We start from the raw sequence: 57,671 nt of genomic DNA on the forward strand, positions 1-57,671 counted from the left end.
GAATGTCGGACTTACAGAACCACAATTATCGGTTGCTGTTGCTGTTCCAAGCGCTGCTCCAATGGCATCCGCTGTTGGGTTACAACCCAGAGTACCGTTTGTCGGTGTTCCGGTAGCGGTGATAACTGGGACCACTAAATCGGGAGTTACCGTAAAGATTCTTGTGCAAGTCTGAGTTGCTCCACAATCATTGGTTACTGTCCATGTAACGGTCGTAGATCCTCCACATTTATTTGGTGCTAAAGGAGTTACAGGATTCCTTGTTAATACAGGGTTAGTGCCACCACTTGTACTAAAAGTTGCAAGCCAGGCATTAAATTTTGCATTAATTTGATCTTGTGTCTGACAAGCCGCTTCAGTTACAGTTGTTGGGCAATTTAATATTACCGGATTTGAGGGAGGTTCTTGAATCGTAAGATTTGTTTCATCTTTACATCCTAGGTCATTACCCTCTACAGCAACTGTATAGTCACCAGCTACAAGATTTGGAAAGCTAACCGTTGTGAATGGCGTGAAAGGTATAACTACATCAGGAAACCCAACACGATGCAGGGTATATTTAAAAAACGAACTACCACTTGAAGTTGCATTAACTACAAGATTAGTAGTACCTCCAAAACATGTAATAGGAAGAAATGATGTTGTTACATCTACATCTGTTATTACGATAGAGGCACTACATTCAGAACTACCTCCCGGAGCATTAACACGTAAAAGACCCAGAATTTTCCCCGGGGTTGTTCCCGGAAATAATACTGCTGTTATAGTTCCTGAATTTGTAGCAGCATTATAAGCAAAAGCCGTATTAGATATAATCATTGCTCCATTTGTAGTGTTATCCGGTCCCGGAGGGAATGTTAAGATAAGCTCAGGAACAAGAGGTGTTGAAGATGCATTATAACCACTATTTGCAATTTCGACTGTAAACGTAAGATTTGTACCAAAACACGCTTTAAGGGGACCCACTATGTTACATGATGGTGGTGGTAAAAACACAAAATTAGCGATTTCAGCAGTTCCTGCAGCAGTAGTTACAAAAATCCTACCGCTCTCACCTGATGAAGACACTATAGCTGTTATAGTACTGGAATTCACAACGGTAAATGAAGTGGCCGGTTGTGTCCCAAATTTAACTGATGTAGCACCCGTAAAATTGGTTCCTGTAATGGTAACCGTTGCTCCCGTTTTGGCAGAAGCCGGCGAAAAACCTGTAATAGTAGGAGCTTGCGCATAAACCATCTGAACTGTTGTCATCAGTAAAAACAGCACCATCGAAAAGTATCCTAATTTATTATTCTTTTTTTTATTTGAATGATCGGGTCTTTTGTAACAGTCACCCAATTCTTCAATTTTGTTTGAAATTTCCATAATGTAAATTTTTATCATTTATAATTTAAATTTCGGCTTACGGTAACTGATTTAGTGCAGGTGCAAGATTTACTTGAACCTCCATTTAAACCAGGATTTGTGACTGTAAGTTTTATGGTAAAGCTTCCTCCTTTAGTACCTGCTTTCACCTGAATACTTGACGTGTCCTTACCTGAAACTATAGTGGCCTCGGGTACGTTTTTATCAATTTTCCAAGAATAAGCGGTATTAGGGCGAGAGTTAAAAACATCTGAATTGATGCTTATTGTGGTGCCTCCTCCAGGATCAAAATACCCCCTTAACGGACCTGACAGATTACAGGAAGGTTGTTGAGCATACAGAAAGCCTGTAAAAAGAAAAAGCATAACAAGTAAAAACATACTTGAAATAACATTTTTATTCTTAGAAGTTTCCTCAACAAAATATTTACTTGTGTGAGTCAGTGAATAATTCACTCGACTTAAACCCATTTTAAATCCATTTTCATCCGTAATCAAGACCTCCCGATTACTGAAAAACGCTAAAAAATTTAATAAAACCTGTTTTTTCATAATAATATTATTTTAAAGTTTTAAAACCACAGTATTAATTAAAAAGGAGAACAGTAGAAACAGGGATACAGAAAAATAGAATGTGTTTTTAATATCATATGTATCTGATACCATTGTTATTTAGGCAAGGTATGTCTACAGATACAGATGGAGGTAAAACACTAAAAGGAAATAACAAAAACACCCCTCAGCAGAATTCCGAAGTAAACAACAGTCAAAAGAACGACTTTTAGCAAAAAACTAAAATCATCGTCTTTCATTTTCCTAAAAAACACCCCTCAGAAGAATTCTGAAGTTTACTATCATCAAAAGAATATTTATGGCGAGAGCCATAAATATACTCTTTCATTTACCCAAATAACACCCTTCAAAAGGATTCTGAAGTTTACTATCATCAAAAGAATATTCTATTGTGGGGAACAATAACTAAATTCTTTTATCAACCACATAGTTGCTTAAAAAGCAACCCTAAAACTCTAATCTAAAACAATTAGCATTGAAATTAAAAAAATAGGATGAAACAAAAGTTTTTAGACTCGGGGAGAAAACTTGCAGAAAAACGAACATCCTCAAAAAAACAGCGCCAGGAGGAGGAGTAAAAAAAGGATCCGAAATGGAGAATCCTATAAAGTTGGCATAGGCATTGGCATCCACGCCAAAGTTGGCTTTGACAGCACCCGCCCCAACAAGCTGCCCATAGGAATTGGGTGTAAAACCAAACCCCTAAAAGGGGCAGTGTCCCATAAAAAAAGAGCTTTTTAGCAAACGTATCCGTCCAAAAAAAGCCCGAGAAGCCTGTGTTGAAATCGTAGGAAAAAGTGCGACAATACTTTTGTACATTTTGTATCGCATAAAAAATAAAATTTTTCATAATAATATGGTTTTAAGACCATAGTATCAATAAGAAAGCATCAGTAGCATTTAGGGTTTCGGAAATCCATAATGTGTTGTTGCATAGAATGTAGTTTTAATACCATAGATTAGAAATAACAGGAAGTCTACAGACTGGGACATTAAAATTAGAAAGACACAAACCACCCTCATAAAAAACATTTATGAAGTACTCCATCATTCAAAGGATATTTTATTGGGGCTAACAAAAAGATCTTTTTACTATCAGAAAGTTGCTAAATAAGCAATTTAAATCAAATACTTTTTGTTAAACCAAAGTTAGGCATTACAACAAAAATTAAAAAAAAACTAAAGCTAAACAAGACAACATTCTATTATATCTGACAACGAACATAGTTCGCTAAGAAAAGCTTTACAGCATTAAAATATTAGTACTAATAAACTTGTTAACTACCTGATTTACAATTAATTAATAATTATATTACTTAAATTTTGTTAATTAAAAAACAATGTTAAATGCAATAAATTACACCAATACTTTAATCATTTAATTGTATTTATACTGATTTTTTGATAACAGTTTTAGACGATTATTGATAATCTTAAATTATTTAAATTGATTCATTTTTTTTAGGGTTTCTGAAACATTATAAGAATTTTAAAATGTTAATTTTTATTCATCAGAAATATTGGGATAAACTGAAAAATAAAAGTAAAAAAACCACTTCATTGCAGAGGAATCTCCGTACAGTTATCCCACTCAATTTGTCATTCAGTTCCGTTTGTCATTTCAGAAATGACAAGTTTGAGGATGGCCGCCTTATCTGTTATTCCACACAGTTCACTCCGACGAAGGATGAATCTCCACACGACAATCCCACACAGTTAATCATTCCAATCCCGATGAATATCAGGAGAATAATCACTTTCCGGTTACATTCTTTGGTGTTTTTTCATTCTTTGTCAGGATTGACTAGTTTGAGGTGAAAGTTTGTAATAATGTCTAGTCCTGAAAATGGTCTCCCATATTTGTTCTATTCCACAGAAATTGTTTTTTATTTTAAACATCATTATATAATTTTGAAAAAAATAACCAAAGTACTATTGAAAAAATAATGACAGAAATATAAAGCAACAATAGTTTAAGGCTTTTAAATATGGGGGTTAATGATTCGTTAAAACCATGATTTACCATTATTATAGCAACAGTAAATTGTATCTTTGGCTGTGGTTTTGATTTATCACTTGAGTAAAACTATCTGAAAAGAAAAGCTGATTCAAATAGTCATTTCACACTTAAGGGTGTGAGTTGATAAACGGCAAATCAAAATCTACAATCGGAGGCCCTTTAAAAAGGCCTCCTTTTTTTCAAAAAACAAGCTCGCTTAAGAGGGCTTAAGCGAGCTTGTTTTTATGTCGTTTTGTATTTGATTTAGATTTTTAGAGCTGTTATTTAACGGTCCCCGCTATTAGTGACTATTAGTTAATTTTTTTTCTTCCTATAAAACAAAAGGATTCCCACAATTGAGACACTCATGACAAGGGCGAATCCCGTCAATGCAATATTTTCAGCCTGTGATTCTTGACCTTTTTCCACAATTTCTCGCCAAACCCCTGTATTGTTTTTAAATCCGAGTAGACATTGGTTAAAGTTCCAAGAAAAATAAAGTCCTAAAGGTAAGGCTAAGCCTCTTGTTTTTAGGGCGGCCAAACCAAATAAAATTCCTCCCAAACCGGATCTCAAAATGGACATTTTCCAAGACATTCCCGCAATTACATGTTCCATAACAAAAATAACTGTTATAATTGCTAAGGCGACCGGAGGTTTTAAAGAATAAGCCATGCTTCTTAATGAATAGGAACGGAAAGCCAATTCCTCTCTACATGCTACCAGGAAATAAAGAATCAGGGAAGTAATTATATTTACAGGTTGGTTATGCGAAGCCAAATAAAATTTTACGTCAGCAAAATTTGTTACAATAAGAGCTTGGATAAATACCATTAACATGCCAATTCCAAGACCACTTAAAAATCGTAAAAGGCTGCCATTATCAGCTATTAATCCAATATCTTTTAAAGGCAATTTTTTCCATCTTGCAAATAGATGGCTCTGCGCATAGCAAAGCAGCTGTTGATGAAGTTGCAAACAGACCATTTCCAGTGAATACTAAACTATGTATTGTTTCTGTTTATGAAAGAACGTCGCTAATAAATACTCTTGAGCCAATGGGAGTTTCACATGAGTATTATGCTGAAGTTGACCACAACGCTTTTAAAGTCGCAGAGAAAATTACGGAAAATGCAGCGAAAATTTTGCGTACAAAAAATCCAACTTTAATTGTAACTACAATGGTTATCGGAGGTTCTCCAAAAAGTGCAATACTCAAAGAAGCTGAAACATTCGATGCTGATTTAATTATCGTTGGTTCTCATGGTCATGGGGCCGTAGAAGGCTTTCTGCTTGGCTCAGTTTCCCAGGCGGTGGCATTACATGCAAAATGTCCTATGGAGATTGTACGTAAATAAAAAGGTCAGTTCTCTATCAATATTGCACAAATATGTTCTGATGTTTAATTGGAATTTACTTTTACTAATTCATTTGCGGGGCTTTTTGCGAGATTGAATTTGTTTCTTAAAATTATCATATCCTCACTTACTTTTTTATCTAATATTTTAGCATAATGCCGGGTAGTCTGTATGTTTTTATGTCCCAGCATTTTGCTTACGGTTTCAATTGGAATCCCATTGGTTAGTGTCACGGACGTTGCAAATGTATGTCTCGCCATGTGAAAGGTTAGTTCTTTTTTAATGTCACAAACAGCAGCTATTTCCTTTAGATAGGGCTGATTTATATTCTTGAACGATTAATATAAGAGAGAATACTGATTATCTCGGAAGATTTGATTCAAATATTGAAGAAAAACTCAACCCGTTGATTTTTGTGATTAAATCTTTCATTATATTTTATGTATTAAATTAGACAGCAAAACTAATAGTTTGTTTATTAAAGCAAAATAATTTGGGATTAAATTATCACTGTTTTACATTGCAGTAAATCCATTTGCTGTAAGATTTTTTATTAATACATTTGATCAAGAATTTATGAAATAAAATAATATGATGCTTACTAATATAGAAACCACTAAAATCGAAAGGATATTTTTTCTAATCCAGCCGAGTACTTTAAAATCAATACAAAGTTACAATCCCAGAAACGAATTTAGACAGTTTACAATAGTTGGTGTACAAATTTCTAAAAACAAACTGTATAATGCATTGTATATCAATATTGAAAACATTACACCTTGGCAACTGGAAACATTTGATTCAAAAGTAAAAAAAGAATTACCTGGAAAAGCCTTTATAGAACAACACGAAAATATCACTCGTTTAGGAATTCGTTAAAATGTAAATCTCAATAAAATCAAGACACTGTCCTGAAAAGTATTTAAGTTAATCTTTAAATAATCCAACACTAGAGATTCCAATTTTCAATTACAATTTATTACTCTTTTAAAAGTTCCTCAATAAAGTATGATGTTGGCATCTTGGCCCTTGAAAAAAAAGCAGTAGCAAAACGTTGTGTGCTACTAAACCCAACTTCTTCTGCCAGTGCTTTATTTGTATAATTTCTCATCAACTTATCTTCTTTCAATAAGACAATCAAATAATCCACTTTTAGGTCATTGAGATAATCAACAAATTTTTTATCTCGATAATGGGATATTATTTTTGAAATATACCTTGTGTTGGAATCAAAGGTTACTGCAAGCTTTGTCAGAGTCAAATCTTTTTCCAGAAATTTTTTATCCTTTTCAAATTTCTCCAATTGCTTTAAGACCGCTGCCACCGTGTCTTGATTTATGTCTTCTATTCCATTGGCTATATTTTTGGATTCAACTTTAATGGTAGCTTCACTTTTTTTCATCAATTCATCAAATCTTTGCTTATAGACTCTCTTGTTTCTAATATGTCTGTAGATAAGAAATAATACAGATAAAAATAAAAAGACTATCACACTTGTAAAAATGAAATCGTTATACTTTCTCTTATCGAGTATCTCTTCGATTTTTTTCTTCTGTGTCAGCAATTCTTTTGTGTCGTATTCTTTGTGAATTTTACTAGACAGATATTGGTATTTATAGTGTAAAATACTGTCTGCTTTAAGTAGTTTCCCAATATAGTAAAGTTGTAGATTCGGATTGTTTTTTGATTTAAAAAAGCTGATCAATAATTCATAGTTTTCACGAAGATCAGGACGAATGTATCCTTTATAATTAAAAATGGCATTTACTTTTTTGAAATATGCTATCGCCATTTGGGGATTCTTAAGATCCCAATAACTTTTTCCGATATAAAAATATCCAACAGCCTCATTTGCGAAATCCTTGTTTTTAAGTATGGTTGGTAGCGAATAGGTTATTTTTTTAATAGCTATGGTATAATTGCCTCGAAAATACTGATTAACTCCTTCAGAATAATTGAAGTACTCCTGCATTTCATCATTATTGAGTCTTCGCCCTTCTGCAATGCCTATCTCATTTATGTCCGTACATAACCCATAATTGCCCATGCGATTATAACACAAGCCAAGTGAATGAAGTGAATTTAAATAGCCTCTGGAATCGTCATTTTTAAAATAACCGATGCATTCCCCAAACAAAGAAATCGCCTCATCATAAAAACCAAGATAGTATTTAATATGTGCAATATTGTATTTCGTCTTATAGATCAAATACTTATCATTGGTTTTAGAAATAAAATTATTTGCGATAAGATAATTATCTAAAGCATAATTATGCTTTTTCTGGGCATAGTATACGATTCCCTTTGACAGATAGGCAGAGCCTATCAAAGCATTGTCCATCGATTTCTTCGCCGTATAGATCATACTGTCGGCATACACCAGTTTTAAATTTTCTGGTGAGCGACGTAAATAATTTTTATAGCCATTAACGATCTCCTGCGAATTTTTTTCTGATTTAGCTTTCGATAAAAAGGATTGCAGGTAAAGTGTCTCTTTAACAGGATCATTTGCTGATTCCTTTATCCGTTCAAAGAAATAATCATAATCCTTATTTCGAATCGTGTCAGGAATTTTAAAATGGATTTCCTGCGCGCAAATTTGATCTCCCCAGCAAAGAGAGAGCAAAAATAGATACTTTTTAATCATAGGTCAAATTAAAATGAGGGACAATTTCTTCGGAAAAACCTTTTTTGGAGCCCAGTAATCGGCTTATTAAAGAGCCTTAGGATATTTTGCTAGAAACTACCTCAAATATAACATAAACAATTAATAATGAGTGATTTTTTATCGAAAAACAGGGTATGGATTTTCAGAAAATCCATACCATAAATTATGAAAATCCATACACAATGTGTTGCGGGGTTGAAATTCGACTTCTAGATTTGCTTCGAATTCAAAAGCAAAAACATTTAGCATCGTGCTAAATTAAAGTTCTGCTTACCCGGGTGAAATGAACTGACTACAGAAGAAGTCGGACACATTTAACACATTTTAATCATGAAAAACATTTCATTAGGATTAGTGATTTTACCATTACTAATCGTCTCTTGTACCACTGACTCTATTGATAATACTGAAAGTATTAATGGCAAGGTTAGCAGCAAGAAATCAGAAAAATCAGCACGTTTGGTGCAAAACTTGACCCCAGAAAACCCGGCAAACATATATGACTTTGCGGGTAAGTTACATAATGACATCCTTGATATTTATTTGGCAGGTAATTATCAGTACAATACAATAGCACAAATCAGCCAGCAAGTCGAAGCCATCGCAGGGGAGAATAATGATTTAATACTCTTAAACTTAGGAACAAATCTGCCCATTAATCTTGAAGTAATACAAGAAATCGTAAATAATCCTCAGGCTAAACTAGACGAAGCTATCGCAAATTCTACAATGACAAACGCAGCAAAAGGTAGTCTTTCCAGTTTTATGAACGATGTGTTTTTATTGGAAAGCAACTCCTATGAGGAAATTTATCAATCCATAATTTCATATGAATCAGCTGTGATGACTAATCCTCAATTTAATAACGAGGATAAGAGAATTATCCTCACCACTTCATCTATAGTCCGGTATTCAGTCTATTATGATCTGCCTCGTAAAGATGAAGATTGGGATTCCTCTGTTGGTCATCGTGTCGGAGGACTTAGTGGTGCCATCGATAATTCATCTACTGCAGTAATCAGGTCACTTATAGCAGGGATTATGATAAATAATCTAGTAACGGAGTGATAATGCACCGTATCCTACTCATTGAAAAGGAAATAATATGCACGTTTAGCGTGTTTTTGATTCTCTTCAATCTCGTTAGTCTTTATTTCATCGTAGATCTATTATCCTACGATGAAATGATTGACTACCTCACAAATGGCGAGATAAAAAGTAGTAACCCACGGAAAATCGCCTACTTATTTTTTGTGGGTGGTATGTCAAATTTACTTTTTGTTTCAGTCTCATTGATGGCCGGATTACTTTCTAAGCATTCTCTCAAGCCACTTAAACCAAAGTAAAGTTTATTTAACTGATTGCAATTATAATTCTATAAAAGAGTATTGTTTTGGTAAGTAAAAATTCAAAATATCGCCATTTAGGTTTGCAAGTCTACATTTTTGAAAGCTTTACCTCTAAAATAGCTTTTAGTGAGCTACTTATGCTGGATCGTTTTTCTATACTGATCGTAAATTCGGGTTCTTTATCTATACAAATAAATAATAGAGGCGTTACCGTCTTCGAAAATGAGCTGTTAGTAGTTCCAATGCGAAGTCCATGTGAAATTTTGATTATGAGTGACCAATTGCAAATTTGCCTGCTCTCATTCACCCCAGAGTTTGCTTTTGAGAATAGTATTAGGAGACCTCATATTGGATATTTTGAATTTTTTATTACCAGATTATCGTCCAAAATCTTTCTCAAGAACAAAGATGTGGTATTACTTATTGATCTGTTTAAATTACTTAATAGTAAAGTACTGCGTTCCAGTATCCATATTTTTAAAAATGAGACAATCCTTTTTAGTTTTAATCTGTTACTGTATGAATTAGCAGGAATGTATCACAGATCCACTTGGCATATAGCGGCAAAACACACACAAAAGGAAAAACTGGTCATGCAATTTATTACCATTTTAGAAATGAATTGCAAAAAACAACATAGTGTAAAATTCTATGCGGATACATTACTAGTTACGACAGACCATCTTAGCAAAACTGTCAAACAAGTAACCGAAAAAACTGCTAAGCAATTTATTGAGCAGGCCATTATTCTGGAAGCAAAAATTTTGCTTCAAAACAACCATTTAACTATTTTATATATTACAGAAGAATTACAATTCAGCAATTCTTCTTTTTTTAGTACTTTTTTTAAAAGACATACCTCCCTGTCCCCTTCTGAATATCGTTTAAGATTAAATTTCCATTAAATACTACGCAATACATGTTTTGATCGGGTTATAAATGTTCTATAAGCATTGATTTAGAGTACTGTCGATCTACGATCGAGAGAAAGATTTACTAAGTAAAAGTAAAAAACATGACTCAAACCTATCTTTTAGAGTGGCTGGATTCGGTGGTGACATCGACCCTTAATCCAAGAAAAAACGATGTTAATCAAATTACATCAGTTCAATCAAAAACGATTATTGAAAAAGCTACCCAAGAAACACACTTGATCCAGTCACAAATTACAATTCAGGTTTTCTCCCTAACTAAAGAAAAGCAAATTAAGGTACTTGTTGGTAATTATCATTCCGCCTTTATAATCCTTTTGGATAATCTAATAGCAAATAATGATGCTATTAATCTTGAAACAGATGGACTAAAAGAGGTTACCAGTGCTTTACTTTCATGTCTGGACGAACTGCTCACATTCGTTGAATCGAGATTTGCTAACTTTTTAAGTCTGGATTCCAGAATGCCTGCGACCTACCTAGCCATTTCAAAAAAGAAAATAAAACAAAAGTTAGACAAACTAAAAAACAGTTTGATTTCTAATGTCAATGATGAAAAGGCTTTCGATATTGTTATTGCTAATCTGTATTCTTTCACCAACTCCAAAAAGAATAAAGAGGTCACTTTCCGGCAAGTGATGTACAGGAAGCAATTGATAAAAGAACTAGAGTCTTTGAAAATATTAAAGAAGGAAGAAAATATCCCTTCAGCATTAGAAGCCCTTTTGATTTATATGAACTTTAACAGCCGAACCTTCATCCGTTATTTTACACAGTCTCTAACCAACAAAATCAGTGTGTATGAAACTCCCACTGAAAAGATGGAGAACTTGTTGTTTTATTTTAAAGAATTCAATCAGATTCAAATCAAAGAGGACGTAATATTAAATCCACATCACCAAAATTTGAAAAAAGTTTTAGGCGATTGGTTCAAACAAGAAATTATTTTTCTTGAAAAACAACAGCATCTTTCCCTTACTCCATTGCAGAGTCTGAGCAAAAAACCATATAAAAGTACTTTGGTCAATAGAACCGAGGATAAAATTTTATGCAGATTATCAACCGATCAGACCGCACTTATCCTACGTGCTTCGAATGAGTTAAAAATTCTCATCTCGAAATCCATGAATCACGTCTTCAAAACAATAGTTCCATATTTGTCGACACCCAACAAGAATATACTTTCTTACGATTCCATGCGCAGCAAATCGTATGTGGCTGAAGAGCGAGACAAGGAATTGGCTATTGAAGCATTACAGCACATAATAAAAAAAATACAGTCGTACTAACTCCTCCTAAATTAATGCACGATTCATTTATTTTCTATCAAATTCGAAGCTGTTTGAAGAAACTAAATTAGCACTTCTAGTTGTTAAATCGAAGTTCTAAAATTTTATTTTCCTCTTTTTTCAAAAAAAATACCCCTTGATAGGTGCCGATTTTACTGAGAGTCCAAGGGATCCAGCTTGGGGTCCAACAAAAAGTTGGACTTGTAGCAATTTATTGTCTCTCGTTTCTTTGCCCTGTAATGATGAACATCCGGATTTGGAAAACTTTCCATTAAACGGATTGCAAAGAACTAATGTAGAACGATAAAATGAAGAAAGTATGTTTACAAACATTTCATGGGGCAATTATATAGTTGTAGTTGTCCTGCTATTGGCAAGTTGGTATTTATTTGTTGGATTGCGATTTTATTTTGATGACATCAAAGAAATCGTGACAGGAAAGCGGAAACTTCAATTCCGCAGATTAGGAAACACAAATTACCAAGAACCTCAATCCGAATTAAATTATCTGGATTTTGAAATCAATACATCGGAATCGGAATCTGTTGCATCGGATACTATCTTCCAGGAAGTAGATGGGCTAGTGAAACAATTAAAAAATGTGATTACCGATGCGACCCAAAGAAAGCTGATTAAACAGGAATTCCAGGATTATATGCGATTAGCTCTCACAGCATATCCATTGTTAAGGAATTCTCCTTACCGCTCCTCGGTCGACGAATTGATTGTTTCTGAATGCGAAAAACAGGGAGCTATACTTTTGAGTCAGCAGGAGGTGGAAGCCTTATGGGATGAAAAAAGCTAATACAAGATTGCGGAGGAAATGCCCCTGTCCGTCTCATGCGGTATGGTTTTAGGTGACAGGAAAGAGGTATTGAGACAGTGGTAAAACCTCCGCTTTTTTATCTAATTATTTGAATTTTTAAAATAATGTGTTATGAAAAAGTGTCTCTGGAATTTTAGAAAATTTATTAAACAAAAAATGGGTGTTACCACTATCGCTCTCCTAATGATGAGCCTCAATTATAAAGCCTATGCCCAAGATGGTGTTGCAGGAATTAATGAGGCCAATCAACTGGTGCGAAGCTATTTTGATGCAGGGACTGAACTAATGTATGCCGTTGGTGCCATATTGGGATTAATAGGTGCGGTCAAGGTGTATCAAAAATGGAATGCGGGTGATCCTGATACAGGAAAAGTGGCTGCCGCCTGGTTTGGCAGTTGCGTTTTTCTGGTTGTAGTTGCCACAGTAATTAAATCCTTCTTTGGTATTTAAACTCATAACAATCATGACAAATAGTGTATATCAAATCAACAAAGGAATTAACCAAAGCATAGAATTCCGGGGGTTAAAAGCACAATACATCTGGTATTTGGGTGGAGGTGTCATTGTCCTAATGATTCTGTTTGCTGCAATGTACATTGCAGGTTTGCCCTCAATAGTCTGTGTAGGAATTATTGGCGTTTCAGGAGCATTATGGGTTTTAAAAACATACAAGATGAGCCAAAAATACGGAGAACATGGTATGATGAAAGCTATAGCAAAACGACAGGTTCCTAAAGCGATCAAGTTCCAAAGCAGGAAAATTTTCAAAATGCAAAAATAGCATTTTGTTAAAATTACTAACAGGTAAATAAAAATGAAGATGGAAAAGATGATAGATGATATTTTACCGATTATGGATGTTGAGCACGACTGCATCCTGTCCAAACAGGGTGACGTGACCGTAGCATTCAAGGCAGAACTGCCTGAGATATTTACCTTGTCGGATCAGGAGTATGAAGCATTCCACCAAACTTGGCTGAAGGCAATAAAATTACTTCCTAAGTTCAGTGTATTCCATAAACAGGATTGGTTTATCGACAGCAAGTTTCAACCGGACTTTACCAATGAGGACAATAGTTTCCTGACCTGTAGTAGTGAGCGTTTTTTTAATGAACGTCCCTTTCTGGATCATTCGTGCTACATTTTCCTGACCAAAAAACCGGCAGGAAGAAAGACTTCCAGTTCCTTATTTTCTAATTTACTCCGGACTTCAATAGTTCCGGAAGAAACATTGAAAGCGCAACTCCGTCAGGAATTTATTGACAGTACCGGACAATTTGCACGAATCTTAGAAGACAGTGGTTTTGTAAAATTGACACGCCTTGGCAATGATGAACTGCGAAGCCATAGCAGAAAGATTGGGATTATAGAACGGTACTGCTTTTTGTCTGAAAAAGAAAATTCGTTTGTTTTTAAAGATATCGCTTTCAATGACGGGCTACAGGTTGGCGACAAACATTGCCAAATTTACACACTGGGTGATGCAGCTGACCTGCCCGCACTTTGCGGTTCCAGAATTAATTATGACCGATATTCCACGGATAAGACCAAGTTTAGTATTGGTTTTGCCTCAACGCTGGGTCAATTGCTTTCCTGCAACCACATTTACAACCAGTATATTTTTATAGAGGATTTCCAAAAAACGTTGCAGAAACTGGAAAGCAAAAGATTGCGATTACAGTCCTTATCCGCGTATAGCAGAGAAAATCTGATTGCACGTGATGCCACTAATGATTTTCTTAATGAGGCTATCAGCCAGCAACGGTTGCCTGTCAAGGCACATTTTAATGTTTTGGTCTGGACTGACGATAAAGAGGAACTGAAAGACCTGAAGAACAAAGTTTCTTCCGCACTGGCGCAGATGGATGCGGCCGCTAAACAGGAAACTGTAGGTGCTGCACAAATTTTTTGGGCGGGAATTCCAGGAAACTCGGCAGACTTTCCAATGAATGACACCTTTGATACGTTCGCAGAACAAGCCACCTGCTTTCTGAATTTAGAAACGGGTTATCGTTCTTCCCTTAGTCCAATTGGAATCCGACTAGGAGACCGTTTGACGGGAAAACCAGTTCATGTGGATATCAGTGATGAACCAGTTAAGATGGGTATTTGTACCAACCGAAACAAATTTATACTGGGCCCTTCAGGGAGCGGAAAATCCTTTTTCACCAATCATATGGTCAGAAGCTACTATGAGCAGGGAACACATATTGTTCTTGTCGATGTCGGACACAGTTACAAAGGATTGTGTGATATGGTGGGTGGTTATTATTTCACCTATGATGAAAAAAATCCGATCCGGTTCAACCCATTTTATATCAGCGAGGGCGACACACTGGATACAGAGAAAAAAGAAAGTATCAAAACATTGCTACTGGCTTTATGGAAAAAGGACAATGAAACATTCAATAGAAGTGAATATGTGGCATTATCCAATGCGTTACAACTCTATTATGAAAAGCTCGACGACAATCCCGATTTGTTTCCCTGCTTCAATACTTTTTACGATTTTCTGAAAGGCGATTTTGTAAAAATATTGGAAGGAGACAAGGTTAAGGAAAAGGATTTTGATGTGAATAATTTTCTGTACGTACTTCGTCCTTATTATCAGGGAGGTGAATTTGATTACCTGCTCAATGCTACCGAAAATCTCGAACTATTGAAAGAACGATTTATTGTATTTGAACTGGATAACATAAAGGATCATCCGATACTTTTTCCAGTCGTGACTATCATCATTATGGAGGTTTTCATCAGTAAGATGCGCAAGCTTAAAGGTGTCCGTAAAATGATTCTTATTGAAGAAGCCTGGAAAGCCATTGCCAAAGAAGGGATGGCCGAATACATTAAATATCTATTCAAGACGGTGCGAAAATTCTTTGGCGAGGCAATAGTGGTGACACAAGAAGTAGAGGATATCATTTCTTCTCCAATAGTGAAGCAAGCCATTATCAATAACAGTGATTGTAAAATATTGCTAGATCAGAGTAAGTACCAAAATAAATTTGAGCAAATTCAGGAATTACTTGGACTTACAGAAAAGGAAAAGGCCTTAGTACTGTCAGTTAACAAGGCTAACGACCCTGATAAGAAGTACAAGGAAGTATTCATTTCCTTGGGTGGAATGCAATCTAAAGTATACCGCACCGAAGTATCCCTTGAAGAATACCTCGCCTACACCACTGAAGAAACTGAAAAAGTAAAAGTGCAAGCTTACGCTAAAAAATTTGATGGCGACATCAAAAAAGGGATAGCGGCACTGGCTAATGATTTGCGGGCGCAGGCTTGAGGATGAAAGTTGAATAACATCCCAGAATAAATAAGAAACGCACACTAAAATACAGAATTATGAAAGCAAAGAAAAAAATGATGGTTTGCCTGCTGTGCCTGTTACTCCTAAGCACTCCTGCAAGACCGGCAGCAACCGTTGCGGCTTTTCCAATAATTGGATTGATTAAAGAGGCAGTAAAGAAAGTCATATTAGCAATTGATCTGCGGATCCAAAGGCTGCAAAACAAAACGATATGGTTGCAGAATGCCCAGAAGAAATTGGAAAATATACTCTCAAAATTAAAACTGGATGAGATATCAAATTGGACCCAGAAGCAAAAAGACTTATACAAAAATTACTATGATGAACTGATGAAGGTCAAATCCATCATTACCTATTACCAGCGAATCAGGGACATCACCCAAAAGCAGGTACGTCTTGTGCATGAGTACGAAAGGGCTTGGAGCCTATTTCAGCAAGACAATCATTTTAATGTGGACGAATTGGTCTATATGCAAAAAGTATACTCAGGCATATTGAATAAAAGCATGAAAAATATTGATCAGATCTTTTTAATCCTTGATTCATTTACCACACAGATGAGCGATGCCAAAAGACTTGAAATCATTAATAACGCAGCGGATCATATTGATGCCAACTACGATGATCTTATGTTGTTCAATAGGCAAAATGTACTCTTAAGCTTGCAGAGAGCGAAAACAAAAAATGACGTGGATGCTGTTAAGAAATTTTATGGAATTCCATTCTTAAAACCTTAAAGTCATGAAAAAAATAGTTCTATTCCTGCTTTTTGCAGGATTCTTAAATGGAAACATTTACGCGCAGGCAAAGCAAAGCCAAGTGCTCCTGAAACAAATTTCGGCCCTTCAAATCTACATAGGCTATGCCCAAAAAGGGTATTCCATTGCTAAAAAAGGACTCAATACCATAGGAGATTTCAAACGTGGAGAATTTAATCTTCACACTGATTATTTCAATTCGCTCAAAACAGTTAACCCGAAAATAAAAAAGTATGCAAGGATTGCTGAAATTATAGCCCTTCAGCTAAAGATTATAAAAAGTTACGGTACCATTTACCGGCAAGTCCAACAAGATGATTTATTCCACGGGGATGAAGTGGATTATATCAAACGGGTATTCAATCGTCTAATTGAAAATTGTGACGACAATTTAGAGGAACTCATCACAATTGTAACAGACGGGCAGCTCGAAATGAAAGATGATGAGCGAATGAAACGAATCGATGCAATCTATCAGAACATGCTGGAAAACCACACTTTTTGTGAGAGTTTCAGTAATCAAACCAAATTGACATCCCTCTCAAAAACTAAAGATACTAAAGATGTAAAAACTAGCCGTGCCTTGCGTGGCATTAACACTGATTTACCATGAAAAAAATACTAATTATGGGAATTGTGCTTGTTGGTTTATTGTTACCGTCGAAGGTAACAGCCCAAGCACAAGAAATGCAGCAATTGATTTTAAACATAGAAAAGCTTGCCCAATTCAGGCAAATTCTCAAGGACATGAAAAAGGGCTATGAAATTCTTAATGGTGGTTATAATACGGTAAAAAAAATATCTCAGGGAAACTTTAGCCTTCATGAAATATTCCTTGATGCGCTCATGCAGGTAAGTCCAACGATTCGAAATTACAGACGTGTTGGTGATATCGTCAACTATCAGGTGCTTTTGGTAAAGGAATACAAGGCTGCATTTAGGCGTTTCAAAAACAGTGAAAATTTCAATCCCGATGAGAATGCCTATCTCGAAAGGGTGTACAATAATCTTTTTAAGCAGAGCCTTAGAAATATTGACGAGCTCACCACTGTCATTACCGCTAACAAAATGCGAATGTCCGATGATGAACGACTGGCATCCATTGATAAAATTTATACTGATATGCAGGATAAGCTTTTGTTCCTGCGAAGCTTCAACAACAACACTTCGGTGTTAGCGATACAACGTGCAAAAGAGCGTAATGATGTGAATGCAATGCGTAACATTTACAAAGTAAATAACTAAATACCCACTCACATGATAAAGATAAATAAGGCGGCATTTTTTGCTGTCCTAGGGATTGCATTGCCCTTTACGAGCCATGCACAAGGGCTGGCAGACGACATGAATAGTCTGCATGGTGTATTGGAACAATTGTATGACGAGATGATGCCTTTATGCAGTAATCTGTTGGGAGTTGGGCAGGGAATCGCTGGCTTTGCAGCTATTTGGTATATTGCCTCCAGAGTTTGGAGGCATATAGCAAGCGCAGAACCGATAGACTTCTACCCGCTGTTTCGTCCATTTGTGATCGGATTCTGCATTATGATTTTTCCTTCGGTTTTGTACATGATTAATGGGGTTATGAAACCTACCGTTACGGCCACTGCCGCGATGGTTGAAGGATCGAACAAAGCGATTGAAGTACTGCTTCAACAAAAAGAAAATGCGCTAAAGAGTACCGATCCTTGGCAGATGTATGTTGGGGCTGATGGAAACGGTGATCGTGACCGATGGTACAAGTATACTCATGATGATGCCGATCCTCAAGGGGAAGGAGCATTTTCCAGCATTGGGAACGACATCAAGTTTGCCATGTCCAAAGCATCTTATAATTTTCGCAACTCTGTAAAAGAATGGATGAGCGAAGTATTACGCGTGCTTTTTGAAGCCGCTTCACTTTGTATCGATACACTTCGAACTTTTCAACTAGTGGTGCTGTCTGTTTTAGGTCCGCTCGTTTTTGGTATATCGGTCTTCGATGGTTTCCAACATACGCTGACCGTCTGGCTGGCACGCTACATCAATATTTACTTATGGCTTCCTGTAGCCAATATATTTGGCAGTATCATCGGCAAGATACAGGAGAACATGTTAAAAATTGACATAGCACAGGCCAATGATTATGGAGATACCTTCTTTAGCAGGACGGATATAGCGTATCTGGTATTTATGATTATCGGTATTGTGGGCTATTTTACTGTTCCCTCAGTGGCTAATTACATTGTTCACGCAGGCGGTGGCGGGGCTTTAGGCCAAAAAGTGACCACTATCTTCAGCAACTCCACAAATTCAGCAGTTAACACCGCATCTGCTGGTGCAGGAATGGTAGTGGATGCGATGGGCAATGCCGCTGGACGCATGTCCCAAAGTATGTCTGGTTCGGGTGCTTCGGCTCCTTACTTCAAGGATAAGGATAGCTACATGGGCGATAAGTTAAAAGGCAATTCATAATCCTTAAAAAGAAAATATCATGTTTAGCAAAATGAAAAATATTGACACCGCCTTTCGGCATGTACGCGGCTTTACCATGTTAATGATAGGTGGTTGTATTGTAATCTGCTGCTTTGCCCTTTACAAGAGTTTCAGTCTAGTATCACAAATGCAAGATAAGGTCTATATACTGGCCAATGGAAAAGCATTGGAAGCCTATGCCTCGGACAGGAAAGACAATATACCCGTTGAAGCCCGAGATCATGTAAAGACCTTCCATAAGTTATTCTTTACCCTTGATCCGGATGATAAAGTCATCAAAACCAATGTCACCAAGGCACTTTATCTTGCTGATGACAGTGCAAAACGGATCTATGATGATTTAAAAGAAAATGGGTATTACGCTGGTATCATATCAGGTAATATCAGCCAGACCATACAGGTTGACAGCGTGACAATTAACATTAATACCTATCCCTATCAATTCCGGTGTTATGCTATCCAAAATATTACCAGAACTACCAGCATTACATACCGAAACTTGATAACGGAAGGGAATCTTCGTAATGTATCTCGTAGTGATAACAATCCACATGGATTTTTGATTGAACGGTGGAACACAATCGAGAATCGTGATTTAAGTACCGAAAACAGAAAATAATAAAACTACAAATCATGAAATTCACTTTTAAAAAAAACAATAAAAATAGTCCTGCTGAGGCAGATAGTTTCAAGAGTAGTTTATTACAAAGATTTGATGAAGCAAATCTACGATTACAATATAAGTGCGCCCAATGGTTAGAGCGCAAGACAGCACATTTATCACGTAAAAGTTGGATTATCATCCTGTTCTGTTTTACAGTGTTTACAGGCGGTTGTAGCATTTACCTGATTGTGAATAGCTTTTCAGGGAATACAACTAAAAGCATAGCTGTAACTCCGATTACCAGACCAACCAATGTGGTAGCATTTGAAGAAAAATCCATCCAGCTAAATGTAGCCATCAGTAAAACCGAATTTGAAAAAATTGTCCGCTTTCGCAGGTATATGGATAGCCTCGGTCGCAGTCCCACAGGAAAAAAACTATATGACAGTATTCTGCACTATCGCCCCGGACTTCTGGACAGTATCACCATAGTAGAACAGTATTATCACTCACAATTTAAAAATTAATATCATGGAACAAAAAACAAAATCATTAAAAATGTTAAGACAGCGCAAGCTGTTAGTTGTATTACCGCTACTGGTTCTCCCATTTGTAACCGTTATGTTTTGGGCCTTGGGTGCTGGAAAAATGGAAGCTGCAAATACACAAGCAGTAGAAAAAAAGGGTTTCAATATAAAGCTCCCCGACGCGAATCTGAAGGAAGGACTCCCATTAGATAAGATGAATTATTATGATCAGGCTACCCTTGACTCTATAAAGCTTGATGAACTCATCAAAAAAGACCCAAACTATTTGAGCCAGTCTTTTCAGATAGATTCAACTGAAGATAGTAGTGACGTTACTTTTAGAAAAGGAAGCACGGGTTTAAATACATCGGTGTTTCATGATCCGAACGAAGAAAAAGTGCATCAAAAATTGGAGGCATTGCAAAAGGTGATAAATACGCCAGTAGTATCTCCGGTACAAAATCGGGATTATACTAAATATACAAAGTCAAATGAGACCTCGATGCATTCCAATGATGTTGATAAACTGGAACAAATGATGCAATCCATGAACGGTCAAAGTGGCGATCAGGATCCCGAATTACAACAGCTCAGCGGAATGCTCGAAAACATCCTTGATATTCAACATCCAGACAGGATACAGGAAAAATTAAGAAAAGCCTCGGAACAGCAACGAGGACAGGTATTTGCCATCGGTACTAGAACGCATGAAGACAATATTTCTTCATTACAAAGTGCTCCAGTAAATACAACTGCCTTTGCTGGACAATCTGGACACAATGGATTTTATTCTTTGGATGAACTGGCAAGTCCTGACTATACACAAAATGCCGTGGAAGCTGTCATCCATGAAACCCAGACTATTGTAAATGGTTCAACAGTTAAGTTGCGACTTTCTAATGATATTTTTATAAATGGAATAAAAATTCCAAAGGACAATTTTCTTTTTGGCACAGCTTCTCTAAAAGGAGAAAGACTGGCAATTAAGATAAACAGCCTAAGATACAACAACTCCCTATTTCCTGTTGACTTGTCCGTATATGATATAGATGGACTCAGTGGGATCTATATTCCAGGCGCCATCAACCGTGATGTAGCCAAAGCATCTGCTGACCGTTCTATGCAAACGCTCGGTGTTGCAAGCCTTGATGATTCTTGGGGAGCGCAGGCGGCGGGAGCTGGAATTGAGGCCGCTAAAAGTCTTCTGAGTAAAAAAGTAAAACTAGTCAAAGTGGTTGTAAAGGCCGGCTATATGGTACTGATTCGTGATGAAAATCAGAAACAAAAAGATTCCAATTAAAAACTAAAAATTATAAATATGAAAAATTTTAATCTATTGATGATGGGGTATCTACTACTTCTTACCATCAGTGCATTTGCACAACAAACAGACAAAAACCGTCTATCTAAAATTGACCCTGATTCTTTAACAATAGCCTATTCAAAAACGACCAATATCGTATTTCCCTATGCTATTAAAAGTGTTGATAGGGGAAGTCAGGATATACTAGTGCAGAAAGCGAAAGGTCTTGAAAATATGCTGATGATTAAGGCAGCCCAGAAAGGATTTTTTCAGACCAACCTTACGGTGGTCACTACCGATGGTAAATTATATTCTTTCGTCCTAAACTATGATGAGAAATCGCCACAATTGAATCTCACCGTGAATAAGATCAAACCGGAAGGTCAGGAAATTTATTTTTCGTCTGAAACTGGAAACGAAGAGGATGTTCAAGAGTATTCCAAATTGGCTTTTTATGACAAGAAAAAGATACGAGGTGAAAAGGAAAGCAACTATGATATTGATTTTCAACTTAACGGAATTTATATACGTGATGATGTTATGTATTACAGGATAAAAGTGACGAACAATTCTAAAATCAATTATGATGTTGACCAGCTTCGCTTTTTTATACGTGATACTAAAAAAGTAAAACGAACCGCTTCACAGGAAATCGAAATTACACCAATCTACATTCTAAATAATGTAGTTAAAATTGACGGGGAAGCGGAAAACACATTTGTATTTGCTCTTCCAAAATTTACGATTCCAGAGCAAAAATACCTAGCCATACAGCTAATGGAAAAGGATGGTGGCAGACACGTGGAACTGCATGTGAAAAACAAAAAGCTGGCAAAGGTCACCGTGCTGCCCAAACTATAAATTATTAATCATTTAAAGAATTTAGTCATGAACGAGAAAAATTTTGAATACTTAAAAGACCAGGTTAAGTACACCGGTTTCGGTGAAGGACTGGAAAGTGAATTGAAAGCAAAAATGCAGAAAGAGGACCCAAATTTCACTTTGAACCATAATGCACAATACGGTAATGATACCGCCCTGGCAACATTGAATTTTAAAAAATCAGATCAAAGCGATATGTATTTTTTTAATTCCTACAAGGTGGAATTGCAAAAGGAGAATTCCAAGGAAGCTCTGGAACAAACCTTTTATATCAATAAAGGCAGCAACATTACCATGAAAGAAGCTTTTAATCTTATGGAGGGAAGATCCGTAAACAAAGACCTTACCAATAAAGAAGGAGAAATATACAACGCTTGGGTGCAGATGGATTTTAAACAAGCCGATACTAACGGAAACTTTAAGTTAAACCAATACCATCAGAATTATGGTTATGATCTTGAGGCAACATTAGCTAAACATCCAATCAAGGAACTAGAAAATCCTAAGTACAAAGAGGATCTGATGGATTCCATGAAAAAAGGAAACCTGCAATCTGCTACTTTCTTAAAAGAAGGTAATGAGGTCAAACAGTATATTGAAGCTAGTCCACAATTCAAAACTATCAATGTGTACGATGGTAATATGCAACGAATTGACAACCGTCATTCCAAAGAGGAAAAGCAGTCCGAAGTCGAAAAAACTTCTGTAAAGCAAGATAGCAAAAAGCAAAGCCAGAATGCTGACGACGACGAACCTGAAATACCAAAGGAAGGCAAGAAAAGAAAGAAAAGCCAGTCTAATTCCATGTAGCAGAAAGGGCTACAAACAAAGTATGCATATAAGTTGATAAACTAACACTTAATGGAAACACTAAAACCTTTATCCGATTTCTTTAAGGCGATAAAAAAAGATTGCCGTATCAGCGTCACGCATATTGGTATCTATGCTGCATTGCTTCAATTCAGGGTGGATAAGGGCTTTATTAATCCAATTCAAGTATACAGTTATGAAATTATGGAAATAGCGATGATTTCTTCCCCAAAAACATATCACAAATGTATGAATGAACTAAATGAGTATGGCTACATTAAGTATGTGCCAACCCGAAACAGAAACCAGAGGAGCACAATTTATTTTCATATCAAAGACAGTAAAGTCAAATGCATTTAAAAAATAAAATTATGGAACAATATGTAAACACAAAAGAAGCAATGGTGATTTTAGGAATTAGAAGTCAGACCACAATTGGGAAATATGAAACGGATGGAAAAATTAAAGTGTACAGACCATTTAGTAACAGAAAAAGATATAAAGTAAGTGAATTGCTGAAAATTCAATGCAAAAGATAAATGTTTAAGTTGTCTTTCTAAAAAAATCCTTATGTTAATTCGTAAGGATTTTATTATTTATACCAAATCAGAGTTATTTCGTGGATTATGAAAAATATTTAAAACTTATCGATTAAATATAATACTATAACGAACTGCCCAATATTTCATTTCATATCATCTATAAAATTACTACGTGATTTACTACGTCATAAAAAAAGAAACCCTGTAAACTATTGAGTTTACAGGGTTTTTTCATTCTACCAGTTGGTCTACAAGGACTCGAACCTTGAAAGACTGCACCAAAAACAGTTGTGTTACCATTACACCATAGACCAGCATTGCTTTTGTTAAGCGAGTGCAAATTTAATACAAATTTTAATTTGCGCAAATTTTTTAACGCTTTTTATTGAAAATAATTTCATTTAAGCATCCAAACCAGCTGTCAGGTTTTTAAAAATACTGAAAACCAATCCATTAGTTTCCCAGATTTGTTTTTTAGAAATTTTTGTTAATGCTCGCATCGTTACATAAAAAAACATTTTCTTTGTAACTCAAAATTTAACTACAATTTAGCACTGAAATATGGCAACATTCAATTTCAATAAATGGAATACGATTATTGGTTGGTTTACATTTGGAATCGCATTAGTAACATACACACTCACCGTTGAACCCACAATGAGTTTCTGGGATTGTGGAGAATATATTGCTACAGCTGCAAAATTAGAAGTAGGACATCCCCCTGGCGCACCTTTATTTCAAATGATTGGCGCCTTTTTTGCGATGTTTGCCATAGACGACAAACATATTGCCTTAATGGTCAATATGACGTCCGTTTTCTCAAGTGCCTTTACTATATTATTTATGTATTGGTCCTCTACAATGATCCTAAAGAAATTGATTTCCCGTTTTTCTGACTCAAGCGGTAAAGACGAACAGGGGCAATCAGATAAAAACAATGACATAGTTGTTTTAGGCAGCGCATTTGTTGGTGCATTAGCTTATACTTTTTCTGATAGTTTTTGGTTCAACGCTGTAGAAGCCGAAGTTTACGCTATGGCTTCTTTATTGATTGCTTTACTATTTTGGTTAGGTTTACGCTGGGAACAAGACATGGAAACCCCGAGAGGAAATAAATGGTTATTGATTATTTCACTTGTTATAGGACTTTCGTTTGGAGTGCATTTTATGGCCTTATTGACCATACCTGCTATTGGTTTTCTTTATTTTTTCAAACATTACAAAGTAGTTACTGTCAAAAATTTCATCATTGCAAATGTTGTTGTTATTGCCGTTTTACTTTTTATATTCAAATTATTGCTTCCATTAACGATGGCTTTCTTCGGAAAAACTGAAGTTTTCATGGTAAATGAATTAGGAATGCCTTTCGATTCAGGAAGTATTTTTGTCGGACTGCTATTCATCGCTTTCTTTTACTTCGGTTTGAAATACACAAAAGAAAAAGGCTGGGTATTCTACAATACTATAATCCTTTGTATCTTATTTATTTTAATTGGGTTCTCGACCTGGATGATGCTACCTATCAGAGCAAATGCGAACACAGTAATTAACGAAAATAAACCATCGGATGCAGCTGAAGTTCTAGCCTATTATAACAGAGAGCAATATGGCGTAAATCCTTTATTTTACGGCGCACAATATACGGAAACCTTTGCTGGTTTAGATAAGGACCATCCTTATCTGGACAAAGCTCCGAACTACGAAAGAGATTACAAAACGGGCAAATATATTATTACAAATAATTTTAAAAATGCCGAGCAAAATAGTGACGACAATCAAAAAACTATTTTACCTAGAATGTGGAGTACCGAACATGTCGAGAATTATATGAATTTCTCAAACCCTCCAAAATTTAAAATCAATCCGGATTATCCATATGAGGACGATTTAGCAAAATATGGCATTGATCCAAGTAAATTAACTGAAGAAGAGTATAACAAAGCCATTGCGCAGTTGAAAAATGAAGTCGAAAAAACAGTGACCGAATTTAGACAAGCGTATGCTCAAAAACAAATAGACAACGGAGGCTACGTTTCTTTCTTAAAAAGCTACGGAGACTACCTAATCATAGAAAAACCATCGACGATTGATAACTTTAGCTTTATGTTTGAATACCAGTTTGGCTATATGTATTGGAGGTATTTGATGTGGAATTTCGTAGGGCGTCAAAGCGATGTACAGGGAAGATATGATAATTTAGACGGAAATTGGATTAGTGGAATAAAATTTATTGACAGCCTGCATTTAGGCTCACAGGATAACTTACCATCAGACGTATTGAATAATAAAGGCCGAAATGTATATTTCTTTTTACCATTTATACTTGGACTCATCGGTTTGATGTATCATGCAAATAAAGATTTGAAGAGTTTCTATGTATTATTAGCCTTGTTTTTATTTACCGGCCTGGCATTGAAAATTTACTTAAACGAACGACCTTTTGAACCTCGCGAAAGAGATTATGCTTTAGTTGGTTCGTTCTACGTTTTTGCTATCTGGATAGGAATTGGAGTTTACGCATTATATGAAAGCCTCCAGAAATATTTGGCACCAAAAATAGCCGGACCCCTAATTATAGCAGCAAGTTTGCTGGTCGCTCCGGTGCTGATGGCTTCTCAAAACTGGGATGACCACGATCGCTCTAATAAATACACTGCTGTTGCTATGGCAAAAGCATATCTTACTTCTTGCGATCCGAATGCAATATTATTTACCATTGGTGACAATGACACTTTCCCGCTTTGGTATGCCCAGGAAATTGAAAAAGTAAGAACTGATATTAAAATTGTAAACACAAGTCTTTTCATGACCGATTGGTATATCGATCAAATGAAAACTAAAACATACGAATCAGATCCGTTACCTATTTCTTTCACTCATGATCACTATGTGGGAGATAAACTGGATTATGTAGCCCATATTCCAAAAGTAGAAAGCAGATGGGAAGTAAAAGACTTCATCAGTTTTATTAAAAACCCAAAATCCACTGTTGAGATGCAAAATGGACAAACGATTCATTTTTATCCTACGAATAAACTTAGAATTCCTGTTGACAAAAATGTTATCATCAAAAACAAAGTCGTTTCTGCTAAATATAATGACTCAATCGTTCCTTATATAGACATCGATATCAAAGGAAATGCATTATACAAAAACAGATTGATGATGCTTGATATTGTCGCCAATAACAACTGGAAAAGACCTATTTACTTTAGTGGTGGTGCCTTTGACAATGAAGATTATTTATGGATGAAAGACTACCTTCAATTAGACGGAATGGTTTACAAACTAGTTCCTGTAAAAACTAAAATGGGTAAAGACGAAAGCCAAATGGAAATGGGACAGATCGATGCTGACAAAATGTACACTATCGTTATGAAGTGGGATTGGGGAAATAGTGAAAGTCCTACTATTTATCATGACCCTGAAACCAGAAGAAACAGCATTACATACCGAATGAATCTTGCCCGATTGATGAATCAGTTAATTGAAGAAGGAAAGAAAGACAAAGCTAAAAACATTATTGATTTGGCCATGACAAAAATGCCTTTGGACAAATTTGGTTATTATTCTTTGGTTGAACCATTTGCTAAAGGATATTACGCTATTGGAGAAAAGGCGAAAGCTCAGGAACTCCTTGAAAAATTAATGACCAAATACAAAGAAAATTTAAATTATTACATTAATCTCAATGCGGTGGATCAAACGGATATTGCAGTGGATATAATAACAGATATCGAACGTTACAGGGGTTTACTTCATGTAATGAAAGAAAGTGGGGATACCGCTTTTTATAATAAAAACAAAGTGATTTTCAACACCTACATTAAAATATTCGAACGTTTTGGTCGCGAAAAAGAGTAATTTAGTTAGAAAATTTAATCATTAGAAAGTATAGCGATATTGAAAAATGTCGCTATTTTTTTTTACTTTTAAGCTAAAAAACAAATGGATTTTTATTGGATAAAAACAAATCGGATTATAAAAAAAATATTTTCAAATTATACGTGGGATATTCCCAATACCGAAAAAAAAGTATACCTCACCTTTGATGACGGACCAATACCGGAAATTACTGAATGGGTTTTGGAAGAATTAAAAAAACACAATGCAAAAGCAACTTTTTTTTGTATAGGTGATAACATTAATAAAAACCCCAAAATACTCAAAAAAGTAATCACTGCAGGTCATGCAATTGGAAATCACACCTACAATCATTTGAATGGCTGGAAAACAACCACTGAAGCCTATTTGGAAAACTTCAAACGATGTGAGGAAATCATACAGCAGTCCGGAATTAACCTAAAATCTAAATTCTTCCGTCCGCCTTATGGAAAGATAAAAACTAGCCAAGCTAAAGAAATAACTAAATTAGGCTACAAAATAATAATGTGGGATGTATTAAGCGCAGATTTCGATCAAAACCTATCGCAGGAAGCTTGTTTAAAAAACGTACTGTCAAATACAGAATCAGGAAGCATAATTGTCTTTCATGACAGCATAAAAGCTTTCCAAAACTTAGAATATGCGCTTCCAAGAACTTTGGCTTATCTAAACGAAAACAATTTTATTTGTGATGTTCTCCAATAAAACAAATGGACTCTGCTACAATTGTTCCTGGACAATGCTAATAATAGTGTTAGCATCCAACTCTCCGGATTGTCTCCAGATCATTAAACCTTCTTTGTAAATCATTAGCGTAGGAAGACCTTTTATACGCAAAGCTTCAGCTAATTCCTGATTTTTATCAACATCTATCTTAATGACTTTTGCTTTATCGCCAAGCGCTGCCGCAACATCTCTAATTACAGGATGCATTGAAACAGAAGATTCGTTCCAATCTGTATAAAAGTCAATCAACACAGGAATTTGTGTATTTATAAGTTCTCCAAATTTTGACATAAAAGCAAAAATTTAATTTTCTAAATTTACTAAAAAAAGATAATTATTATACAAATGTAACATTTTAAACGAATTAAGCCACATCCTTGCCTTTTTTTAGTTCGATGACTGTAATTTCAGGCATTATTCCGACTCTTCCGGGATAGGCATGAAAACCAAACCCTCTATTTACATATACATATCGACCTGCATTTTCATATAAACCAGCCCATTGCCTGTAAACGTATTGTGCCAAACTCCATTTGAAATAACCCGGAATTTCTATACCAAATTGCATTCCATGCGTATGTCCTGATAACGTAAGGTGAAAATTCTTCTCGTGATGCTGCACTTCGTAATCCCAATGTGATGGATCATGGCTCATTAGAATTTTAAAATCCTCCTTATTCACATGCTGTGATGCTTTGTTAATGTCTCCCGCTTTTTTAAAGTTTTGCCCCCAATTTTCTACACCAATTAATGCGATTTTATCATTTCCTTTCTCGATAAAAGCATGTTCATTCAACATTAATTTGAAACCAATTTGTCCGTATAGATTTTTTATATCCTGGAAATTTTTCTCTTTATCTGCCTCCGTCGGCCAGGTTACATATTCACCATAATCGTGATTCCCTAAAACAGAATATTTACCATACTCGTGTTTTTTTATCCGGTTGAACGTCTCTATCCAGGGATGCATTTCCTTAGCATCCGTATTTACAATATCTCCGGTAAACAAAATCATGTCTGAATTTTGCTCGTTCACTAAATCGATCGCATAATTTATTTTTTCTGGATTATCAAAGCTTCCGCTATGAACATCAGAAATTTGAGTAATCGTAAAACCATCAAAAGCATCAGGCAAATCGGGAAAGAAGATTCGTTGTTTGATTACTTTATAATTGTATTTTCCTACCGTCACCCCATAGATTAAAGACAAAAATGGGACTGCTGCCAATCCTAATCCAACCTGACTGATGAATTTCCTTCTTGACGCTAAAAAAGTTATATTATCATTGTTCTGAAGAAAATAATTTACTGATCCGGCTCCTACCCTAAAAATATCTTCTCCAAGTAAAACAAGAGCCAAAACCATTTTTGGAAGATATACTAAAAGCACTAAACCCATAGTAAACATGGTCTGCTTGGTTTGTCCGACAGAACGGTCAAACTGCATGAAAGAATAAATAATGAATATTAAAAGCAATAAACTAATAATCAGGTAAGAGACCAAAACCCATTTTACCTTTATTAAGGTTCGCAATGCTTGGAATGCATAAAGCTCAATGATAAGAAAGACAAAACATAATAATAGTATGCGAAGAATCATTTTATAATATTTTATACAAAATAACAAATTAAGAAAACACCTTTAGTTTTTATTAATCAAAATTTAACTAAAATCGTACCAAATCTATTTGTGCAACCCTTTTTATATAAAAAAAGCCGATAAATTCATTTATCAGCTTTTCTTCAATTAGACCCTACTATTTACTAATCACCTTTTATAATTGATTTAAACAATTTAAGAAAGTAAAACAGGAGTAATCAATTATTTTTTCGCCTTAGTCGCTTCCATTTTTGCAGGTTCAGCTTTAGCAGCTTCTACTTTTTTAGCGGCATTTTTTTTAGCTTTTTTAGTAGCTTTAACTTCTTTAGCGGGAGCTGTCTTTGCCGGAGCTTTTTGAGCGTTTACCATTACTGTAGTTCCCAAAACCATTGCAGCTAACATCAATACTTTTTTCATGATTGTGAATTTTATTATTAATAATTTGATTTACTTATAGACCAAATGTAGTACTGCTAAATGAAGATTTAATGAAGATTCAGCTTCCTGGTAAATATTAACTATTTACTCCGTTTTTAATTATTCGGAAAGCACAACCGAAATGTTGTTCCTTCGTCTGGTTTTGAAGTAACCTCTAATACTATATGATGAAAAAGGGCAATACTCTCCGCAATTGCAAGACCTAAACCATTCCCTTCTTCATTAGAATCCATTCTGGAAAATCTATTGAATATCTGATCTATTTGATTTTCGGTCATTCCAATTCCGGTATCAGCAACCGATAGGAAATAATTGGAATTCTCAAAGCCATCTGTAATTGTGATGCTTCCATTTTTTTTATTGTATTTAATGGCATTTGCAATTAAATTATATAAAAGAATATGAATTAGGGTTTTATTTCCAATAAACTGAAAATCATATTGAAGTTTCATCATGAAAGTCAAGTTTTTTTCCTCCATTCGGTCTTTTAAATCTTCGTGCAAATTAGTAAGTAATTCACCCCAATTTATAGTTTCCTTAGACTCGTATTGATGATTTTCAATCCTCGAAATAAGCAACAAATTATTGATTACTTTCTTTAGGGTATCTAACGTTTTTAAAGAACTGGCAATTTTATCAATAGCAATATCGTTGAGCGAATCATTCTGAAGCAAATTTTCAAATTTATTTTTTAATAATGCAATTGGAGTCAAAAGTTCATGAGAAACATTGGCGATAAATTGTTTTTCTTTCTTAAAAAGTTCACTTATTCGATTCATCATTTGGTTTAAAACCATATCCAATTCCCGAAAATCTGCAGAATGCGAGTCTATTGGCGTATGATCAAAGGTATCCGGTTCGTTTATCCGACGGATTTTAGTATCGATAATTTTATAGAAAGGCTTCAAAAGATACTCAATATAAAAAGTATCCATCAAAAAAGTAACCAACAGAATAATGATAAGCACGATCAAAACAAAAAATCGAATCGTAAAAGTCAGTTCTTCAACTTCACTCAAACTACTGCCTATCTCAAGCTGATAGTGCGTATTCTCATAGAGAAATTGATATTGCAAAATTCTGTAATCATCATTTTCTCCCTCAATTATTCGAGGTTCATTAATAAAAACGGTTTTATTTACTTCTGAATTTATTGGTAATCTGGACAATTGTAGAAATTCACTGTGTAATGTAGAAAAGCTTGCATAGGTTTCCGTTGAGTCGTTTCTAACAACGAAATCATTGATTTCCTCCCTATCTAAATGTTCAATAAACTTTTGTTTTTTTTCTAATAAACTTTTATTAATATGCTTGTAAACCACCTTTTCAACCAAAACAGGTAACATCATCCACAAAACCAAAATCACAAGCAATCTGGTTATTGCATTGAATATCGTTAATTGGTGTTTTATTTTCATGAAATAATTTAATCGTTTATCCTGTAACCAACACTTCTTACGGTCTCAAACCATTCAATTGCAGCATATTTTTCTAGCTTCTTACGAAGATTTCGTACATGTACATCAATAAAATTCGAATCGGAATTAACCTCCAGAATATCCCCCCAAATGTGCTCCGTTAATTGCAATCGGGTAATAACTCGATTTTTATTTAACACCAAATATTGAAAAATATCAAATTCTTTTTTGGTCAGTTTAACTGGAATTCCATCACAATGCACTTTATAATCCTGAAGCTGTAAACTAAAATCATGAATGTCTAAATCGTTAACAACGAAGCCGTGTATGCGTCTAATGATAGCAAATAAACGTGCGTTTAATTCCGTTAGAGCAAAAGGCTTTGTAAGATAGTCATCTGCTCCAAGCTGCAATCCATTGATCCTATCATCGAGTTCGCCACGAGCTGTTAGTATTATGACACCCATTTTAGATTGTATTTTTCGAGCGGTTTTTAAAATCTCAAAACCGTTCCCATCTGGCAATCCCAAATCCAGCAACATAATATCGTAATCATTGCTGCTTATTTCCTCTAATGCAGTTGAACAGTTTTTAGCAATTTTACAAACATAGCCACTCGCAGAAAGAAAATTTTTCAACTCAATGGCCAATTCAGGATTATCTTCAACGACAAGAATATTCATAAATGATTGTATAGTACCATTCAAAGTAACAAATAATGTAAATATAAATGTTTTAAATAGTTGAAAATTTAACCGAAAGTTGGTAATAAAAAAAGCTGATAAATCTATTTACCAGCTTTTTCAATAATTAGCCCTTGTTTTGCCGTCCTGCCAATTGATTTTAAATTATTTAGAACGCAAAACAAAAACGTTCATTATTTTTTTACTTTAGCGGTTTTTGCTTCATAGCGGCAGCTTTCTTTTCTGCTCTGGTTTTTCTATGTTTTGCATGTTTCTCCATTCTGACTTCTTTTGCCTGAGCTGTTTTTACTGGAGTTGTTTTCGCATTTACCATAACACTTGTTCCTAGCATAATGGCAACTAACATCACTACTTTCTTCATGGTTTCTAAAATTTAAATTATTTATTTGTTATTCATAGACCAAATGTATAATCCCAATATGAAGAAAAAATGAAGATTTGCCTGCGTAGAAAAATTTAACTTATTATTTAGTTTTTTAGATCCTTAGTTGCAATTGAAAAGTGAGGCTAGAAATTATAAATCCATTCCTACTTTTATTTAATGGCCATATTTAACGAATATACATCTATATTAATCTTTGCCTGTGAAGGGTTCGTTATTCTTTTTAAATAAACCTCCACAGATTCATTGGCATTTAGCTGTACAGTTCCTGAAATTGGAAAAGCCTGAACAAATCCACTATTTGTATCCAGATACGTTTCTGTTGCGGAAAGAGCTGTTACTGTTGTACCGTCACTAGCAATTTTTGCTATATAAAACAAATAATTCGTATTGCTTCCTGATGAAGATTCCACAAATGATACTGATGCATTTACTTGAAAAACTCTCGTTTTTTTTCCCGTATACGTTAATCTTCCACTTGTTCCGGATGACACTCTGAACATGTTGTTCGTGGCTGTTGCGTTCGTAACAACTTTATACCCTTGATTTAAAGTTGTTGCTGTGGTACGGGAAGATGTTGTATTATTGGAATCATACAGAAATCCGGTTGCATAGGAATCTCCTTCAGTTGGAATTCCTGCACAACGGACACTCCAGTTATTATTGAAATTATATCCGGTATAATTGCCGACCGTATATCCATTAACATATTTCCCTGAAGAAAGGGTACCGGTAAAAACAACCGATTCCATTACTGCATCTCCGGTAATTGTGGGATTACTGGAGACATCAAATCCAATACCAGCTCCATAGACTTCACTAAATCCCCCTGTTTTTTCAATCAGCCCAAAAGTCCCTTGAAATGCCTCATAAGTTCCCGAATTATTTCCGAACCATGCTGCATTACTGAGCAATACTTTGGCTATATCTTTATAGATTATTCCTGCAGTGTTTCCTAAAAATTGTACGATACTTACAAACACTAATGCAAAATTTTCAATTTTACCTACATTAGAAGAGCCTATAACGATACAATCCCTTACGATCAAACTTTGTGTCTGTGTCCCTGCTGCTATAGATCCTGTCCCGATAACATTAAAAACAGTACCACTTGTTGCTGTCAAAGTTAATATCTTAATAGAACCTCCGGTTGTACCCGTAAAAAGATCCCCCGATGCCTTAATTAATTTATCTTCCCCGGCATCCATACCAATAACATAGGCATTATTCAATTCGATAGGTAAATCAACATTTATAGTACCATTAATTTCATATAAAGTATTTGCCTCCAAAAGATATTTAGTACTTCCGCCCGCAGTTTTTTCAGCTGCCAAAACTGTCGCTAAAACATCAGTAGATCTAATGAGTTTGAATTTTAATCTGCCATTAGCCTCACTACTCATCTTGGTCCAAGCTGTTAAAGTTGAATTGTAATAATAAAAAGATTTCAAATCCGTATCATATACTATCAGGCCATCAGCTGGAGATGTAATTGTGGTCCGCTGCACTGAAGTCATTCGGGGTGTCAGCATTCCCTGAGTTGTAGAAGACACATCCAAAACAGAACTAGCATTTGGAGTAACAGTCCCAATACCAACTTGGGAAAACACATTTGTCGTTATTATCATGAAAAATAATAAATAGGCTTGTAAAACCGTTTTAGCAAAGTAATTTTTTTTCATAATACACGAATTAAAAAGAGCAAACATAAAGAACGTCATTGAACCCTATCTTGATTAGTAAAATTACATAATACAATCGTTTAAATGCACTTTTTATCGATTAAACACCTATTTTTAGCCTGTCTATATCTATAGTCTTACAAATAAAAAATATTGAATTTTTATTTGTAAAAATTAGTAATCGTTCTCTCTCAAAATATAATTATACCCTTTACGCTTTCAGAAAAATTTTGCATTAATAAACTTTCAAACTACACTTTTTAGACTTCAAAAAAGCTCCAATAGGAATAATTAAGAAATAGTTAAAACTGTATCTTCTATATCTGTCAAGTTTTGTACTTTTGAAAACTTTACAAAATCTCCATTATGTCACAACAAAAACGCCTGTTCCTTCTCGATGCTTATGCTTTAATCTTTCGTGGCTATTACGCTTTTATAAAAAACCCTCGGATCAATTCCAAAGGAATGGACACATCGGCTATTATGGGATTCATGAATTCCTTGATGGACGTAATAAAAAGAGAAAAGCCGGATCATTTAGCCGTTGCTTTTGACAATGGTGGAAGCCAATTAAGAAACGACATATTCCCAGAATACAAAGCCCATCGCGATGCGACGCCCGAGGCTATAAAAATTGCCATTCCATACATCCAAAATTTGCTCAAAGCGATGCACATTCCTATTATAGAGGTTAAAGGTTACGAAGCTGATGATTTAATAGGAACAATTGCTAAACAAGCTGAAAAACAGAATTACAAAGTCTTTATGGTAACGCCGGATAAGGATTTTGCACAATTGGTTTCCGAAAATATTTTCATGTATAAACCTGCCCGAATGGGTAATGGAATTGAAATTTGGGGAATTCCTGAAGTATTGGAGAAATTCGAAATTGAAAGACCGGATCAAGTGATTGATTTTCTTGGAATGATGGGCGATACCGCCGATAACATACCCGGCTTACCAGGTGTGGGTGAAGTTACCGCCAAAAAATTATTAAAGGAATTTGGAACAATGGAAAACCTTTTGGCAAATACTGACAAGCTAAAAGGAAAAATGAAGGAGAACATTGAAGCCAATAAAGAGAAAGGAATATTATCTAAAACTTTGGCCACTATTTTGCTGGACTGCCCGGTTGTTTTTGATGAAACAGATTACGAACTATCCACCCCTGATGTCGAAAAAACGGATGCCCTTTTCAACGAATTGGAATTTCGAAGAATGGCGGAACAATTTGATGCAATATTCAAAAAAGGCGGAACTGCGACAGCCAGTAAACCAGTTGATGAAGCCAAATTATATAAAAAACAACAACCCAAAAGCGAAGAACAATTTGATCTTTTTGGAAGTACGATTCCTGATGACACTTCAGAAGAAACACGTCATCAATATTATAATGCTTTAGAGAATACGGAACATTCCTATCAGATTATCCAGGGCGATTTAGGACTGAAATTATTATTGCAAAATCTACAAAACCAATCTTCAGTTAGTTTTGATACCGAAACAACAGGATTGGATGCTTTGCATGCTGAATTGGTAGGCATCTCATTTTCATATGAAAAAGGAAAAGGATTCTATGTCCCATTTCCAGAAAACCAAGACGAAGCACAAACTTTAATCGAAAAATTCATTCCTTTTTTCGAAAATTCAACTATTGAAAAAATTGGACAGAATTTAAAATATGATTTAAAAATTCTTTCTAATTACAATATTAAAGTAGAAGGAAAATTATTCGACACCATGATTGCACATTATCTGATCAATCCGGACATGCGTCATAATATGGATATTTTATCGGAAACTTATTTGAAATACTCCCCAAAATCAATTGAAACATTGATTGGCAAAAAAGGGAAGAACCAGAAATCAATGCGCGATATTGAATTGGAAGATATTAAAGAATATGCTGTTGAAGATACCGATGTCACTTTGCAGCTCAAAGAAATATTTACTGTAGAATTAGACAAAACTGGCACCAAAAAACTTTTTGAAGAAATCGAAATTCCATTGGTAAAAGTGTTGGCCGACATGGAAAAAGAAGGAATTCGTGTGGATACCGATTTCTTAAAATCGTTATCCAAAACACTAGACGATGATATTAAGATTTTGGAAGCCTCTATTTACGAAACTGCCGGCGAGAAATTCAATTTGGCTTCCCCAAAACAATTGGGTGATGTTTTATTCGATAAATTAAAAATTGGAGGATTAAAGCAGAAGAAAACCAAAACCGGGCAATATGCCACAGGAGAAGAAATTTTAAGCTATTTAGCTACCGATTATCCAGTTGTTAAAGACATTCTCGACTGGCGTCAACTGATAAAATTACAAAACACCTATGTTGATGCTTTGCCAAACCAAGTAGACAAAATTACCTATCGGATACATACTGATTATATGCAAACCGTGGCTGCAACTGGTCGTTTGAGCTCCAATAATCCAAACTTACAGAACATTCCGATTCGTACCGAACGTGGCAGACAAATCAGAAAAGCATTTGTGGCAAGAGATGAAAATCACACTATCGTTTCTGCGGATTATTCCCAGATAGAATTGCGAATTATTGCGGCATTAAGCGGAGAAGAAAACATGATTAAAGCGTTCCAGAATCACGAAGACATTCACAAATCAACCGCTTCAAAAGTGTTCAATGTTCCGCTTGAAGAAGTAACACGGGAACAAAGAAGCCATGCTAAAACGGTGAATTTTGGTATTATTTATGGAGTTTCAGCTTTTGGTTTGAGCAATCAAACTTCATTGTCAAGAAGTGAAAGCGCGGCTTTGATCGAAGCCTATTACAAAACCTATCCCAGATTAAAAACCTATATTCAAGAACAAATTGAATATGCACGGGAAAATGGTTTTGTTCAGACCATTTTAGGCCGTCGCCGTTATTTAAAAGACATTAATTCCGCCAATGCGGTGGTTCGTGGTGCTTCCGAAAGAAATGCGGTAAATGCCCCGATACAAGGAAGTGCTGCCGATATTATCAAAATTGCGATGATTAACATTCATAAAAAACTAACCTCTGAAAACTGGAAAAGCAAAATGCTGCTGCAGGTGCATGATGAACTTGTTTTCGATGTCCATAATTCTGAACTTGAAAAAATCCAACCAATGATAAAATACGAGATGGAGCATGCATTTAAACTTGACGTGCCTTTGGATGTCGATTTAGGAGCAGGAAAAGACTGGCTGGAAGCGCATTAGAATTTAATCATTTCGAAATCTATTACAGCAATTTGAATTACAAACCAATAGTTAAAAGAAAAGCCATTCAAAATTTTTGAATAGCTTTTTAAAATCCTTATATTGGTGCTACAACCTTCTTGTTGATTCTCTTTCTTTCAATTTTGTTTTGATCACAACCGTTTCATAAGGCAAATCCTCCTCTTTGGATTCCAGTCTGTTAATAAGCAATTTAGCAGCGACCTGTCCTATTTCTATACCATGTTGACTTACCGTAGTCAGACTTGGTGACAACCTTCTCGAAGCAAGGATTCCGTCAGCGAAACCTATAATAGAAAGTTCTTTTGGGATTTTATATCCTTTTTTAAGACCAATTTTTAATGCGGCAACAGAATCATTTTCATCTAAAGCAAATATTCCATCAATTTTATTATTATCAAAAACAGCTTTAATTTTGTCTTTCAGATCCGCCTCAGAATCGGTTCGAATAATTAAATTTTCATTGACGGGAATATTGTTTTTTTCCAATGCTTTGAGATACCCTTCAGCTCTTAACTTACCCACACTTAAATTATCTACAGAAGAAAATAAAGCTATATTCTTGCAACCTAAATTTATTAAATGCTGTGTTGAATTTAAAGCCGAATCAAAATCGTCTACAATTACTTTATCACATTCTACCCCATCGGCAATTCTGTCAAACATAACTATAGGAGTACCGTCATTTATAATTTCTTTGAAATGATTGTATTCATGAAGTTTTTGTGCTTCTTCTGAAACAGACAAAATAAACCCATCTATTGTTCCGTTACTCAACATTTCAAGAGTATGCGCTTCTTTTTCTAATGATTCATTAGAGATACACATAATAACATTATATCCTTTTTCATCTGCAACTTTTTCAATACCGCTAAATACTTTGGCAAAAAAAGAATTCAGAATATTAGGAATAATTACACCAATAGTTTTTGTTTTTCTATTTTTAAGATTCAAACCAATAACGTTTGGTTTGTAATTTTTTAGTTTTGCGTATTCTTTGATTTTAATTTTTGTTGATTCACTAATTTCAGGACTATCATTAAGTGCTTTTGAAACTGTAGAAACAGAAACATTTAGTTCTTTTGCAATTTGTTTTAAAGTTGCTTTAGCTTTCATAGGTCGGTATTTATTGCTTTGTAATGATTATAGAAAACATGCCAATTTAAAAATAAATTTATAATGGTGCTTCTTAAACAAAATAGTTATTTCAGAATGTAAAAACTGCTTTTACAAAAGTGTAATATACAAATTTTATTTGACAACAAATGTAATACAAATATCGAAAGACCTATTATTAAGATAATTCAAAAAAACATATCCTAAATTTAATCTAAATATACATTTGATTATCAGAGCAAAAACAAGGAAAAAATAATCATTTAAGGTATTTGTATTTAAAATAATTAATTGTACTTTTGCAACCCCTTTATTGGGGATGGAATGTTTAATTAAAAAAATATTATGGACGCATTAAGCTACAAGACACAATCAGCAAGCAAAGCCACCGTTACAAAAGAGTGGATTGTTGTAGATGCTGATGGTCACAACTTAGGTCGTCTTGCTTCAAAAGTCGCTATGATTTTGAGAGGTAAGTACAAACCAAGTTACACACCACACGTGGACTGCGGTGATAACGTAATCGTTATCAACTCAGAAAAAATTAACCTTACAGGTAACAAAATGGATGAAAAAACTTACATCCGTCACACTGGTTACCCAGGAGGTCAAAGAACTTTAACTGCTAAAGTATTGCAATCAAAAAACCCTGCATTACTAGTTGAAAAAGCAATAAAAGGGATGTTACCTAAAAATAAATTAGGTGCTGAACTTTTTAGAAATTTAAATGTTGTTGTAGGATCAGAGCACAAACAAGGCGCTCAAAAACCTAAAACAGTTAACCTTAACGATCTTAAGTAATGGGAGTTATTCACAAAATCGGTAGAAGAAAAACCGCTGTTGCACGTGTTTATGTTTCAGAAGGAACAGGAGTAATCACTGTAAACAAAAAAGCATTCGAAACATACTTCCCAACTGCAACTTTACAGTACAAAGTGTTACAACCTATGTCTATGACAGAAAATGTAAGCAACTTTGACGTAAAAGTTAACGTTTATGGTGGTGGTTCAACTGGTCAAGCAGAAGCTGTAAGAATGGCATTAGCACGTGTTATGTGTGAAGTAAATGCTGAAAACAGAGCTATCTTGAAACCAGAAGGTTTATTGACAAGAGATCCAAGAATGGTTGAACGTAAGAAATTCGGTCAGAAGAAAGCTCGTAAGAGATTCCAATTCTCTAAACGTTAATATTACCTGTCTTGTTCAAATGGGACAAGACATCGTTCATTTATTATTGAATTTAAAAAACAAAGTTGTTGTTGCTCTCCTACCGAGGTAGGAAATAGTTTAGCATCTAAATGTATATAGCCGAGAAATCGCCATTTATGCATTGCTAATCAACAGAACGTAAACTAGAACAAAATGGCAAACAAAGTAGAAGTAAAAGAATTACTAGAAGCAGGTGTTCACTTCGGACACATGACTAGAAAATGGGATCCAAACATGGCTCCTTACATTTATATGGAGCGTAATGGTATTCACATTATCAATCTATATAAAACTGCAGCAAAAATTGAAGAAGCTAATGAAGCTTTGAAAAAAATCGCTGCATCAGGTAGAAAAATATTATTCGTTGCTACCAAAAAACAAGCAAAAGACATCGTTGCTGAAAAAGCAAAAGCTGCAAACATGCCTTACATCACTGAAAGATGGCCTGGTGGGATGCTAACTAACTTCGTAACTATCCGTAAAGCTGTTAAAAAAATGGCTACTATTGATAAAATGAAGAAAGATGGTACATTCATGACCCTTTCTAAGAAAGAGCGTTTACAAGTTGATCGTCTTCGTGCTAAATTAGAGAAAAATTTAGGTTCAATCGCAGATATGTCTAGACTACCAGCTGCATTGTTCGTAGTTGATATCAAAGCGGAACACATCGCAATAAAAGAAGCTCAAAAATTAAACATTCCAGTTTTCGCAATGGTGGATACCAATTCTGACCCAAGAGAGGTTGAATACGTAATCCCATCTAACGATGATGCTTCTAAATCAATTGATAAAATTTTATCTTTAGTTACAGCTGCAATTGTTGAAGGACTTTCTGATAGAGGTTCTGACAAAGAAGGTGAAGCTACTGCTGAAGTTGTTGCTCCTGCTGCTGAAGCTGTAGAAGTAGCTCCTGCTGTAGAAGCAGTTGCTCCAACTGCAACTGAAGAATAAATTAACATTTAATTCCAAGTTCTAAATTCCTCTCCATAAAAAATTAGAAACCTAAAGTTGATAATTTAATAAAATTGGAAATTGGATTTGAAACTTGGAATTTTTTACTTTTAACCTTAAAAAATAATACAATATGGCAACAATTACTGCTGCAGACGTAAATAAATTAAGAACAATCACTGGCGCAGGTATGATGGACTGCAAAAAAGCTTTGGTTGAAGCAGATGGAGATTTTGATTTAGCTATCGAAAACTTACGTAAAAAAGGACAAAAAGTAGCAGCTAACCGTTCTGATAGAGAATCTACAGAAGGTGCTGCAATTGCTGTTGTAAATGCTGACAAAACTGCTGGTGTTGTTATCACATTGAACTGTGAGACTGACTTCGTAGGTATGAACGAAAACTTTGTAAAAATGGCTACTGAAATGGCTAATTTGGCATTGAATTTTGACAATAAAGAGTCATTTTTAGCAGCTGACTTCAACGGAGTTACTGTTGCTGATAAATTAATAGAGCAAACTGGAGTTATCGGTGAAAAACTAGAAATAAGAACTTTCGAAAAATTAGAAGGTGCTTTCATCGGGTCTTACATCCACTCTGGAAACAAAATCGCTACTTTAGTTGGTTTATCTGCAAAAATTGAAGGTGCTGAAGAAGTAGCAAGAAACATCGCTATGCAAGCTGCAGCTATGTCACCTATCGCATTAGACGAAAGTGGCGTTGACGCTGAAACTATCTCTAAAGAAATAGAAATTGCTAAAGATATCCTACGTCAAGAAGGAAAACCAGAAGCAATGTTAGACAATATCGCTAAAGGTAAATTAGCTCGTTTCTTTAAAGACAACACTTTAGTAAACCAAGACTACATTAAAGACAATAAACTGAGCGTTGCTGCTTATGCTAAATCTTTAGACAAAGATCTTATCGTTACCGGTTTCAAAAGAGCTGCTTTAGGATAATCAGATTTCTGATTTCATAAAATATAAAATCCCATTTTGTTGTAAAAGCAAGATGGGATTTTTTTATTATCTAAAAAAGAAATTAAAATACTAAATTTGAAAACTAATTGCTTTTTATGTTTAGATCCAAAAAAGATATTGTGTTCGTTATCCTCGCAGGGATCTTCATTACTAATGCAGTTGTAGCCGAATTAATTGGCGGAAAATTGATACAAGTCGGCCCATTCGTTATGAGTATCGGTATTTTACCATGGCCGGTAGTTTTTCTGACTACCGATTTAATCAACGAATACTTTGGAGAAAAGGGAGTGAGAAACTTATCCTATATTACCGCTTGTTTAATTGCTTATGCTTTTATCATTTTACTTTTAGCCCTGCTTGTTCCCGCTGCAAAAGGAATTAGTCCAGTAAATGATTCTCAATTTTACGCCGTATTTGGTCAAAGCATGTGGATTATTGCCGGTAGTATTATCGCTTTTTTAGTTTCCCAATTAATAGATGTAAGTGTTTTTTGGTTTTTCAAAAACAGAACGGGAGAGCGAAAAATATGGCTGCGCACCACTGGCTCCACCGTAGTTTCACAATTATTTGACTCTTTTATTGTATTAGGAATCGCTTTTTGGTTACCCGGAAAAATCAACTTCGACACTTTTTTAAGTTCTGCCCTAATCGGTTATACGTTTAAATTAGGAATTGCCATTTTACTGACTCCGTTAATTTATTTAGGACACCATTTAATAAAACAATATTTATCAGAAGAAAAAGCATAAATTATGGAAGACAAAATAAGATGCAAATGGTGTATCGGTATTGACATCTACGAAAAATACCATGATGAAGAATGGGGTGTTCCTGTTTATGACGATCAAAAATTATTTGAATTCCTAATTCTGGAAACCTTTCAAGCGGGCTTAAGTTGGATAACCATCTTAAAAAAAAGAGAGCACTTCAAATTAGCTTTTGATAATTTTGACTATAAAAAAGTAGCACACTATACCGAAGATAAAATACAGGAATTATTGCAAGACGCAGGCATTATTCGCAATCAGCTAAAAATCCGTGCCGCTGTTTCGAATGCGATTGCTTTTATGAAAGTACAAGATGAATTTGGCAGTTTTAGCAAATACATTTGGGAATTCACAGCAGGAAAACCAATAAATAACAATCGCAAAAACCTACAAGAAGTTCCTTCCACTACCCCACTTTCTGATGCCATTAGTAAAGATTTAAAAAAACGTGGGTTTAAATTTGTGGGTTCTACCGTAGTTTATGCACATATGCAAGCCACGGGAATGGTTAACGACCATGTAGAAGATTGCTGGAAAAAACAGTGACTTTTTAAAAATCAATAACAAAACAAGTTCGAAAAGTTTTATTTTTTTTCAACATTTAAGAATCACGTATTAAATAATATTCTATTTTTGCTTCACACTTTAGGGGTGTCTGCAATATTGTAGGCTGAGAATTACCCTCTGAACCTGATCTAGTTCATACTAGCGTAGGGAAAAGTAAGATGACTTCCTCGTACATTTATGTACACATAGTAGCCATTCCTAAAGTATAACTGTATACTAAATTCAAAAGGAATGGAGCTCAAAATCAACAATCAAACAAAACAATTTACAACTGACAGTCTTACTGTCCAGACACTTCTTGACTTGGAAATCCCCATCAAACAAAATGGAATTGCCGTAGCCATTAACAATACCGTTATTCCAAAATCTGACTGGAATTCCCATCCTATAAAAGAAACCGATGACATCCTTATAATCTCTGCAACTCAAGGTGGATAATAAGATGCGCGGACGGGATATCTGTTTCAAATCCGCAGTTTCAAACCTAGACTTTCCACTTTAGGGACGCTCCATTATTGTCCCCGGCAAAACACAAACAATCATAAAAACATAAACTTCAAACAAATGAACAACGAAGAAAAAATATCCAGAACTCCGTTCCCAAATTCTACAAAAATTTATGTAGACGGGATTATTCACCCCATTAAAGTAGCCATGCGGGAAATTGCATTGGCAGATACTAAATTGTCCAACGGACGAATAGAAAAAAACCCTCCTGTAACCGTTTACGACACATCTGGTCCCTTCACCGACCCAAATATCGAAATTGATATTCGAAAAGGATTACCTCGTATTCGAGAACAATGGATTCTGGATCGTAATGACGTTGAAGAACTGACTGAAATCACTTCCGAATACGGAAAAAAACGTCTGAATGACGAAAAATTAAACGAATTGCGTTTTGAATATTTACACAAACCCATGCGTGCAAAAAAAGGAGCTAATGTATCTCAATTGTATTATGCAAAACAGGGAATCATAACTCCTGAAATGGAATACATCGCCATTCGTGAAAACCAACGTCTGGAGTTGATCAACGAGCAAACCAAGGCCATGCAGTGCCAACACGCCGGAAACAGTTTTGGAGCTCATACCCCAAAATCCAAAATCACACCGGAATTTGTCCGCAGTGAAGTAGCCAGAGGTCGTGCCATCATCCCAAACAACATCAACCATCCCGAAAGCGAACCGATGATTGTAGGGCGTAATTTCCTGGTAAAAATTAATGCCAATATCGGTAACAGCGCCGTTACCTCCACTATAGAAGAAGAAGTTGAAAAAGCGGTTTGGGCTTGCCGTTGGGGAGCCGATACGATTATGGATTTGTCAACTGGGAAAAACATTCACGAAACCAGAGAATGGATTATCCGTAATTCTCCTGTGCCAATCGGAACCGTACCAATTTACCAAGCTTTGGAAAAAGTAAATGGCGTTGCTGAAGATTTGACCTGGGAAGTATTCCGCGATACCTTAATAGAGCAAGCCGAACAAGGTGTTTCTTATTTTACAATCCATGCTGGCGTTTTATTGCGTTACATTCATTTAACGGCCAATCGCGTTACCGGAATTGTTTCCCGTGGTGGTTCCATCATGGCAAAATGGTGCTTGTTTCACCACCAAGAAAACTTTCTTTACACGCACTTCGAAGAGATTTGCGAAATCATGAAACAGTATGACGTAGCCTTTTCATTAGGAGATGGTTTACGTCCCGGTTCTATTGCCGATGCAAACGACGCCGCTCAGTTTGCCGAATTGGAAACACTTGGCCAACTGACAAAAATAGCCTGGAAACATGATGTTCAGGTATTTATTGAAGGTCCTGGTCACGTACCGATGCACATGATTAAGGAAAACATGGAAAAACAATTAGAACATTGTGACGAAGCTCCTTTTTATACGTTAGGCCCGCTGACAACTGATATTGCTCCAGGTTATGACCATATCACCTCAGCCATTGGTGCAGCTATGATTGGCTGGTACGGATGCGCGATGTTATGCTATGTTACACCAAAAGAACACCTTGGTTTACCAAACAAAAAAGACGTAAAAGACGGTGTGATCACCTATAAGATTTCCGCACATGCAGCCGACTTAGCCAAAGGCCATCCAGGATCACAATACCGTGACAATGCCTTGAGTAAAGCCCGTTTTGAATTCCGCTGGGAAGATCAATTCAACTTGTCTTTAGATCCAGATACTGCCCGTGAATTCCATGATGAAACTTTACCGGCAGACGGCGCAAAAGTGGCTCATTTTTGTTCTATGTGTGGCCCTAAATTCTGTTCTATGAAAATTTCACAGGAAATTCGTGATGTTGCTGAAGCGGAAAAAGGCATGAAAGAGAAATCGCAAGAATTTGTAGAAAGCGGAAAAGAAATCTATAGCTAATACAATCAAATTAAAATGATCGTTATTTCCAATCCTACTGTTGCAAAAAATGAAATCAAAATCATTCATACCCTTTTCGATCAAGGATTAATGTCATTTCACATCAGAAAATTTCACTTTTCTGAAGATCAAATGAAAAGCTATTTGTCAGCAATAGGTTTGGAATATAATAACCGACTGGTATTGCACAGCCACCACCAGTTGGCGGAAGAATCCGGAATAACACGCATTCATCTTACTGAAAAAACAAGAATCGAAACATCGGAAGAAACTTTAAGAAAATGGAAAGAACGAGCATTTAAACTCTCCACTTCCATTCACAGCATGACTGACTTTGAGCAACTATCGCATGCATTTGATTATGCCTTTTTTGGGCCGGTTTTCGAAAGTATTTCCAAACCAAATTACGTTTCGAATCTTGATTTCAAGAGCGCATTAGAAAAAAGAAAAAACAACAATACCGCTTTGATTGCCCTTGGAGGTATTACACCCAACAACGTCAAAATTGCATTGCAATATGGTTTTGATGATGTGGCACTTTTAGGAACTATGTGGAACAGCAACAACCCTATAGAAAATTTCATACTATGTCAGCAAATCGTCCATTTACATTAACCATTGCAGGTTTCGATCCTTCAGCAGGAGCAGGAGTTTTGACTGATATAAAAACATTTGAGCAACATCGGGTGTGTGGTCTTGCCATCAATACGGGAAATACCATTCAAACTGAAAATGCATTCTACGAAATGCACTGGACTAACTTAGATTTCGTTATGAGATCATTGGGCAAATTGTTTGAAAATTATACTATCAAAGCAGTAAAAATTGGAGTTGTTCCTTCACTGGACTATTTAAAAAAAATTGTTTTTGCTATAAAAAAGCTTTCGCCAAAAACAAAAATAGTTTGGGACACCGTTTTAAAAGCCACTACTGAATTCCAATTTATAACCATCGAAAACCAAACTGTTTTGATTGAAATATTGGAAGAAATAGATTTAATAACACCCAATTACAATGAAATTTTACAGCTGTCTTCGGAAGAAATTAATGCGGAAACAATTGCAGTAACCCTTTCGAAATATTGCGCTGTTTTGCTAAAAGGAGGTCATAACCCGGACAAAATAGGCATTGATTATTTATATCTGGAAAATGAAATTTTGAGATTTTCGCCAAAAAAAACGTTGATTTTCGAAAAACATGGTTCTGGCTGCGTGTTGTCATCAGCCATTACAGCTAATTTAGCTTTAGAGCAAGACCTAAAAACAGCTTGCGGTAATGCTAAAAAATATATAGAAACCTATTTACAATCTAACCCAACCAAATTAGGATACCATCATGTATAACAAGTTACAATACATCTCACAGGGAAATACAGTCGAAGAACAATTATATAACATTCACCAAGCGCTGGACAATGGTTGCGATTGGATCCAATTGCGATTCAAAAACCAAAACGCACTGGAAGTTTTTACTTTGGCGGAAGCCGTAAAAATGTTATGCAAAGAATATTTAGCAACATTTATCATTAATGACAACGTTCATTTAGCGCAACAATTGGATTCCGATGGGGTACATTTAGGTTTGAGTGACATGACCATTGATGAAGCAAGATCTATTTTGGGAAAAACAAAAATCATTGGAGGCACCGCAAATACTTTTGAAGACGTGCTTCAAAGAACAGCCGAAAACTGTGATTATATTGGTCTGGGACCATTTCAATTTACAGCAACCAAACAAAATCTAAGTCCAATTATAGGACTTGAAGGGTATCGTTCGATTGTCGGACAAATGAAAATTAAAAATATCAAAGTTCCTATTTATGCCATTGGAGGTATTACATTGGAAAGCGTTGAAAGTCTTATAGAAACCGGAATCCATGGCATAGCTGTTTCCGGTCTGATTACACAAAGCGAAAATCCATCTCAACTTATCACTCAACTTAACGAAAAATTATATGTTACCATTTAAAATAGGAAACAAAACCTTTCAGTCCCGCTTGTTTTTAGGCACGGGAAAATTCGGTTCCAATCAGCAGATGGAAGAAGCCATTCTGGCATCAGGAAGTGAGTTAGTGACCGTTGCACTAAAACGTGTCGATTTGGAAACCGAAACAGATGCCATTTTATCACATCTTAAACACCCCCACATTAATTTATTACCCAATACTTCTGGAGCACGAAATGCCAAAGAAGCCATTTTTGCAGCACAATTAGCAAGGGAGGCATTGGAAACCAACTGGCTTAAATTGGAAATTCATCCCGATCCAAAATATTTGATGCCCGATGCAATCGAAACCTTAAAAGCTACAGAAGCATTGGCCAAGTTAGGATTTATTATTTTGCCTTATATCCATGCCGATCCCGTTTTATGTAAACGACTGGAAGACGCCGGAACTTCGGCAGTAATGCCTTTAGGCTCTCCAATTGGCAGTAACAAAGGATTAAAAACCATCGATTTTTTAGAAATAATAATTGAACAGAGCAAAGTTCCCGTCATTATAGATGCCGGAATTGGTGCACCATCCGATGCAGCAAAAGCGATGGAACTTGGAGCTCATGCAGTCTTGGTAAATACTGCAATTGCCGTGGCGGGAAATCCAAAACTGATGGCAGAAGCTTTTAGAGAAGCCGTTATTGCAGGCCGAAAAGCCTACGAAGCGCAATTAGCACAAAAAGTAAATCGTGCGGTCGCTTCAAGTCCTTTAACTGCATTTTTATATGAATAATCTGCATAATCACGGAAGTAGACGGGAACATACAAAGCTTTGGAAGTGGAAACAAGAAACTAAATTCTGCAAACCTTTCGTTAAAAAAAAATAAAAAATGAGCACATTTAAATCGGTTTTTGACACATATGATTGGGAAACTATCAAAACAAAAATATACAGCACCACTTCAATAGAGGTCCAATATGCATTAGCCAAAAGCAAGCGTAATCTTGATGATTTTTTGACATTAATTTCACCTGCTGCCCAACCTTATTTAGAGCAAATGGCACAACTGGCGCATGAATTAACCAAAAAAAGATTTGGCAAAACGATTCAAATGTATGCTCCTTTGTATTTAAGCAACGAATGTCAAAACATTTGTACCTATTGTGGTTTTAGTTTGGATAACAAAATCAAACGAAAAACACTTACCGAAAGCGAAATTACACTAGAAATTGAAGTATTAAAAAAAGCAGGCTTTGATCATGTTTTACTGGTGACTGGCGAAGCAAATCACACCGTAAACATTCATTATTTTCTGAAGACAATTGCTCAAATAAAAAATGACTTTTCCACCATTTCAGCCGAAGTACAACCCCTGTCAACAGAAGAATACGAACAATTGCATAACGCTGGAATCTATTCGATTTTAGTATATCAGGAAACCTATCACCGTGACGTTTATAAACAATACCATACAAAAGGAAAAAAATCCAATTTCGATTTTCGTTTAGAAACACCGGACCGAGTAGGAACTGCAGGTATTCATAAAATTGGATTGGGAGTTTTATTAGGACTGGAAGATTGGCGTACGGACAGTTTTTTCAATGCCTTGCATTTAGATTATTTACAAAAAACGTATTGGCAAACTAAATATGCAGTTTCTTTCCCCCGATTACGACCGGCAGAAGGAGTTATTGAGCCCAACTTTATCATGGATGATACCGATTTGACGCAACTCATTTGTGCCTACCGTTTGTGGAATGAAGATTTAGAAATCTCCATGTCAACCCGTGAAAATGAAAAATTTCGGGATAATATTATTCCAATTGGTATTACTAGTATGAGTGCCGGTTCTAAAACCAATCCTGGCGGTTATGTCGTTGATCCCCAATCATTGGAGCAATTTGAAATCAGTGATGAACGATCGGCTTCGGAGATTGCAAAAGTCATTTCCAGCAGAGGATATGAACCCGTTTGGAAGGACTGGGACAGAAGTTATACGAATATAGATTAACATTTTAGATTGGAGAATTATGAGTATTATTCAAGATTTTTTACGGTATAACCGACAAATGATGTTGCCGGAAATAGGCGATTCTGGACAAGAAAAACTCAAAAAAGCTAAAGTTTTAGTGATTGGTGCCGGCGGATTAGGTTGTCCTATATTGCAATATATAGCAACGGCCGGAATTGGAACTATAGGAATTGTAGATTTTGATAAAATAGAATTACACAACCTTCACCGCCAAATTTTATATACGGAGGAACACGTTGGCAAATCAAAAGCAATGACGGCAAAATCGGTTTTAGAAACTTTAAATCCATTGATCGATATTATCCCGTTTGAAGAAAAATTAACTGTTGAAAATGCAGCGCAAATCATTAGAAATTTTGATGTCATTGTTGATGGTTGTGATAACTTTGAAACCCGTTATCTTGTAAATGATACCTGTGTGACCTTAGGAAAATCATTGATTTATGGCAGTATTTTAAAATTTGAGGGACAGATCGCTGTTTTCAATCATAATGGAAATAAAAATCTTCGTGATTTATTCCCGGAACCACCCAATCCAAAAGATGTTCCCAATTGCAATTTGAATGGCGTATTGGGCACCCTTCCAGGAATTATCGGCACGATGATGGCACATGAAACGTTGAAGCTGATTATGGATTTACCCGCTTTAGAAAATGAATTGATCCTATTTAATAGCTTGGATTGGAGTTTTAACAAACTCAAATTCTAAAAACTCAAAACATCCCCTACGCTAACAATCCCTTTTTCAATACACACTAAATTGGTACCAAAAAGAACACTGTTATCCACTTTTCTGTAAGTGCTTAATGTCTTTAGCGGCTCTTTTAGAATAATACTTTTTATTGGATTATTATTGACTATTATACATCTGCCGCACGGTTTTACATTTTTGAATGTAACGCCCCCGATTTTGATAATCCCAAAGTAATCCTCTTCATGGGCAAGGTTGTTTTTAATAACGATATTGGGTCTAAATCTTGCAACGGTAATCTTCTCTTCTAATTTTTGATTTAGTTGATCTAAACTTTCGCTGCTCACTAATAGATACGGATAACCATCAGCTAAGCTGACATTGAAAGTGACATTCAATGCCTTGCTCTTATGTTTTCGATCTCCAATTTCAATGATTTTAACCAATTTACAGGTAAAGCCGAGGCATTCAGTAAACCAATCTGAGGCAGTTTTATTAACCTCGAAAACTTCGCTTTGATCATCCCAAATGGATACTGAAATTGGGTCACCCATGCTTTCATTAATCAAAAAAGCATGTTTTTTATCCCGGTAGGTTATCTCCATTTTATTTTCTGAAATCTGAGGCTGAAATTGACTCAGAACGGGATGTTCTCTTTGACTTATAAATTGATTGTTTTCATCAATTAACATCCATCTTCTGTCATTTTCAAAACCCATTTCTTCAGCTCTGGCACTTTGACAGCTGATTCCTCCTAAACTTTTAATAGGATAAATATAGATTTCGCTAATAAAACGAGTATTGCTCATTACATTTTGAAATTTAGTTGATTATAAAAATACTTGTTTTTTTAAATTCAAAAAAGAAAAAAAAGAAAAATTACTTTTGGGAAACATTCAAAATACTGATGAACTCTTCTCTATAAATTTCCCTACATCCCAAACTTTCGAGATGAGGATTATAAACCTGACAGTCTAACAATTTATAATTGTCTTTTCTCAATTGATTGACCAAAGCAATAAAAGCTACTTTTGAAGCATTCGGAACTTTGGAAAACATACTTTCCCCACAGAAAACAGTTCCTAAATCGATGCCATACAAGCCGCCTACCAACTCATCCCCTTGCCAAACTTCTACAGATTTAGCAATACCTAAATCGTTCAACTTACAATAAGCTTCAACCATATCATTGGTAATCCAAGTCCCGTTTTGTCCATCGCGTTTTATGTTCTGACAATTCGAAATTACGGCTCTGAAATTCTGATTAAACGTAACTTTAAAAATATTTCTATTGAGAATGTTACGCATACTTTTGGAAACAATCAATTCATCCAGAAACAAAACCATTCTGGGGTTAGGCGACCACCACATTATGGGCTCCCCTTGTTCAAACCATGGAAAAATTCCACTTTTGTAAGCAAGTTGCAAACGCTCTGGTGATAAGTCTCCACCAATAGCGAGAATACCATCAGCATTCGCTTCGGAAACAGAAGGAAAAAACAAAGGACCTGATAAATAATACATTCTTTATTAAAAAATAAATTATTAAAAAATAAAACCCGACAGTTATTTAGAATAGCTGTCGGGTTTGTTTCCCATATCAATGGAGAATCAAATGATTAGAATGGCAAATCATCTGGCTCATCTTCGTTTAAATTTGTAGCAGGAGCAAATGCTTCAGCAGCCGGCATTGGAGGCATTTGCGCATTAGGTGCTTCAGCAGCTAATCTTTCTACTCTCCATCCTTGGATTGCATTGAAATACTTAGCCACTCCTTGTGGATCAATCCATTCGCGTCCTCTTAAATTAATAGAAACTTTTACCGCTTCACCTACTTTGAAACTATTCAATAAATCACATTTATCTTGTACAAATTCCACTAAAATATGTTGTGGATATTGTTCGTCTGTTGTTACTACAAGCTCTCTTTTTAAGAAACTACCGCTTCCTACATTTTTAGCATCCCCAAGCATTTTAATTTTTCCTGTAACTTCCATCTTCGTTATTTTTTATTGTTATTAAGGTTATTTTTTTGCTAAAAGCACTTTCCAAGCAGACAAAACATCATGGTCATCCAAATATTTCTTAGCCTCTAAGTGCACTTTTTCCTGATCATCAGAACTTAAAACGCCTTTTACAGCAAAATTCTGTTTTACAAATATACTAACTTCTTCCATTGTAGGCAAGGCTTCAATATTACCTAACATACCTAAATCATTTCCATCAAAAACAGGGCTTTCTTTTATAAAATCCGGAATGGCATCTACGCCAATTCCTAATGTTGAAATTGGTTTTGGCACTTCAAAAAGTCCTCGATTGGACCTGGAATACCAGTTACCGCCTAATCTGGAAACCAGATCTATTTTGTATTGATCAATTGCACCTTTTTCGTCTAAAATTGCTTCTGCAATATGAATTCGCAGCACTTCACAAAGGATTAAATTCCCCGCTCCTCCTTCAGTTCCTAAAGGAATTATCTGAGTGACTTTACATTCAAATTGAACTGGCGATTCTTTCACTCTGAAGGGTTTCACAATATCAGAAGGAATTGGCGTCAAACCAGATTTTATAAACTCATTTACACCCTCCGCATATTCGGTACTTGCAAGAGATGTTTGTTGTACCATATCATAATTCACCACATTAATCACCACCTCACCTGTTGCTTCGGCATTGATTAAAGTGTGTTTGATCGAATTATCACGAACCCTTCTTGCAGGTGAAAAAATAAGGATTGGAGGATTGGCACTGAATACATTAAAGAAACTAAAAGGTGATAAATTAGGAATTCCATTGACACCAATCGTACTTGCAAAAGCGATAGGCCTCGGTCCCACTGAACTTTGTAAATAGCCATGCAACTTTGCCGTTTCAATACTTTTAGGATCAATACTAATCATGCTTTTCTTCTTGGTATTTAAATACGTTTCTTAACGCACAAAAGTAAGTAAATGGTTTAAATTTAAAAAGAACGATTAACGATTTAAGAAAAATAAATTGAATAGTTTTTACTAAAACAATTCTTTGCGTAAAACTAAAATAATAATGCAGATATTTCGTTATATTTATACCTCAAATTTTAATTTATGCAATTTTCAGAAAGAAAAAATACAACCCGTTGGATTATTATTTTTGCTTCTTTTTTCATAATTTCATTAATTCTTTGGAACACTTATACTTTTTTTCAAATCTTCAAAAATGAAGAACGATTAAAAATGAATCTTTGGGCAAAAGCACAAAAGACGCTCATCAATGCAGGCGAAAATACTGATGTAGAACTTCCGCTTCAGATTTTCAGCAACAACACTTCAATTCCCATAATACTTACAGAGAATGACAGCATCATAAATACGGTAAATATTGATGATGCAATTGTAAAAAACAAACCGAAGGCAAACGCATTTTTACAGAATTTAAAAAATGAAAATGACCCCATTGTAATTGAATATGTACCGGGGAAATTTCAAAAATTATATTATGGTAATTCGGCGTTACTGAACAAACTAAAGTATTACCCGATTGCTTTATTGCTCATTATAGTACTATTTGGCGGCTTAGTTTATAATTTCTATAGAAGTACCAAAATGGCTACCCAAAACAAACTTTGGGCAGGAATGGCGAAAGAAACCGCGCACCAAATAGGAACACCACTTTCTTCATTGATAGGCTGGGTAGAACTCTTGAAATCTGAAAATGTAGATGAAAGCACTACTTTCGAAATTGAAAAAGACATTGAACGCCTGCAAACCATAACAGATCGTTTTTCGAAAATAGGCTCAGAACCAAAATTAGAAAACAAAGATATTATAGCAGAAACACTTCAGTCTTACGATTATTTGCAGTCTCGATTTTCAAAACAAATTGAATTTTCCTTTAAAGCACCAAAATCACCTATTATGGTTTCGCTTAATCCTACTTTGCACAGTTGGACGATAGAAAATCTGGTGAAAAATGCTATCGATGCTATGAAAGGAAGAGGAAAATTAGCTTTAGAAATTGAGCAGGAAGGTAATTCTGTTAATATAAACATCATAGATTCGGGAGGTGGCATTCAAAAAAAACAATTCAAAACCATATTTGAACCTGGCTTTACCACTAAAAAGCGAGGCTGGGGTTTAGGACTTTCTTTAACCAAAAGAATTGTGGAAGAATACCATAAGGGAACCATCAAAGTATTGAATTCCGAAATAGGAAAAGGAACAACAATGCAAGTCAGTTTTAAAAAAAGCAATTTAGTTTAACGGAACTCCATACCAGGAAACCTTTGTAAACATCGTCTTTCTGATGATTTTTGACTTACTCAAATATTCTTGCACAAACAACTGATGCTCTTTTGCCTGTGTCAAAACATCATTGATAGATTTTTTTAACGAAGTCAGACTAGAGGAATTTTCAGTTCCGACAGCACCGACAGTGTAAATAGCATCTTGGCATTTGGTTAATTTTTCAATTGGCGCTTGAATCATATTGTTAATTTCATCGTCAGATAAAGTGGGCTTAAACTTATTATTTCTGTAATGAACAAAGTCGTTCAATAAGATAACCGCCTCGTTGTAATCGTTGACTATTGCATTCAATCTATCAACATTCGAGTTATGTCTTAAATAAGTTATCTCTTTCTTTTTCCCTTCCAGACGTTCTAAAATCATGGCATTTATAACTCCGTTTTTTTCGATCCTTACAGCAGAATCAAATAATTTATCGATTTCTGATAAGGTGTCATATTTAGCAATTTCACGCTCAAAATTGAAGTATTTCTTCGATTTATTAATTTGAGTAGCACCTACATAAAACTCATTATTGGTAATTGGATAATTTAGAAACTGCCATAAATAATCAAAAGGGATATGAGAAGAAATCAGTCTTGTGGGTTCTGCCTTAAAATAATTCTCATTTAATTTTTTAAAAAATTTTCCATTGTTTACATAACCTGAGCCCCAAGTAGGGTCGAACAAATACCATTTATTATCAATTTTTGCTGCACACCAGGCATGAGCCAAGCTTGCCATTTTTCCATATTGCTTGGTATAGCCTTCTATTATGTAGGACTGTATTCCAATTTTATTTGAAATCTCATTAAAAACCTCAGCATAATGAATACAAACGCCTTTTTTTGTTTTCAGGGTTTTAGCTATTTGCTCTTGTGGAGTTTCATTGAAGTTTACAGTAAACATATTGGCAACATCGTAACTAATATAGGACGCAGTCCAGTAAAAAACAGCACGGATTTTATCCGTATCTGTTTTAAAGTTGGCTTTTATATAGTTGGAAATGGCCTCAGTAGAATTGGTGGAACTGGAAGAAATAGCAGCCATTTTCTTGTCAACCAAAGCATATCCGGCATTAGCCTGACCGAAACTTAAACCGGATAAAAATAAAAAAAGTATTACATAGATGTTTTTCATCATACTGGGCAGACTCATAAATTAAAAGGGAATAAGTTTTCACCTATTCCCTTTCTAAACGAAAACCGTACCAATTTATTTTTTTTTTGCAAAAATATTATAAATTGGCTGTAATACTTATTGCTAATGCTTCAAATTCTTCTTTTGAAAGAGATACTTTATTTTGAAAACGCATTTCATCCATTTCATTTAAAGGAATAAGATGAACATGAGCATGAGGAACTTCCAGACCTATAACGGCCATTCCAATTCTTTTACAGGGAACTGTTTTCTCCAACGCAATGGCTATTTTTTTAGAGAACTGCATAAGACCTACATACAAATCCTCCTCAATATCAAAAATCTTATCGATTTCCTGTTTCGGAACACAAAGCGTATGTCCTTTTGCATTTGGATTTACATCCAAAAAAGCAAAAAAATTATCATCTTCAGCTATTTTATAACTAGGGATTTCTCCGTTTATGATTTTTGTGAAAATACTTGACATATTCGATTTATGATATTTGATTTACGTTATTTGAAAACTACTACTATAACTGAATATTGGATTTAGTCACGGGAAATTTCTAAAATTTCGAATTTCAAAACACCGTTAGGAACCGTAATCTCAGCAAATTCTCCTACCGATTTCCCCAGTAAACCTTTACCAATTGGTGAGGTAACAGAGATTTTTCCTGTTTTTAAATCCGCTTCACTTTCTGCTACCAACGTGTATTTCATCTCCATTCCATTGGTTTGATTTTTGATTTTTACATTGGACAAAACCAACACTTTAGAAACATCAAGATGCGTTTCATCAATTAATCTGGCATTAGAATGTACTTCTTCCAGCTTTGCAATTCGCATTTCCAGCATTCCTTGTGCTTCTTTGGCTGCATCATATTCTGCATTTTCAGATAAATCACCTTTATCTCTTGCCTCAGCTATATCTGCAGACGCTTTTGGACGCATTACACTTTTCAAATAATCTAATTCTTCTCTTAACTTCTTTAATCCTTCCGCGGTGTAATAAGATACTGTGCTCATAATTTCGTCATTTATATAAATAGAAAAAATCCCATCAGGACGGGATTTCTTTCCACAAAGATACTATTATTTTTTTTTAGCCTATAAATATATGTTAATCATATATAATTCAAAGTTAAATAAATTAAATTTGTTTCGCTAATTCTTTTACTATATTTTAAAATGAAAAAATACATCCTACTTTTTCTTATTATTCCGTTTTTCTTTAATTGTAGTGACAATGGTTTTGATAATAAAAACCCATACCTCCCAAATTATAGTTTCACCTTAGATATCAACATGAATCTACCGGCATATTCTAATCTTCAGTATCCCGCTAATGCCATTTATTATTCGGGACAGGGTGCCAAAGGGATATTTGTATTCAATACAGGAAGTGGGTATAACGCGTTCGACGCTGCCTGTCCTAATCAAGCTTTGAGTAGCTGCTCTACCATGACCCTAAATGGAATAAAAGTAGTTTGCCCTTGTGACAATGCAGAATACAGCTTATTTACTGGCCAAAGTCCCGGAAAACAATACCTTTTGAAACAATATCGCGTAGAAGTGAACGGAAACGTACTTCGAGTTTATAATTAAAATCATAAAACAAACAAAAAATCCTGACAGTTCTAAAACCATCAGGATTTTTAAGTAATACCACTACAATAATCTAAAACTTCAGTGTTAATCCAGCTAAGAAGTTAATTCCGGACTGCGGATAATAGTAGGGATAAACATCCCACATATACCCATTTGAAACATATTTTTTGTCTAAAATATTATTTACCAAACCGGTCAAAATAATTGATTTGAAAATTGATTTTGGTTTAATTTCATAAGCAATATTCAAATCGTTAACAAAATAATCTGCCAATTTTGCTGCTGGCAATTCAATATTGTTCATATATTGTTCTCCTACAAATTTTTGCATCCAAGATACCTGGAAGTTTTCTGTAGGCTTATAAACCAAAATATTTCCAACAATAACTGA

General features: G+C 35.2%; 59 protein-coding genes, 1 tRNA gene, 1 pseudogene and 1 riboswitch (1 of these 62 running past the window's edge). Of the genes and pseudogenes, 39 read left to right on the plus strand and 22 right to left on the minus strand.

Annotated elements, in window-relative coordinates:
- The 3 genes from ACNQGH_RS00005 to ACNQGH_RS00015 form a co-directional block, all read right to left on the minus strand.
- Positions 1-1,368, minus strand: a 1,368-nt coding sequence (locus tag ACNQGH_RS00005; RefSeq protein ID WP_417953938.1) for a hypothetical protein, incomplete at its 3' end; no start/stop codon positions are given.
- A gap of 14 nt (positions 1,369-1,382) precedes the next feature.
- Positions 1,383-1,919 (minus strand): hypothetical protein, encoded by a 537-nt coding sequence (locus tag ACNQGH_RS00010; RefSeq protein ID WP_417953939.1) that lies wholly within the window; start codon positions 1,917-1,919, stop codon positions 1,383-1,385.
- A gap of 2,335 nt (positions 1,920-4,254) precedes the next feature.
- On the minus strand, positions 4,255-4,854 hold the full coding sequence (locus ACNQGH_RS00015) for a CPBP family intramembrane glutamic endopeptidase (RefSeq protein WP_417953940.1): 600 nt from the start codon (positions 4,852-4,854) through the stop codon (positions 4,255-4,257).
- Positions 4,855-4,865: 11 nt separating this feature from the next.
- On the opposite strand from ACNQGH_RS00015, the gene ACNQGH_RS00020 reads away from it, so the two are divergent.
- Positions 4,866-5,297, plus strand: coding sequence for a universal stress protein (locus ACNQGH_RS00020; protein ID WP_417953941.1), 432 nt, complete (start codon positions 4,866-4,868; stop codon positions 5,295-5,297).
- Between the two features lie 44 nt (positions 5,298-5,341).
- Here ACNQGH_RS00020 and ACNQGH_RS00025 read toward each other — a convergent pair.
- Positions 5,342-5,611: pseudogene (locus ACNQGH_RS00025) on the minus strand (tyrosine-type recombinase/integrase); the annotation flags it as partial.
- Between the two features lie 277 nt (positions 5,612-5,888).
- Between ACNQGH_RS00025 and ACNQGH_RS00030 the strand changes: the two are divergent.
- Positions 5,889-6,176: a hypothetical protein gene (locus tag ACNQGH_RS00030; RefSeq protein WP_417953942.1), complete on the plus strand. Its 288-nt coding sequence runs from the start codon at positions 5,889-5,891 to the stop codon at positions 6,174-6,176.
- Between the two features lie 100 nt (positions 6,177-6,276).
- On the opposite strand, the gene ACNQGH_RS00035 is transcribed toward ACNQGH_RS00030, so the two are convergent.
- The gene (locus ACNQGH_RS00035) at positions 6,277-7,944 is read right to left on the minus strand and encodes an AraC family transcriptional regulator (RefSeq protein ID WP_417953943.1); all 1,668 of its coding nucleotides are present in this window, start codon (positions 7,942-7,944) and stop codon (positions 6,277-6,279) included.
- A 492-nt stretch (positions 7,945-8,436) separates the two neighbouring features.
- Here ACNQGH_RS00035 and ACNQGH_RS00040 point away from each other — a divergent pair, with 492 nt between their 5' ends.
- The 18 genes from ACNQGH_RS00040 to ACNQGH_RS00125 all read left to right on the plus strand — a co-directional run bounded on the left by ACNQGH_RS00040 (position 8,437) and on the right by ACNQGH_RS00125 (position 23,572).
- Positions 8,437-9,033, plus strand: coding sequence for a hypothetical protein (locus tag ACNQGH_RS00040; protein ID WP_417953944.1), 597 nt, complete (start codon positions 8,437-8,439; stop codon positions 9,031-9,033).
- Positions 9,034-9,358: 325 nt separating this feature from the next.
- On the plus strand, positions 9,359-10,219 hold the full coding sequence (locus ACNQGH_RS00045) for a helix-turn-helix domain-containing protein (protein WP_417953945.1): 861 nt from the start codon (positions 9,359-9,361) through the stop codon (positions 10,217-10,219).
- A gap of 110 nt (positions 10,220-10,329) precedes the next feature.
- Complete coding sequence (locus ACNQGH_RS00050) at positions 10,330-11,535, plus strand: hypothetical protein (protein WP_417953946.1); 1,206 nt, start codon at positions 10,330-10,332, stop codon at positions 11,533-11,535.
- A gap of 319 nt (positions 11,536-11,854) precedes the next feature.
- Positions 11,855-12,340 (plus strand): hypothetical protein, encoded by a 486-nt coding sequence (locus ACNQGH_RS00055; RefSeq protein ID WP_417953947.1) that lies wholly within the window; start codon positions 11,855-11,857, stop codon positions 12,338-12,340.
- A gap of 177 nt (positions 12,341-12,517) precedes the next feature.
- Positions 12,518-12,811, plus strand: a complete 294-nt coding sequence (locus ACNQGH_RS00060; RefSeq protein ID WP_417954399.1) for a DUF4134 domain-containing protein — start codon at positions 12,518-12,520, stop codon at positions 12,809-12,811.
- A 13-nt stretch (positions 12,812-12,824) separates the two neighbouring features.
- Positions 12,825-13,142: a DUF4133 domain-containing protein gene (locus ACNQGH_RS00065; protein ID WP_417953948.1), complete on the plus strand. Its 318-nt coding sequence runs from the start codon at positions 12,825-12,827 to the stop codon at positions 13,140-13,142.
- Positions 13,143-13,181: 39 nt separating this feature from the next.
- Positions 13,182-15,650, plus strand: coding sequence for a TraG family conjugative transposon ATPase (locus ACNQGH_RS00070; RefSeq protein ID WP_417953949.1), 2,469 nt, complete (start codon positions 13,182-13,184; stop codon positions 15,648-15,650).
- 59 nt (positions 15,651-15,709) lie between these two features.
- Complete coding sequence (locus tag ACNQGH_RS00075; protein WP_417953950.1) at positions 15,710-16,411, plus strand: conjugal transfer protein TraI; 702 nt, start codon at positions 15,710-15,712, stop codon at positions 16,409-16,411.
- Between the two features lie 4 nt (positions 16,412-16,415).
- Positions 16,416-17,045, plus strand: coding sequence for a hypothetical protein (locus ACNQGH_RS00080; protein WP_417953951.1), 630 nt, complete (start codon positions 16,416-16,418; stop codon positions 17,043-17,045).
- Entirely contained in the window at positions 17,042-17,677 is a 636-nt protein-coding gene (locus ACNQGH_RS00085; RefSeq protein WP_417953952.1) for a TerB family tellurite resistance protein, read from the plus strand. Before ACNQGH_RS00080 ends, ACNQGH_RS00085 begins: the two co-directional genes overlap by 4 nt.
- 144 nt (positions 17,678-17,821) lie before the next feature.
- Entirely contained in the window at positions 17,822-18,886 is a 1,065-nt protein-coding gene (gene traJ, locus ACNQGH_RS00090) for a conjugative transposon protein TraJ (RefSeq protein WP_417954400.1), read from the plus strand.
- Between the two features lie 19 nt (positions 18,887-18,905).
- Positions 18,906-19,526: a conjugative transposon protein TraK gene (gene traK / locus ACNQGH_RS00095; protein ID WP_417953953.1), complete on the plus strand. Its 621-nt coding sequence runs from the start codon at positions 18,906-18,908 to the stop codon at positions 19,524-19,526.
- Between the two features lie 14 nt (positions 19,527-19,540).
- Positions 19,541-20,038, plus strand: a complete 498-nt coding sequence (locus ACNQGH_RS00100) for a hypothetical protein (protein ID WP_417953954.1) — start codon at positions 19,541-19,543, stop codon at positions 20,036-20,038.
- Positions 20,039-20,042: 4 nt separating this feature from the next.
- Positions 20,043-21,338, plus strand: a complete 1,296-nt coding sequence (traM, locus tag ACNQGH_RS00105; protein WP_417953955.1) for a conjugative transposon protein TraM — start codon at positions 20,043-20,045, stop codon at positions 21,336-21,338.
- 18 nt (positions 21,339-21,356) lie between these two features.
- Positions 21,357-22,202 (plus strand): conjugative transposon protein TraN, encoded by an 846-nt coding sequence (gene traN, locus ACNQGH_RS00110; RefSeq protein WP_417953956.1) that lies wholly within the window; start codon positions 21,357-21,359, stop codon positions 22,200-22,202.
- A 27-nt stretch (positions 22,203-22,229) separates the two neighbouring features.
- Entirely contained in the window at positions 22,230-23,033 is an 804-nt protein-coding gene (locus ACNQGH_RS00115; protein ID WP_417953957.1) for a hypothetical protein, read from the plus strand.
- Between the two features lie 51 nt (positions 23,034-23,084).
- Positions 23,085-23,393 (plus strand): hypothetical protein, encoded by a 309-nt coding sequence (locus tag ACNQGH_RS00120; RefSeq protein ID WP_417953958.1) that lies wholly within the window; start codon positions 23,085-23,087, stop codon positions 23,391-23,393.
- An 11-nt stretch (positions 23,394-23,404) separates the two neighbouring features.
- On the plus strand, positions 23,405-23,572 hold the full coding sequence (locus ACNQGH_RS00125; RefSeq protein WP_417953959.1) for a MerR family transcriptional regulator: 168 nt from the start codon (positions 23,405-23,407) through the stop codon (positions 23,570-23,572).
- A 246-nt stretch (positions 23,573-23,818) separates the two neighbouring features.
- Here ACNQGH_RS00125 and ACNQGH_RS00130 read toward each other — a convergent pair.
- A tRNA-Gln gene (locus tag ACNQGH_RS00130) sits at positions 23,819-23,889 on the minus strand.
- A 247-nt stretch (positions 23,890-24,136) separates the two neighbouring features.
- On the opposite strand from ACNQGH_RS00130, the gene ACNQGH_RS00135 reads away from it, so the two are divergent.
- Together ACNQGH_RS00135 and ACNQGH_RS00140 are read left to right on the plus strand one after the other, a co-directional pair.
- On the plus strand, positions 24,137-27,439 hold the full coding sequence (locus ACNQGH_RS00135) for a glycosyltransferase family 117 protein (protein WP_417953960.1): 3,303 nt from the start codon (positions 24,137-24,139) through the stop codon (positions 27,437-27,439).
- 84 nt (positions 27,440-27,523) lie between these two features.
- Positions 27,524-28,165, plus strand: coding sequence for a polysaccharide deacetylase family protein (locus tag ACNQGH_RS00140; RefSeq protein ID WP_417953961.1), 642 nt, complete (start codon positions 27,524-27,526; stop codon positions 28,163-28,165).
- Between the two features lie 15 nt (positions 28,166-28,180).
- Here ACNQGH_RS00140 and ACNQGH_RS00145 read toward each other — a convergent pair whose 3' ends face one another.
- From ACNQGH_RS00145 to ACNQGH_RS00175, 7 genes are all read right to left on the minus strand, one after another.
- Positions 28,181-28,477, minus strand: a complete 297-nt coding sequence (locus ACNQGH_RS00145; RefSeq protein ID WP_143385951.1) for a thioredoxin family protein — start codon at positions 28,475-28,477, stop codon at positions 28,181-28,183.
- A 73-nt stretch (positions 28,478-28,550) separates the two neighbouring features.
- The gene (locus ACNQGH_RS00150; RefSeq protein WP_417953962.1) at positions 28,551-29,786 is read right to left on the minus strand and encodes a metallophosphoesterase; all 1,236 of its coding nucleotides are present in this window, start codon (positions 29,784-29,786) and stop codon (positions 28,551-28,553) included.
- 222 nt (positions 29,787-30,008) lie between these two features.
- A complete protein-coding gene (locus ACNQGH_RS00155; protein ID WP_417953963.1) occupies positions 30,009-30,203 on the minus strand; it encodes a hypothetical protein in 195 nt (64 codons plus the stop codon).
- Positions 30,204-30,319: 116 nt separating this feature from the next.
- Complete coding sequence (locus ACNQGH_RS00160; RefSeq protein ID WP_417953964.1) at positions 30,320-31,642, minus strand: sensor histidine kinase; 1,323 nt, start codon at positions 31,640-31,642, stop codon at positions 30,320-30,322.
- An 8-nt stretch (positions 31,643-31,650) separates the two neighbouring features.
- On the minus strand, positions 31,651-32,325 hold the full coding sequence (locus ACNQGH_RS00165; RefSeq protein ID WP_417953965.1) for a response regulator transcription factor: 675 nt from the start codon (positions 32,323-32,325) through the stop codon (positions 31,651-31,653).
- A gap of 202 nt (positions 32,326-32,527) precedes the next feature.
- Positions 32,528-32,707 (minus strand): hypothetical protein, encoded by a 180-nt coding sequence (locus tag ACNQGH_RS00170; RefSeq protein ID WP_417953966.1) that lies wholly within the window; start codon positions 32,705-32,707, stop codon positions 32,528-32,530.
- Between the two features lie 173 nt (positions 32,708-32,880).
- Positions 32,881-34,410 carry a hypothetical protein gene (locus ACNQGH_RS00175; RefSeq protein WP_417953967.1) on the minus strand — a complete coding sequence of 510 codons (1,530 nt, stop codon included), beginning with the start codon at positions 34,408-34,410 and terminating at the stop codon, positions 32,881-32,883.
- A 366-nt stretch (positions 34,411-34,776) separates the two neighbouring features.
- Here ACNQGH_RS00175 and polA point away from each other — a divergent pair, with 366 nt between their 5' ends.
- Complete coding sequence (polA, locus tag ACNQGH_RS00180) at positions 34,777-37,617, plus strand: DNA polymerase I (RefSeq protein WP_417953968.1); 2,841 nt, start codon at positions 34,777-34,779, stop codon at positions 37,615-37,617.
- 108 nt (positions 37,618-37,725) lie between these two features.
- Here polA and ACNQGH_RS00185 read toward each other — a convergent pair whose 3' ends face one another.
- Positions 37,726-38,751 carry a LacI family DNA-binding transcriptional regulator gene (locus ACNQGH_RS00185; RefSeq protein ID WP_417953969.1) on the minus strand — a complete coding sequence of 342 codons (1,026 nt, stop codon included), beginning with the start codon at positions 38,749-38,751 and terminating at the stop codon, positions 37,726-37,728.
- Between the two features lie 345 nt (positions 38,752-39,096).
- Between ACNQGH_RS00185 and rplM the strand changes: the two genes are divergently transcribed.
- From rplM to ACNQGH_RS00255, 14 genes are all read left to right on the plus strand, one after another.
- Positions 39,097-39,552, plus strand: coding sequence for a 50S ribosomal protein L13 (gene rplM / locus ACNQGH_RS00190; protein ID WP_035669714.1), 456 nt, complete (start codon positions 39,097-39,099; stop codon positions 39,550-39,552).
- Positions 39,552-39,938 carry a 30S ribosomal protein S9 gene (gene rpsI, locus ACNQGH_RS00195; RefSeq protein WP_066080508.1) on the plus strand — a complete coding sequence of 129 codons (387 nt, stop codon included), beginning with the start codon at positions 39,552-39,554 and terminating at the stop codon, positions 39,936-39,938. Before rplM ends, rpsI begins: the two co-directional genes overlap by 1 nt.
- A gap of 174 nt (positions 39,939-40,112) precedes the next feature.
- The gene (gene rpsB, locus ACNQGH_RS00200) at positions 40,113-40,910 is read left to right on the plus strand and encodes a 30S ribosomal protein S2 (protein ID WP_417953970.1); all 798 of its coding nucleotides are present in this window, start codon (positions 40,113-40,115) and stop codon (positions 40,908-40,910) included.
- A 133-nt stretch (positions 40,911-41,043) separates the two neighbouring features.
- Complete coding sequence (gene tsf, locus ACNQGH_RS00205; protein ID WP_417953971.1) at positions 41,044-41,868, plus strand: translation elongation factor Ts; 825 nt, start codon at positions 41,044-41,046, stop codon at positions 41,866-41,868.
- A gap of 116 nt (positions 41,869-41,984) precedes the next feature.
- Positions 41,985-42,638 (plus strand): queuosine precursor transporter, encoded by a 654-nt coding sequence (locus ACNQGH_RS00210; protein ID WP_417953972.1) that lies wholly within the window; start codon positions 41,985-41,987, stop codon positions 42,636-42,638.
- Between the two features lie 3 nt (positions 42,639-42,641).
- Positions 42,642-43,202: a DNA-3-methyladenine glycosylase I gene (locus ACNQGH_RS00215; protein WP_417953973.1), complete on the plus strand. Its 561-nt coding sequence runs from the start codon at positions 42,642-42,644 to the stop codon at positions 43,200-43,202.
- Positions 43,203-43,293: 91 nt separating this feature from the next.
- A riboswitch (TPP riboswitch) is annotated at positions 43,294-43,390 on the plus strand.
- Between the two features lie 64 nt (positions 43,391-43,454).
- The gene (gene thiS / locus ACNQGH_RS00220) at positions 43,455-43,661 is read left to right on the plus strand and encodes a sulfur carrier protein ThiS (RefSeq protein ID WP_417953974.1); all 207 of its coding nucleotides are present in this window, start codon (positions 43,455-43,457) and stop codon (positions 43,659-43,661) included.
- A 126-nt stretch (positions 43,662-43,787) separates the two neighbouring features.
- A complete protein-coding gene (gene thiC / locus ACNQGH_RS00225; RefSeq protein WP_417953975.1) occupies positions 43,788-45,611 on the plus strand; it encodes a phosphomethylpyrimidine synthase ThiC in 1,824 nt (607 codons plus the stop codon).
- A 15-nt stretch (positions 45,612-45,626) separates the two neighbouring features.
- Positions 45,627-46,226, plus strand: a complete 600-nt coding sequence (locus ACNQGH_RS00230; protein WP_417953976.1) for a thiamine phosphate synthase — start codon at positions 45,627-45,629, stop codon at positions 46,224-46,226.
- Positions 46,199-46,954 (plus strand): hydroxymethylpyrimidine/phosphomethylpyrimidine kinase, encoded by a 756-nt coding sequence (locus tag ACNQGH_RS00235; protein WP_417953977.1) that lies wholly within the window; start codon positions 46,199-46,201, stop codon positions 46,952-46,954. Before ACNQGH_RS00230 ends, ACNQGH_RS00235 begins: the two co-directional genes overlap by 28 nt.
- On the plus strand, positions 46,947-47,579 hold the full coding sequence (locus ACNQGH_RS00240) for a thiamine phosphate synthase (RefSeq protein WP_417953978.1): 633 nt from the start codon (positions 46,947-46,949) through the stop codon (positions 47,577-47,579). The genes ACNQGH_RS00235 and ACNQGH_RS00240 overlap by 8 nt, the downstream gene beginning before the upstream one ends.
- A complete protein-coding gene (locus tag ACNQGH_RS00245) occupies positions 47,566-48,336 on the plus strand; it encodes a thiazole synthase (protein WP_417953979.1) in 771 nt (256 codons plus the stop codon). Before ACNQGH_RS00240 ends, ACNQGH_RS00245 begins: the two co-directional genes overlap by 14 nt.
- Positions 48,337-48,433: 97 nt before the next feature.
- Positions 48,434-49,555, plus strand: a complete 1,122-nt coding sequence (gene thiH / locus ACNQGH_RS00250; protein WP_417953980.1) for a 2-iminoacetate synthase ThiH — start codon at positions 48,434-48,436, stop codon at positions 49,553-49,555.
- 19 nt (positions 49,556-49,574) lie between these two features.
- Positions 49,575-50,285, plus strand: a complete 711-nt coding sequence (locus tag ACNQGH_RS00255) for a HesA/MoeB/ThiF family protein (RefSeq protein WP_417953981.1) — start codon at positions 49,575-49,577, stop codon at positions 50,283-50,285.
- On the opposite strand, the gene ACNQGH_RS00260 is transcribed toward ACNQGH_RS00255, so the two are convergent.
- The 4 genes from ACNQGH_RS00260 to ACNQGH_RS00275 form a co-directional block, all read right to left on the minus strand.
- Positions 50,282-51,076, minus strand: a complete 795-nt coding sequence (locus tag ACNQGH_RS00260) for an MOSC domain-containing protein (protein WP_417953982.1) — start codon at positions 51,074-51,076, stop codon at positions 50,282-50,284. The two genes, ACNQGH_RS00255 and ACNQGH_RS00260, sit on opposite strands and share 4 nt — an antisense overlap.
- Before the next feature lie 70 nt (positions 51,077-51,146).
- Complete coding sequence (gene aat / locus ACNQGH_RS00265; RefSeq protein WP_417953983.1) at positions 51,147-51,791, minus strand: leucyl/phenylalanyl-tRNA--protein transferase; 645 nt, start codon at positions 51,789-51,791, stop codon at positions 51,147-51,149.
- Between the two features lie 95 nt (positions 51,792-51,886).
- Positions 51,887-52,264: a DUF3127 domain-containing protein gene (locus ACNQGH_RS00270; RefSeq protein WP_417953984.1), complete on the minus strand. Its 378-nt coding sequence runs from the start codon at positions 52,262-52,264 to the stop codon at positions 51,887-51,889.
- Positions 52,265-52,291: 27 nt separating this feature from the next.
- Positions 52,292-53,167 carry a flavin reductase family protein gene (locus ACNQGH_RS00275; RefSeq protein WP_417953985.1) on the minus strand — a complete coding sequence of 292 codons (876 nt, stop codon included), beginning with the start codon at positions 53,165-53,167 and terminating at the stop codon, positions 52,292-52,294.
- 186 nt (positions 53,168-53,353) lie between these two features.
- Here ACNQGH_RS00275 and ACNQGH_RS00280 point away from each other — a divergent pair, with 186 nt between their 5' ends.
- On the plus strand, positions 53,354-54,508 hold the full coding sequence (locus tag ACNQGH_RS00280; RefSeq protein WP_417953986.1) for a sensor histidine kinase: 1,155 nt from the start codon (positions 53,354-53,356) through the stop codon (positions 54,506-54,508).
- On the opposite strand, the gene ACNQGH_RS00285 is transcribed toward ACNQGH_RS00280, so the two are convergent.
- From ACNQGH_RS00285 to greA, 3 genes are all read right to left on the minus strand, one after another.
- Entirely contained in the window at positions 54,500-55,690 is a 1,191-nt protein-coding gene (locus tag ACNQGH_RS00285) for a transglutaminase domain-containing protein (protein WP_417953987.1), read from the minus strand. The two genes, ACNQGH_RS00280 and ACNQGH_RS00285, sit on opposite strands and share 9 nt — an antisense overlap.
- A gap of 79 nt (positions 55,691-55,769) precedes the next feature.
- Positions 55,770-56,159 carry an HIT family protein gene (locus ACNQGH_RS00290; protein ID WP_417953988.1) on the minus strand — a complete coding sequence of 130 codons (390 nt, stop codon included), beginning with the start codon at positions 56,157-56,159 and terminating at the stop codon, positions 55,770-55,772.
- Between the two features lie 62 nt (positions 56,160-56,221).
- Positions 56,222-56,698 carry a transcription elongation factor GreA gene (gene greA, locus ACNQGH_RS00295; RefSeq protein ID WP_121364313.1) on the minus strand — a complete coding sequence of 159 codons (477 nt, stop codon included), beginning with the start codon at positions 56,696-56,698 and terminating at the stop codon, positions 56,222-56,224.
- A 162-nt stretch (positions 56,699-56,860) separates the two neighbouring features.
- Between greA and ACNQGH_RS00300 the strand changes: the two genes are divergently transcribed.
- Positions 56,861-57,277 carry a Rieske (2Fe-2S) protein gene (locus ACNQGH_RS00300; RefSeq protein WP_417953989.1) on the plus strand — a complete coding sequence of 139 codons (417 nt, stop codon included), beginning with the start codon at positions 56,861-56,863 and terminating at the stop codon, positions 57,275-57,277.
- Between the two features lie 73 nt (positions 57,278-57,350).
- Here the strand turns inward: ACNQGH_RS00300 and ACNQGH_RS00305 are convergent, their stop codons facing one another.
- Positions 57,351-57,671 carry the 3' end of a TonB-dependent receptor gene (locus ACNQGH_RS00305; RefSeq protein ID WP_417953990.1) on the minus strand. Its footprint extends 1,821 nt past the window's final position, so only the last 321 of its 2,142 coding nucleotides appear in the window; its start codon lies beyond the right edge, outside the window — the gene reads right to left on this strand; it ends in the stop codon at positions 57,351-57,353.

The sequence above is a fragment of the Flavobacterium kochi genome (assembly GCF_048286715.1).
In the GTDB taxonomy this organism is placed as follows: domain Bacteria; phylum Bacteroidota; class Bacteroidia; order Flavobacteriales; family Flavobacteriaceae; genus Flavobacterium.

Excerpts from the sequence above, each read along its gene's own strand:
- ACNQGH_RS00055 (WP_417953947.1), top strand. The coding sequence starts at position 11,855 with ATGTTTACAAACATTTCATGGGGCAATTATATAGTTGTAGTTGTCCTG.
- rplM (WP_035669714.1), top strand. The coding sequence starts at position 39,097 with ATGGACGCATTAAGCTACAAGACACAATCAGCAAGCAAAGCCACCGTT.
- thiS (WP_417953974.1), top strand. The coding sequence starts at position 43,455 with ATGGAGCTCAAAATCAACAATCAAACAAAACAATTTACAACTGACAGT.
- ACNQGH_RS00245 (WP_417953979.1), top strand. The coding sequence starts at position 47,566 with ATGTTACCATTTAAAATAGGAAACAAAACCTTTCAGTCCCGCTTGTTT.
- ACNQGH_RS00065 (WP_417953948.1), top strand. The coding sequence starts at position 12,825 with ATGACAAATAGTGTATATCAAATCAACAAAGGAATTAACCAAAGCATA.
- ACNQGH_RS00210 (WP_417953972.1), top strand. The coding sequence starts at position 41,985 with ATGTTTAGATCCAAAAAAGATATTGTGTTCGTTATCCTCGCAGGGATC.
- ACNQGH_RS00285 (WP_417953987.1), bottom strand. The coding sequence starts at position 55,690 with ATGAGTCTGCCCAGTATGATGAAAAACATCTATGTAATACTTTTTTTA.
- traJ (WP_417954400.1), top strand. The coding sequence starts at position 17,822 with ATGCCTTTATGCAGTAATCTGTTGGGAGTTGGGCAGGGAATCGCTGGC.
- tsf (WP_417953971.1), top strand. The coding sequence starts at position 41,044 with ATGGCAACAATTACTGCTGCAGACGTAAATAAATTAAGAACAATCACT.
- ACNQGH_RS00100 (WP_417953954.1), top strand. The coding sequence starts at position 19,541 with ATGAAATTCACTTTTAAAAAAAACAATAAAAATAGTCCTGCTGAGGCA.
- rpsI (WP_066080508.1), top strand. The coding sequence starts at position 39,552 with ATGGGAGTTATTCACAAAATCGGTAGAAGAAAAACCGCTGTTGCACGT.
- traN (WP_417953956.1), top strand. The coding sequence starts at position 21,357 with ATGAAAAATTTTAATCTATTGATGATGGGGTATCTACTACTTCTTACC.
- ACNQGH_RS00230 (WP_417953976.1), top strand. The coding sequence starts at position 45,627 with ATGATCGTTATTTCCAATCCTACTGTTGCAAAAAATGAAATCAAAATC.
- ACNQGH_RS00155 (WP_417953963.1), bottom strand. The coding sequence starts at position 30,203 with ATGAAAAAAGTATTGATGTTAGCTGCAATGGTTTTGGGAACTACAGTA.
- ACNQGH_RS00275 (WP_417953985.1), bottom strand. The coding sequence starts at position 53,167 with ATGATTAGTATTGATCCTAAAAGTATTGAAACGGCAAAGTTGCATGGC.
- ACNQGH_RS00030 (WP_417953942.1), top strand. The coding sequence starts at position 5,889 with ATGATGCTTACTAATATAGAAACCACTAAAATCGAAAGGATATTTTTT.
- ACNQGH_RS00215 (WP_417953973.1), top strand. The coding sequence starts at position 42,642 with ATGGAAGACAAAATAAGATGCAAATGGTGTATCGGTATTGACATCTAC.
- ACNQGH_RS00260 (WP_417953982.1), bottom strand. The coding sequence starts at position 51,076 with ATGAGCAATACTCGTTTTATTAGCGAAATCTATATTTATCCTATTAAA.
- ACNQGH_RS00115 (WP_417953957.1), top strand. The coding sequence starts at position 22,230 with ATGAACGAGAAAAATTTTGAATACTTAAAAGACCAGGTTAAGTACACC.
- ACNQGH_RS00175 (WP_417953967.1), bottom strand. The coding sequence starts at position 34,410 with ATGAAAAAAAATTACTTTGCTAAAACGGTTTTACAAGCCTATTTATTA.
- ACNQGH_RS00290 (WP_417953988.1), bottom strand. The coding sequence starts at position 56,159 with ATGTCAAGTATTTTCACAAAAATCATAAACGGAGAAATCCCTAGTTAT.
- ACNQGH_RS00300 (WP_417953989.1), top strand. The coding sequence starts at position 56,861 with ATGAAAAAATACATCCTACTTTTTCTTATTATTCCGTTTTTCTTTAAT.
- ACNQGH_RS00255 (WP_417953981.1), top strand. The coding sequence starts at position 49,575 with ATGAGTATTATTCAAGATTTTTTACGGTATAACCGACAAATGATGTTG.
- ACNQGH_RS00070 (WP_417953949.1), top strand. The coding sequence starts at position 13,182 with ATGGAAAAGATGATAGATGATATTTTACCGATTATGGATGTTGAGCAC.
- ACNQGH_RS00035 (WP_417953943.1), bottom strand. The coding sequence starts at position 7,944 with ATGATTAAAAAGTATCTATTTTTGCTCTCTCTTTGCTGGGGAGATCAA.
- ACNQGH_RS00185 (WP_417953969.1), bottom strand. The coding sequence starts at position 38,751 with ATGAAAGCTAAAGCAACTTTAAAACAAATTGCAAAAGAACTAAATGTT.
- polA (WP_417953968.1), top strand. The coding sequence starts at position 34,777 with ATGTCACAACAAAAACGCCTGTTCCTTCTCGATGCTTATGCTTTAATC.
- ACNQGH_RS00120 (WP_417953958.1), top strand. The coding sequence starts at position 23,085 with ATGGAAACACTAAAACCTTTATCCGATTTCTTTAAGGCGATAAAAAAA.
- ACNQGH_RS00085 (WP_417953952.1), top strand. The coding sequence starts at position 17,042 with ATGAAAAAAATACTAATTATGGGAATTGTGCTTGTTGGTTTATTGTTA.
- ACNQGH_RS00150 (WP_417953962.1), bottom strand. The coding sequence starts at position 29,786 with ATGATTCTTCGCATACTATTATTATGTTTTGTCTTTCTTATCATTGAG.
- ACNQGH_RS00050 (WP_417953946.1), top strand. The coding sequence starts at position 10,330 with ATGACTCAAACCTATCTTTTAGAGTGGCTGGATTCGGTGGTGACATCG.
- ACNQGH_RS00160 (WP_417953964.1), bottom strand. The coding sequence starts at position 31,642 with ATGAAAATAAAACACCAATTAACGATATTCAATGCAATAACCAGATTG.
- ACNQGH_RS00080 (WP_417953951.1), top strand. The coding sequence starts at position 16,416 with ATGAAAAAAATAGTTCTATTCCTGCTTTTTGCAGGATTCTTAAATGGA.
- ACNQGH_RS00235 (WP_417953977.1), top strand. The coding sequence starts at position 46,199 with ATGTCAGCAAATCGTCCATTTACATTAACCATTGCAGGTTTCGATCCT.
- ACNQGH_RS00135 (WP_417953960.1), top strand. The coding sequence starts at position 24,137 with ATGGCAACATTCAATTTCAATAAATGGAATACGATTATTGGTTGGTTT.
- ACNQGH_RS00170 (WP_417953966.1), bottom strand. The coding sequence starts at position 32,707 with ATGAAGAAAGTAGTGATGTTAGTTGCCATTATGCTAGGAACAAGTGTT.
- thiC (WP_417953975.1), top strand. The coding sequence starts at position 43,788 with ATGAACAACGAAGAAAAAATATCCAGAACTCCGTTCCCAAATTCTACA.
- ACNQGH_RS00270 (WP_417953984.1), bottom strand. The coding sequence starts at position 52,264 with ATGGAAGTTACAGGAAAAATTAAAATGCTTGGGGATGCTAAAAATGTA.
- ACNQGH_RS00140 (WP_417953961.1), top strand. The coding sequence starts at position 27,524 with ATGGATTTTTATTGGATAAAAACAAATCGGATTATAAAAAAAATATTT.
- aat (WP_417953983.1), bottom strand. The coding sequence starts at position 51,791 with ATGTATTATTTATCAGGTCCTTTGTTTTTTCCTTCTGTTTCCGAAGCG.
- ACNQGH_RS00145 (WP_143385951.1), bottom strand. The coding sequence starts at position 28,477 with ATGTCAAAATTTGGAGAACTTATAAATACACAAATTCCTGTGTTGATT.
- greA (WP_121364313.1), bottom strand. The coding sequence starts at position 56,698 with ATGAGCACAGTATCTTATTACACCGCGGAAGGATTAAAGAAGTTAAGA.
- ACNQGH_RS00010 (WP_417953939.1), bottom strand. The coding sequence starts at position 1,919 with ATGAAAAAACAGGTTTTATTAAATTTTTTAGCGTTTTTCAGTAATCGG.
- thiH (WP_417953980.1), top strand. The coding sequence starts at position 48,434 with ATGAGCACATTTAAATCGGTTTTTGACACATATGATTGGGAAACTATC.
- ACNQGH_RS00165 (WP_417953965.1), bottom strand. The coding sequence starts at position 32,325 with ATGAATATTCTTGTCGTTGAAGATAATCCTGAATTGGCCATTGAGTTG.
- ACNQGH_RS00060 (WP_417954399.1), top strand. The coding sequence starts at position 12,518 with ATGGGTGTTACCACTATCGCTCTCCTAATGATGAGCCTCAATTATAAA.
- ACNQGH_RS00240 (WP_417953978.1), top strand. The coding sequence starts at position 46,947 with ATGTATAACAAGTTACAATACATCTCACAGGGAAATACAGTCGAAGAA.
- ACNQGH_RS00125 (WP_417953959.1), top strand. The coding sequence starts at position 23,405 with ATGGAACAATATGTAAACACAAAAGAAGCAATGGTGATTTTAGGAATT.
- ACNQGH_RS00075 (WP_417953950.1), top strand. The coding sequence starts at position 15,710 with ATGAAAGCAAAGAAAAAAATGATGGTTTGCCTGCTGTGCCTGTTACTC.
- rpsB (WP_417953970.1), top strand. The coding sequence starts at position 40,113 with ATGGCAAACAAAGTAGAAGTAAAAGAATTACTAGAAGCAGGTGTTCAC.
- traM (WP_417953955.1), top strand. The coding sequence starts at position 20,043 with ATGGAACAAAAAACAAAATCATTAAAAATGTTAAGACAGCGCAAGCTG.
- traK (WP_417953953.1), top strand. The coding sequence starts at position 18,906 with ATGTTTAGCAAAATGAAAAATATTGACACCGCCTTTCGGCATGTACGC.
- ACNQGH_RS00280 (WP_417953986.1), top strand. The coding sequence starts at position 53,354 with ATGCAATTTTCAGAAAGAAAAAATACAACCCGTTGGATTATTATTTTT.